The 57,671-nt window shown below is 71.4% G+C and carries 48 protein-coding genes (1 of these 48 running past the window's edge); 33 read left to right on the top strand and 15 right to left on the bottom strand.

Going from position 1 to position 57,671, the window contains the following annotated elements; genetic code table 11:
• The 9 genes from aroA to ACWCQM_RS00200 form a co-directional block, all read left to right on the top strand.
• Positions 1–602, top strand: the end of a protein-coding gene (gene aroA / locus ACWCQM_RS00240; RefSeq protein ID WP_450913165.1) for a 3-phosphoshikimate 1-carboxyvinyltransferase. It extends 682 nt beyond the left edge of the window; the window shows 602 of its 1,284 coding nt (coding positions 683–1,284); the start codon falls outside the window, past its left edge; its stop codon occupies positions 600–602.
• Positions 603–641: 39 nt separating this feature from the next.
• Positions 642–1,136: a nucleotidyltransferase domain-containing protein gene (locus ACWCQM_RS00235; RefSeq protein ID WP_450913164.1), complete on the top strand. Its 495-nt coding sequence runs from the start codon at positions 642–644 to the stop codon at positions 1,134–1,136.
• 138 nt (positions 1,137–1,274) lie between these two features.
• Positions 1,275–1,985, top strand: a complete 711-nt coding sequence (locus ACWCQM_RS00230; RefSeq protein WP_450913163.1) for a hypothetical protein — start codon at positions 1,275–1,277, stop codon at positions 1,983–1,985.
• 52 nt (positions 1,986–2,037) lie between these two features.
• Entirely contained in the window at positions 2,038–3,300 is a 1,263-nt protein-coding gene (gene dxr, locus ACWCQM_RS00225) for a 1-deoxy-D-xylulose-5-phosphate reductoisomerase (protein WP_450913162.1), read from the top strand.
• On the top strand, positions 3,297–4,607 hold the full coding sequence (locus ACWCQM_RS00220; RefSeq protein ID WP_450913161.1) for a M50 family metallopeptidase: 1,311 nt from the start codon (positions 3,297–3,299) through the stop codon (positions 4,605–4,607). Before dxr ends, ACWCQM_RS00220 begins: the two co-directional genes overlap by 4 nt.
• A gap of 181 nt (positions 4,608–4,788) precedes the next feature.
• Positions 4,789–5,946 (top strand): flavodoxin-dependent (E)-4-hydroxy-3-methylbut-2-enyl-diphosphate synthase, encoded by a 1,158-nt coding sequence (gene ispG, locus ACWCQM_RS00215; RefSeq protein ID WP_073745822.1) that lies wholly within the window; start codon positions 4,789–4,791, stop codon positions 5,944–5,946.
• Between the two features lie 161 nt (positions 5,947–6,107).
• Positions 6,108–6,953, top strand: coding sequence for a GNAT family N-acetyltransferase (locus ACWCQM_RS00210; protein WP_450913160.1), 846 nt, complete (start codon positions 6,108–6,110; stop codon positions 6,951–6,953).
• A gap of 29 nt (positions 6,954–6,982) precedes the next feature.
• Entirely contained in the window at positions 6,983–7,558 is a 576-nt protein-coding gene (locus ACWCQM_RS00205) for a GNAT family N-acetyltransferase (RefSeq protein ID WP_267080055.1), read from the top strand.
• Positions 7,559–7,631: 73 nt separating this feature from the next.
• Positions 7,632–9,335: a proline--tRNA ligase gene (locus ACWCQM_RS00200; protein ID WP_450913159.1), complete on the top strand. Its 1,704-nt coding sequence runs from the start codon at positions 7,632–7,634 to the stop codon at positions 9,333–9,335.
• A gap of 114 nt (positions 9,336–9,449) precedes the next feature.
• On the opposite strand, the gene ACWCQM_RS00195 is transcribed toward ACWCQM_RS00200, so the two are convergent.
• From ACWCQM_RS00195 to ACWCQM_RS00185, 3 genes are read right to left on the bottom strand one after another with little or no spacing between them, the layout of a single operon-like run.
• A complete protein-coding gene (locus ACWCQM_RS00195; RefSeq protein WP_450913158.1) occupies positions 9,450–10,370 on the bottom strand; it encodes an aminoglycoside phosphotransferase family protein in 921 nt (306 codons plus the stop codon).
• A gap of 28 nt (positions 10,371–10,398) precedes the next feature.
• Positions 10,399–10,902: a ferritin-like domain-containing protein gene (locus ACWCQM_RS00190; RefSeq protein WP_450913157.1), complete on the bottom strand. Its 504-nt coding sequence runs from the start codon at positions 10,900–10,902 to the stop codon at positions 10,399–10,401.
• The gene (locus ACWCQM_RS00185; RefSeq protein WP_450913156.1) at positions 10,899–11,441 is read right to left on the bottom strand and encodes a hypothetical protein; all 543 of its coding nucleotides are present in this window, start codon (positions 11,439–11,441) and stop codon (positions 10,899–10,901) included. The genes ACWCQM_RS00190 and ACWCQM_RS00185 overlap by 4 nt, the downstream gene beginning before the upstream one ends.
• 171 nt (positions 11,442–11,612) lie before the next feature.
• Between ACWCQM_RS00185 and rimP the strand changes: the two genes are divergently transcribed.
• From rimP to ACWCQM_RS00130, 11 genes are all read left to right on the top strand, one after another.
• Positions 11,613–12,110, top strand: coding sequence for a ribosome maturation factor RimP (gene rimP, locus ACWCQM_RS00180; protein ID WP_450913155.1), 498 nt, complete (start codon positions 11,613–11,615; stop codon positions 12,108–12,110).
• A gap of 2 nt (positions 12,111–12,112) precedes the next feature.
• Positions 12,113–13,153, top strand: coding sequence for a transcription termination factor NusA (gene nusA, locus ACWCQM_RS00175; RefSeq protein ID WP_073745830.1), 1,041 nt, complete (start codon positions 12,113–12,115; stop codon positions 13,151–13,153).
• A 141-nt stretch (positions 13,154–13,294) separates the two neighbouring features.
• Positions 13,295–13,573: a YlxR family protein gene (locus ACWCQM_RS00170; protein ID WP_014153747.1), complete on the top strand. Its 279-nt coding sequence runs from the start codon at positions 13,295–13,297 to the stop codon at positions 13,571–13,573.
• 148 nt (positions 13,574–13,721) lie between these two features.
• On the top strand, positions 13,722–16,823 hold the full coding sequence (gene infB / locus ACWCQM_RS00165) for a translation initiation factor IF-2 (RefSeq protein ID WP_450913154.1): 3,102 nt from the start codon (positions 13,722–13,724) through the stop codon (positions 16,821–16,823).
• Positions 16,824–16,991: 168 nt separating this feature from the next.
• Positions 16,992–17,288, top strand: a complete 297-nt coding sequence (locus ACWCQM_RS00160) for a DUF503 domain-containing protein (protein WP_073745832.1) — start codon at positions 16,992–16,994, stop codon at positions 17,286–17,288.
• Positions 17,289–17,314: 26 nt separating this feature from the next.
• Complete coding sequence (gene rbfA / locus ACWCQM_RS00155) at positions 17,315–17,776, top strand: 30S ribosome-binding factor RbfA (protein WP_450913153.1); 462 nt, start codon at positions 17,315–17,317, stop codon at positions 17,774–17,776.
• Positions 17,773–18,678: a tRNA pseudouridine(55) synthase TruB gene (gene truB, locus ACWCQM_RS00150; protein WP_073745834.1), complete on the top strand. Its 906-nt coding sequence runs from the start codon at positions 17,773–17,775 to the stop codon at positions 18,676–18,678. Before rbfA ends, truB begins: the two co-directional genes overlap by 4 nt.
• A gap of 326 nt (positions 18,679–19,004) precedes the next feature.
• Complete coding sequence (locus tag ACWCQM_RS00145; RefSeq protein ID WP_450913152.1) at positions 19,005–22,565, top strand: trypsin-like peptidase domain-containing protein; 3,561 nt, start codon at positions 19,005–19,007, stop codon at positions 22,563–22,565.
• Between the two features lie 43 nt (positions 22,566–22,608).
• Complete coding sequence (locus tag ACWCQM_RS00140; RefSeq protein WP_450913151.1) at positions 22,609–23,562, top strand: bifunctional riboflavin kinase/FAD synthetase; 954 nt, start codon at positions 22,609–22,611, stop codon at positions 23,560–23,562.
• A 69-nt stretch (positions 23,563–23,631) separates the two neighbouring features.
• A complete protein-coding gene (locus ACWCQM_RS00135) occupies positions 23,632–24,735 on the top strand; it encodes an XdhC family protein (RefSeq protein ID WP_450913150.1) in 1,104 nt (367 codons plus the stop codon).
• Positions 24,736–24,808: 73 nt separating this feature from the next.
• Complete coding sequence (locus ACWCQM_RS00130; protein ID WP_450913149.1) at positions 24,809–25,369, top strand: dihydrofolate reductase family protein; 561 nt, start codon at positions 24,809–24,811, stop codon at positions 25,367–25,369.
• 12 nt (positions 25,370–25,381) lie between these two features.
• Here ACWCQM_RS00130 and ACWCQM_RS00125 read toward each other — a convergent pair whose 3' ends face one another.
• The 8 genes from ACWCQM_RS00125 to eccE all read right to left on the bottom strand — a co-directional run bounded on the left by ACWCQM_RS00125 (position 25,382) and on the right by eccE (position 36,944).
• Positions 25,382–26,395 carry an oligopeptide/dipeptide ABC transporter ATP-binding protein gene (locus ACWCQM_RS00125; RefSeq protein ID WP_450913148.1) on the bottom strand — a complete coding sequence of 338 codons (1,014 nt, stop codon included), beginning with the start codon at positions 26,393–26,395 and terminating at the stop codon, positions 25,382–25,384.
• Positions 26,392–27,537, bottom strand: coding sequence for an ABC transporter ATP-binding protein (locus ACWCQM_RS00120; RefSeq protein ID WP_450913147.1), 1,146 nt, complete (start codon positions 27,535–27,537; stop codon positions 26,392–26,394). Before ACWCQM_RS00120 ends, ACWCQM_RS00125 begins: the two co-directional genes overlap by 4 nt.
• A complete protein-coding gene (locus ACWCQM_RS00115; RefSeq protein ID WP_450913146.1) occupies positions 27,534–28,454 on the bottom strand; it encodes an ABC transporter permease in 921 nt (306 codons plus the stop codon). Before ACWCQM_RS00115 ends, ACWCQM_RS00120 begins: the two co-directional genes overlap by 4 nt.
• Positions 28,451–29,542 carry an ABC transporter permease gene (locus tag ACWCQM_RS00110; protein ID WP_450913145.1) on the bottom strand — a complete coding sequence of 364 codons (1,092 nt, stop codon included), beginning with the start codon at positions 29,540–29,542 and terminating at the stop codon, positions 28,451–28,453. The genes ACWCQM_RS00115 and ACWCQM_RS00110 overlap by 4 nt, the downstream gene beginning before the upstream one ends.
• Before the next feature lie 3 nt (positions 29,543–29,545).
• On the bottom strand, positions 29,546–31,420 hold the full coding sequence (locus tag ACWCQM_RS00105) for an ABC transporter substrate-binding protein (RefSeq protein ID WP_450913144.1): 1,875 nt from the start codon (positions 31,418–31,420) through the stop codon (positions 29,546–29,548).
• Between the two features lie 197 nt (positions 31,421–31,617).
• Positions 31,618–34,524, bottom strand: a complete 2,907-nt coding sequence (locus ACWCQM_RS00100; RefSeq protein WP_450913143.1) for an SCO5717 family growth-regulating ATPase — start codon at positions 34,522–34,524, stop codon at positions 31,618–31,620.
• A 348-nt stretch (positions 34,525–34,872) separates the two neighbouring features.
• Positions 34,873–35,595, bottom strand: a complete 723-nt coding sequence (locus tag ACWCQM_RS00095; RefSeq protein WP_450913142.1) for a hypothetical protein — start codon at positions 35,593–35,595, stop codon at positions 34,873–34,875.
• Positions 35,595–36,944: a type VII secretion protein EccE gene (eccE, locus tag ACWCQM_RS00090; protein WP_450913621.1), complete on the bottom strand. Its 1,350-nt coding sequence runs from the start codon at positions 36,942–36,944 to the stop codon at positions 35,595–35,597. The genes ACWCQM_RS00095 and eccE overlap by 1 nt, the downstream gene beginning before the upstream one ends.
• A gap of 224 nt (positions 36,945–37,168) precedes the next feature.
• Between eccE and eccB the strand changes: the two genes are divergently transcribed.
• The 4 genes from eccB to ACWCQM_RS00070 all read left to right on the top strand — a co-directional run bounded on the left by eccB (position 37,169) and on the right by ACWCQM_RS00070 (position 40,922).
• Entirely contained in the window at positions 37,169–38,713 is a 1,545-nt protein-coding gene (gene eccB / locus ACWCQM_RS00085) for a type VII secretion protein EccB (RefSeq protein ID WP_450913141.1), read from the top strand.
• A gap of 46 nt (positions 38,714–38,759) precedes the next feature.
• Entirely contained in the window at positions 38,760–39,989 is a 1,230-nt protein-coding gene (gene mycP, locus ACWCQM_RS00080) for a type VII secretion-associated serine protease mycosin (RefSeq protein ID WP_450913140.1), read from the top strand.
• Between the two features lie 226 nt (positions 39,990–40,215).
• Positions 40,216–40,566 carry a hypothetical protein gene (locus ACWCQM_RS00075; RefSeq protein WP_073745860.1) on the top strand — a complete coding sequence of 117 codons (351 nt, stop codon included), beginning with the start codon at positions 40,216–40,218 and terminating at the stop codon, positions 40,564–40,566.
• A 50-nt stretch (positions 40,567–40,616) separates the two neighbouring features.
• Positions 40,617–40,922 carry a WXG100 family type VII secretion target gene (locus tag ACWCQM_RS00070; RefSeq protein ID WP_361586172.1) on the top strand — a complete coding sequence of 102 codons (306 nt, stop codon included), beginning with the start codon at positions 40,617–40,619 and terminating at the stop codon, positions 40,920–40,922.
• Between the two features lie 129 nt (positions 40,923–41,051).
• Here the strand turns inward: ACWCQM_RS00070 and ACWCQM_RS00065 are convergent, their stop codons facing one another.
• Complete coding sequence (locus ACWCQM_RS00065) at positions 41,052–41,285, bottom strand: DUF397 domain-containing protein (protein ID WP_267080084.1); 234 nt, start codon at positions 41,283–41,285, stop codon at positions 41,052–41,054.
• 109 nt (positions 41,286–41,394) lie between these two features.
• On the bottom strand, positions 41,395–45,351 hold the full coding sequence (eccCa, locus tag ACWCQM_RS00060) for a type VII secretion protein EccCa (RefSeq protein ID WP_450913139.1): 3,957 nt from the start codon (positions 45,349–45,351) through the stop codon (positions 41,395–41,397).
• A 183-nt stretch (positions 45,352–45,534) separates the two neighbouring features.
• Here eccCa and eccD point away from each other — a divergent pair, with 183 nt between their 5' ends.
• The 6 genes from eccD to ACWCQM_RS00030 all read left to right on the top strand — a co-directional run bounded on the left by eccD (position 45,535) and on the right by ACWCQM_RS00030 (position 52,587).
• The gene (gene eccD / locus ACWCQM_RS00055) at positions 45,535–47,016 is read left to right on the top strand and encodes a type VII secretion integral membrane protein EccD (protein WP_450913138.1); all 1,482 of its coding nucleotides are present in this window, start codon (positions 45,535–45,537) and stop codon (positions 47,014–47,016) included.
• Positions 47,017–47,191: 175 nt separating this feature from the next.
• Positions 47,192–47,482 (top strand): 30S ribosomal protein S15, encoded by a 291-nt coding sequence (gene rpsO / locus ACWCQM_RS00050; protein WP_003965855.1) that lies wholly within the window; start codon positions 47,192–47,194, stop codon positions 47,480–47,482.
• Positions 47,483–47,754: 272 nt separating this feature from the next.
• Positions 47,755–49,968, top strand: coding sequence for a polyribonucleotide nucleotidyltransferase (locus ACWCQM_RS00045; protein ID WP_450913620.1), 2,214 nt, complete (start codon positions 47,755–47,757; stop codon positions 49,966–49,968).
• Positions 49,965–51,344 (top strand): M16 family metallopeptidase, encoded by a 1,380-nt coding sequence (locus ACWCQM_RS00040; protein ID WP_450913137.1) that lies wholly within the window; start codon positions 49,965–49,967, stop codon positions 51,342–51,344. Before ACWCQM_RS00045 ends, ACWCQM_RS00040 begins: the two co-directional genes overlap by 4 nt.
• A gap of 23 nt (positions 51,345–51,367) precedes the next feature.
• Positions 51,368–52,120: a 4-hydroxy-tetrahydrodipicolinate reductase gene (gene dapB / locus ACWCQM_RS00035; protein ID WP_450913136.1), complete on the top strand. Its 753-nt coding sequence runs from the start codon at positions 51,368–51,370 to the stop codon at positions 52,118–52,120.
• 14 nt (positions 52,121–52,134) lie between these two features.
• Positions 52,135–52,587 (top strand): tetratricopeptide repeat protein, encoded by a 453-nt coding sequence (locus ACWCQM_RS00030; protein WP_267080094.1) that lies wholly within the window; start codon positions 52,135–52,137, stop codon positions 52,585–52,587.
• A 45-nt stretch (positions 52,588–52,632) separates the two neighbouring features.
• Here the strand turns inward: ACWCQM_RS00030 and ACWCQM_RS00025 are convergent, their stop codons facing one another.
• Positions 52,633–53,184 (bottom strand): hypothetical protein, encoded by a 552-nt coding sequence (locus ACWCQM_RS00025; protein WP_450913135.1) that lies wholly within the window; start codon positions 53,182–53,184, stop codon positions 52,633–52,635.
• 93 nt (positions 53,185–53,277) lie between these two features.
• Positions 53,278–53,517 (bottom strand): hypothetical protein, encoded by a 240-nt coding sequence (locus ACWCQM_RS00020; protein WP_450913134.1) that lies wholly within the window; start codon positions 53,515–53,517, stop codon positions 53,278–53,280.
• A 188-nt stretch (positions 53,518–53,705) separates the two neighbouring features.
• Here ACWCQM_RS00020 and thyX point away from each other — a divergent pair, with 188 nt between their 5' ends.
• From thyX to ACWCQM_RS00005, 3 genes are all read left to right on the top strand, one after another.
• On the top strand, positions 53,706–54,443 hold the full coding sequence (gene thyX / locus ACWCQM_RS00015; RefSeq protein WP_450913133.1) for an FAD-dependent thymidylate synthase: 738 nt from the start codon (positions 53,706–53,708) through the stop codon (positions 54,441–54,443).
• Positions 54,444–54,595: 152 nt separating this feature from the next.
• Entirely contained in the window at positions 54,596–55,495 is a 900-nt protein-coding gene (gene dapA / locus ACWCQM_RS00010; protein ID WP_450913132.1) for a 4-hydroxy-tetrahydrodipicolinate synthase, read from the top strand.
• Positions 55,496–55,625: 130 nt separating this feature from the next.
• Complete coding sequence (locus ACWCQM_RS00005; protein ID WP_450913131.1) at positions 55,626–57,311, top strand: ribonuclease J; 1,686 nt, start codon at positions 55,626–55,628, stop codon at positions 57,309–57,311.
• Positions 57,312–57,671: the final 360 nt, after the last annotated feature.

Raw genomic sequence — 57,671 nt, 5'->3', positions numbered from 1 at the left:
ACCGCGCCACCACGTACGCCATCGAGCCCGACGCCTCCACCGCGAGCTACTTCTTCGCCGCCGCCGCCCTCACCGGCCGCGAGGTCACCGTCCCCGGCCTCGGCGCCGACGCGCTCCAGGGCGACCTGCGCTTCACCGACGTGCTGCGCCGCATGGGCGCCGACGTCCGTACGACCGCAGACTCCACGACCGTACGGTCCTCCGGGCGGCTCTCCGGCCTCACGGTGAACATGCGCGACATCTCCGACACGATGCCCACCCTCGCCGCCATCGCGCCGTTCGCCACCTCGCCCGTGCGCATCGAGGACGTCGCCAACACCCGGGTGAAGGAGTGCGACCGGCTGGAGGCCTGCGCGGAGAACCTGCGGGCCATGGGGATCACCGTGCGCACCGGACCCGACTGGATCGAGATCCACCCCGGCACCCCGCGCCCCACCCGGATCGCCACCCACGGCGACCACCGCATCGTGATGTCCTTCGCGGTCACGGGCCTGCGCACGCCCGGCATGAGCTACGACGACCCGGGCTGCGTGCGGAAGACCTTCCCCCGTTTCCACGAGGAGTTCGCCGCGTTCGTGGAGCGGAGCTCCGCGGGGGAATGACCGCGCGCTCCGGTACCGGCCCGCACTAGTTTCATCCGCATGATGTCCCGTGACGACGTCCTGTCCGTCCTCGCCCTGCTGCGCGCGGCGGGCACCGATGTGGTGATCGCCGGGGGCTGGGGCATCGACGCCCTCCTCGGCGCGGAGACACGCGAGCACCGCGATCTCGACCTCCTGCACGTCCGCGAGCAGGAGGCCGCCGTCGTGGCGGCCCTGGAGTCGGCCGGATACACCGAGACGCTGGACCAGCGTCCCGTCCGCTTCGTGCTCAGCCACCTCTCCGGGCCGGAGATCGACCTGCACCCGCTGGAGTTCGCCGCCGACGGTTCGGCCGTCCAGTCCTCGTTCGACCCCGGGGAACCCTTCCGCTACCCGGCGGCCTGCTTCGTCACGGGCACCATCGGGACGACCACCGTGCGCTGCCTCTCCGCCGAACGGCAGGCGCTGTTCCACCAGGGCTACGAACCGGCCGCGCGCGATGTGGCGGACATGCGGCGGCTGAGGGAGAAGTTCGGCATCGAGACGAGTTTCTGAGCGGCGGATGCCGCACAATCGAGCCTCGGCCACGTACGGACACCGGGCGCGGCTCGTCAACGGGAGACAGGGGCAGGGATGTTCGGGGTGTACGGGGCGGCCGGCCGGCGGGGTGCCGTGGCTGTGGGGTGTGCGGCGATGGCTCTCGCGGTCCTCACCGGATGCGGCGAGGGGGCCGACGAGAAGCCGGCGGACGGCAAGGGGACGGCGGGGAAGAGCCCCGCTGCCTCCCGGCCGGCCTCCCCGGCCGGCGGGCTCGACGAGGCGCAGCTCACCGCGGTGGCCTTCACCGACGGGGAGCGCGTCGGTGAGTTCACCGCGTCCGAGTACACGCTGGACGGACCGATCGGCGACGCCTACACCGCCACCCCGGCCGTCTGCCAGCCGCTCGTCAGCCTCGCCGGTGACGTCAGCGGCCACGAGCCCACCGCCCAGGTGCAGCGCAAGGTCGACAAGCCCACGGACCTACGGGGTGTCACCGTCGACGTGACCCTGCGCTCCTACGCCGGCGACGGGGCGGCGAAGGCCATGGCCTCGCTCGGCAGGGCGGGCGAGGAGTGCGCCGGGGGTCTCACCGAGGAGCGGGCGTTCGCCCGCGGGACGTACGAGAAGGTCGAACCCGTCACACCGCCCGCCTTCGCGGACGAGGCCGACGAGGTGAAGGCCTACCGCTTCACCATCCTCGACGTGAAGGGGAAGCTGAAGCTCCACGAGTACCTCACCGTCGTACGGTCCGGCTCGACCACCCTCGCCTTCCGGGGCGAGGTCCTCGGCACCACCGACTTCGGAGGCATCCCGGACGCCGTCACGGCCGCCCAGTGGAAGAAATTCCGTGCCGGGCAGGCCTGAGGCGCGCCCCGACGGGGGCGCACTGTCAGCGCACACAGCGGATGCGGCAACAATGGGGGTCATGAGCGACAGCCCCGCACCCCTCGCCGATCCGCATCGTGTCTTCGACGCGGCGGTAGGCCGCCGGGATCTGGTGATCCTCGGCTCCACCGGCTCCATCGGCACCCAGGCCATCGACCTGGTCCTGCGCAACCCCGGCCGCTTCCGCGTCACCGCGCTCTCCGCCGCGGGCGGCAGGGTCCAGCTCCTCGCCGAGCAGGCGCGGCAGCTGCGGGTGCGCACGGTCGCCGTCGCCGACGCGGACAAGGTGCCGGCGCTGCGGGAGGCTCTGCGCGAGGTCTACGGGGCGGGGGAGCCGCTCCCGGAGATCCTGGCCGGCCCCGATGCCGCCACGGAGCTCGCCGCGAGCGACTGCCACACCGTGCTGAACGGGATCACCGGCTCCATCGGCCTCGCCCCCACGCTCGCCGCGCTCAAGGCCGGCCGCACACTCGCCCTGGCCAACAAGGAGTCGCTGATCGTCGGCGGCCCGCTGGTGAAGGCCGTCGCCGCCCCCGGCCAGATCATCCCGGTCGACTCCGAGCACGCCGCGCTCTTCCAGGCGCTCGCCGCCGGGACACGCGCCGACGTCCGCAAGCTCGTCGTGACCGCGTCCGGAGGCCCGTTCCGCGGACGTACGCGCGGCGAGCTCGCCGACGTCACCCGGGAGCAGGCACTCGCGCACCCGACCTGGGCCATGGGACCGGTCATCACGGTCAACTCCGCGACCCTGGTCAACAAGGGGCTGGAGGTCATCGAGGCACACCTTCTCTACGACATCCCGTTCGACCGGATCGAGGTCGTGGTCCACCCCCAGTCGTACGTTCACTCCATGGTGGAGTTCACCGACGGCTCCACCCTCGCCCAGGCGACCCCGCCCGACATGCGGGGCCCCATCGCCATCGGTCTCGGCTGGCCCGAGAGGATCCCGGACGCGGCCCCCGCCTTCGACTGGACCACCGCCTCCAGCTGGGAGTTCTTCCCGCTCGACACCGAGGCCTTCCCCTCCGTCGGGCTCGCCCGCCATGTGGGCACGCTGGGCGGCACGGCACCCGCCGTGTTCAACGCGGCCAACGAGGAGTGCGTGGACGCGTTCCTGGCGGGCCGCCTGCCCTTCAACGGCATCATGGATACGGTCACAGCGGTGGTGGCCGAACACGGCACCCCCGCCACGGGAACTTCGCTGACGGTCGCGGACGTCCTCGAAGCGGAGGCCTGGGCGCGGTCCAGGGCCCGGGAGCTCTCGGCGGAAGCGACAGCGGAGGCGCACGTATGAGTACGACGACGATTCTGATGACGATCCTGGGGATCGCCATCTTCGCCGTGGGTCTGCTGTTCTCGATCGCCTGGCACGAACTGGGCCACCTGTCCACGGCCAAGCTCTTCGGCATCCGGGTGCCCCAGTACATGGTCGGCTTCGGCCCGACGATCTGGTCGCGCAAGAAGGGCGACACCGAGTACGGCATCAAGGCCATCCCCGCGGGCGGCTACATCCGCATGATCGGCATGTTCCCGCCGGGGCCCGACGGCCGGATCGAAGCGCGTTCCACCTCTCCCTGGCGCGGCATGATCGAGGACGCCAGGTCCGCGGCCTTCGAGGAGCTCGAACCGGGCGACGAGACGCGGCTCTTCTACACGCGCAAGCCGTGGAAGCGCGTGATCGTGATGTTCGCCGGGCCCTTCATGAACCTCGTGCTCGCCGTCGCGATCTTCATGGGCGTGGCCATGACCTTCGGCTTCCAGACGCAGACCACCGAGGTCGCGGGCGTCCAGCAGTGCGTGATCGCGCAGAGCGAGAACCGCGACACCTGCAAGACCTCCGACCCGGTCTCGCCCGCCAAGGCGGCGGGGCTCAAGGAGGGCGACACGATCGTCGCCTTCAACGGGCAGAAGATCGACGACTGGGCCACGCTCTCGGACCAGATCCGCAGGACGATCGGTCCCGCCACCATCACGGTGCAGCGCGACGGCCAGGAACAGACCCTGAACGCCGTGCTGAAGAAGAACGCCGTCGCCAAGAAGGACGCCGACGGCGAGGTCGTCCCCGATCAGTACGTCAACGCGGGATATCTCGGTTTCGCGGCCAGGACGGAGATCCTGCCGCTCTCCTTCGGCGACTCGGTCGTCCGCATGGGAGACATGATCGAGAACGGCGTCGACTCGATCATCGCCCTGCCCTCCAAGATCCCCGACCTGTTCGACGCGGCGTTCGGCGACGGCGAGCGGGCCGACGACTCACCGGTCGGCGTGGTCGGCGCGGCACGGATCGGCGGCGAGGTGATGAACCTCGACGTCCCGGCGCAGAACCAGATCGCGATGATGCTGTTCCTGCTGGCCGGCTTCAACCTCTCCCTGTTCCTCTTCAACATGCTGCCCCTGCTGCCGCTGGACGGCGGGCACATCGCGGGCGCGCTCTGGGAATCCCTGCGCCGCAATGTGGCCAAGGTCTTCAGACGGCCCGACCCCGGACCCTTCGACGTGGCGAAGCTCATGCCCGTCGCCTATGTGGTCGCCGGGATCTTCATCTGCTTCACGCTGCTGGTGCTGGTCGCCGACATCGTGAACCCGGTGAAGATCACCTGACGTCCCACCCGTCCCATGGGTGGCGGCCGGCCACACAGGCGGTGTCCGGCCGCCCACCAACGGGCGTTTTGGCGGCACGGGTGCGGCCCGTCCGGCTCCGGTGCCGTAACCTCGAAGCCTGGAGTCCGCCGTTCTCGGTACCTCGATCCACACTGATCCACACCTTGGGGATGCTCAGCGCATGACTGCGATTTCTCTCGGAATGCCTGCCGTTCCGACCAAGCTCGCCGAACGACGCGTCAGCCGTCAGATCCAGGTCGGCACCGTGGCGGTCGGCGGGGACGCGCCCGTGTCGGTGCAGTCGATGACGACGACGCGTACGTCGGACATCGGTGCGACGTTGCAGCAGATCGCGGAGCTGACGGCGTCGGGCTGTCAGATCGTGCGGGTGGCGTGTCCGACGCAGGACGACGCGGACGCGCTGGCGACGATCGCGCGGAAGTCGCAGATCCCGGTGATCGCGGACATTCATTTCCAGCCGAAGTACGTGTTCGCGGCGATCGACGCGGGCTGTGCGGCGGTGCGGGTGAATCCGGGCAACATCAAGCAGTTCGACGACAAGGTCAAGGAGATCGCGAAGGCCGCGGGTGACGCGGGTACTCCGATCCGGATCGGTGTGAACGCGGGTTCGCTGGACGCGCGGCTGCTGAAGAAGTACGGCAAGGCGACGCCGGAGGCGCTCGTGGAGTCGGCGCTGTGGGAGGCGTCGCTGTTCGAGGAGCACGGTTTCCGGGACATCAAGATCTCGGTGAAGCACAACGACCCGGTCGTGATGGTGAACGCCTACCGTCAGCTGGCCGCGCAGTCGGATTATCCGCTGCACCTGGGTGTGACGGAGGCGGGTCCGGCGTTCCAGGGCACGATCAAGTCCGCGGTGGCGTTCGGCGCGCTGCTCTCGGAGGGCATCGGGGACACGATCCGTGTCTCGCTGTCGGCGCCTCCGGCGGAGGAGGTCAAGGTCGGCCTGCAGATCCTGGAGGCGCTGAACCTGAAGCAGCGCCGCCTGGAGATCGTGTCCTGCCCGTCGTGCGGGCGTGCGCAGGTGGACGTCTACAAGCTCGCGGACCAGGTCAGTGCCGGTCTCGAAGGCATGGAGGTCCCGCTGCGCGTCGCGGTCATGGGCTGCGTCGTGAACGGTCCGGGTGAGGCCCGTGAGGCCGACCTCGGTGTCGCGTCGGGCAACGGCAAGGGACAGATCTTCGTGAAGGGCGAGGTCATCAAGACCGTCCCCGAGTCGAAGATCGTGGAGACCCTCATCGAGGAAGCGATGAAGATCGCCGAGCAGATGGAGAAGGACGGCATCCCCTCGGGCGAGCCCCAGGTCTCCATCGCGGGCTGAGCCCCCGGCCGGACCCCGGGCCCACGGCCCACAGTGCCCCGCAGGCCTGCCCTGCGGGGCACAGCCGTGTCCCCTGCGGCCCTCCCTTCCCCGTGCGAGGGGCACCCCACAGCCTTCTTGGGTACAGTGCGGAAACCAGTAGACCGTTTGGTGAGGCCCCAGTGTTGATGCAGACCACTACCCGGGTCCTCGAACCCGGCGAGCTCCCCGCCGCGCTCGCCATCCTCGAGAGCGAGCCCGTGGACAACGCGTTCGTGACCTCCCGTGTGCAGGTCGCAGGGCTCGATCCCTGGCGCCTCGGCGGCGAGATGTGGGGCTGGTACGCCGACGGCCGACTGCGCTCGCTCTGCTACTCCGGCGCCAATCTCGTGCCCATCTGCGCCACCCCCGAGGCCGTCAGGGCCTTCGCCGACCGCGCCCGGAGGGCCGGCCGCCGCTGCTCCTCGATCGTCGGCCCCGCGGGCCCCACCGCCCAGCTGTGGCGCCTGCTCGAACCGAGCTGGGGCCCCGCCCGCGAGGTCCGGCCCAACCAGCCGCTCATGGTCACCGAGGCCCCCTCCGCAGAGGTGGCGGCCGACCCGCTCGTGCGCAGGGTCCGCAAGGACGAGATGGACGTCCTCATGCCCGCCTGCGTCTCCATGTTCACCGAGGAGGTCGGCATCTCCCCGCTGGCCGGCGACGGCGGTCTGCTCTACCAGGCGCGCGTCGCCGAACTCATCGGCACCGGCCGCTCCTTCGCCCGCATAGAGAACGGCAAGGTCCTCTTCAAGGCGGAGATCGGCGCCGCCACCCCCCGCGCCTGCCAGATCCAGGGCGTCTGGGTCGCCCCCGAGGCCCGGGGCCGCGGCCTCTCCGAGACCGGCATGGCGGCCGTCCTGCGGTACGCCCTCCAGGACGTCGCACCGGTCGTCAGCCTCTACGTGAACGACTACAACACCGCCGCGCGCAGGGCGTACAGCCGTGTCGGCTTCCGCGAGACGGGCGCGTTCATGAGCGTGCTGTTCTGACCGGACGGCACGGCCAGTAGGGTTCCGGCATGGCAGCAGCAACGCCCGCGTCCCCCTGGGGCTCCGGGACCCCCGACATCGTGGTCGGACCGCTCGACCTCGCCGCCCACGTCGACGAGGCGCTCGCCGTGCAGGCCCTCGCCTTCGGCCTCAGCCAGGACGAGATCGACGTACGCCGCCATATCGTGCTCCGGCACCTGGACCACCCGCAGGCCCGCGCCCTCGGCGCCGTCGCCGCCGACGGACGGCTCGCGGGATTCGTCTACGGGCTGCCGAACAGCCGTACGCACTGGTGGTCCACCGTCGTCGAGCCCTATCTGCGTGCCACCGGGTCCGACGCGTGGCTCGACGACTCGTTCGTGATCACCGAGCTCCACGTCCACCCGGAGTTCCAGCAGCGCGGCATCGGCCGCTGCCTCATCACGAGCATCACGGACGCCGTCGACCAGCCGCGTTCCATCCTCTCCGCGATCGACACCGAGAGCCCCGCCCGGGGCCTCTACCGGGCCCTCGGCTACCGGGACCTCGCCCGGCAGGTGCTGTTCCCCAGCGCCCCCAAGCCGTACGCGGTCATGGGCGCGCCCCTCCCGCTGCTGCGCGGCTGACGAAACGGATTTCCGCCCGCGCGGGCCGCCCGGCTAACCTCGGGCTCACCACCCTTCCGAGCAGGAGTTCATCATGGCCCAGGTCCAGCGCATGTCCCGATTGATGATCAAGACACTGCGCGACGACCCGGCGGACGCCGAGACGCTCAACCACAAGCTCCTCGTCCGCGCCGGTTACGTACGCCGCACCGCGGCCGGCATCTGGTCCTGGCTGCCGCTCGGCAAGAAGGTCCTGGAGAACATCACCCGCGTCGTCCGCGAGGAGATGGACGCCATCGGCGGCCAGGAGGTCCTGCTCCCCGCGCTCCTGCCCAAGGAGGCGTACGAGGCGAGCGGCCGTTACGACGAGTACGGCGACCTGCTGTTCCGCCTCAAGGACCGCAAGGGTGCCGACTACCTCCTCGGCCCCACCCACGAGGAGATCTTCACCCAGGTCGTCAAGGACATGTGCTCGTCCTACAAGGACCTGCCCGTGATCCTCTACCAGATCCAGACCAAGTACCGCGACGAGGCCCGCCCCCGCGCCGGTGTGCTGCGCGGCCGCGAGTTCCAGATGAAGGACTCGTACTCCTTCGACACCACCGACGAGGGCCTGGCCGAGGCGTACCAGCTGCACCGCGCCGCCTACATCCGGATCTTCGAGCGCCTCGGCCTCGACCACCGCATCGTCTCCGCCGTCTCCGGCGCCATGGGCGGCTCCGCGTCCGAGGAGTTCCTCGCCCCCGCGCCCGCCGGTGAGGACACCTTCGTCGACTGCCCGAACTGCGACTACGCCGCCAACACGGAGGCCGTGACGTACAAGGTCACGACCGTCGCCGACGCCTCCGGGACCGCCGCCGTCGAGGAGCTGGACACCCCCGACACCCCGACGATCGAGTCCCTCGCCGCGCACCTCGGCGTCGAGGCCTCCGCCACCCTGAAGAACCTGCTGGTCAAGGTCGACGGCGAGATCGTGGCCGTGGGAGTGCCCGGCGACCGCGAGGTCGACCTCGGCAAGCTCGGCGAGCACCTCGCCCCCGCGGTCGTCGAACTCGTCACCGCCGAGGACTTCGTGGGCCGCCCCGACCTCGTACGCGGCTACGTCGGCCCGCAGGGCCTGGAGAAGGTCCGCTACATCGCCGACCCCCGGGTCTCCGCGGGCACCGCGTGGATCACCGGCGCCAACAAGGAGGGCAAGCACGCGAAGAACGTCGTCGCGGGCCGCGACTTCGAGGTCGACGACTACCTCGACGTCGTCGTCGTCGAGGCGGGCGACCCCTGCCCCAACTGCGGCACCGGCCTCCAGGTGGACCGGGCCATCGAGATCGGCCACATCTTCCAGCTCGGCCGCAAGTACGCCGACATCTTCTCCCTGGACGTCCTCGGCCAGCAGGGCAAGCCCGTCCGAGTCACGATGGGCTCGTACGGCATCGGCGTCTCCCGCGCGGTGGCCGCCCTCGCCGAGCAGACCGCCGACGACAAGGGCCTGTGCTGGCCCCGCGAGATCGCCCCGGCCGATGTGCACGTCGTCGCGGCGGGCAAGGCGCTCCAGACCGAGCTGGCGCTGGAGGTCTCCGAGAAGCTGAACGCGGCGGGCCTGCGGGTCCTGGTCGACGACCGCGCGGGCGTCTCGCCCGGCGTCAAGTTCACCGACTCCGAGCTCATCGGCGTCCCGAAGATCCTGGTCGCCGGCCGCCGTTCGGCCGAGGGCGTCCTGGAGCTGAAGGACCGCCGCACGGGCGAGCGCGAGGAGCTCACCGTCGACGAGGCCATCGCCCGCCTCACCGAGCAGGGCTGACACCGCCGGACAGCACGCCGAGGGTCCCGCGCAGCCGCGCGGGGCCCTCGGCGTGCTGTGGGGCCGGTCCGGACCGGGCGCGGACCGGCGCGCGGTGCCGTGGCGGGACAGCCCTCAGAGCCAGCCCGCGAACTCCAGCGACAGTTCGCCGTCCTGCGTGCGTCCCACCGACAGCGCGCGCGTGCCGGACTCGACGGCCCGGAACAGCGTCCAGCCGCGCAGCCGCGCCTGGTCCACCTCCAGCGAGTCGGCCAGCTTCTTGATCCGGCGACGGGCCGTCGCGGCCCCTCCGGGCGAGGCGATCAGGTCCTCGACCCGGTCACGCACCAGCCGCGCCAGGTCGTACGCCCGCTCGCCGGTCAGCGGCTCGGGACCGACCGCCAGCCACGGGGCACGCTCGCCCGACAGCACCTTGCTCTGCCGGAAGTTGCCGTGCAGCAGGAAGAGTTCGGGGGAGTCCGCGACCAGCTCCTCGCGGGCGGCGAGGGCCGCCGAGACCAGCGGTTCGAGCGCGGGGTCCCGCACCGCGGCGGCCCGCATCGGCTCCAGCTGCCGTCCGGTGCGCTCCTCGACGGTCTCGAAGGAGTGCCCGGCCAGCGGCTCGACCCAGAGCCGCCGTACCGTGCCCGCCGCCTCCAGCAGGGCCTTCGCCTCGGGGAGGGAGCGCAGCGACACCTCCTGGTGCAGCCGCTCCAGCAGCAGCGCGTCGGCGGGCACCGGGGCGTCCGGGCCGGCTAGGAGCTCGACGGCACCCCAGCCGTTCCAGTGCGCGAGGGCCGCCCGCTCCAGCGCGGGCGCGGCCCCGGGAGGAGCGATCTTCAGCACCGCGGGTGTGCCGTCCGCCCGGTGCACCAGCAGCACGAGGCTGCTGCGCCCGCCGGGGGCGGCCACCCGGTCGAGGGAGACCCGCTGGCCGGCTGCGGACAGCGCTTCCTCGGTGAGTGCGGGGAGCCTGCCCAGCCATTCGGCGGCGGCGGCTTCCCCGTACGTCTCGCCGAGCGCTCGCACCAGACGCTGCGGCGGTTCGAAACCCATACGTGCCTTGTTCCCTTTCAGAGCTTCCTCAGTGCGTGACACCCGTGGCGCCTGCCTCCGCCGTGTTCTCCGGCGGAGCGGCCCTCTCGGTGAGCCCAGGAAAGGCTACGCCGGTGCCGCGCCAGCGGACCGCGCGCACCGCTGCCTCCCGGAGCGCGCCCGCGGCATCCTGCCGCAGCGGCCCCCGGGCGGCCCGCACGAGGTCGGAGTACACGGCCGCGACCCGGTCCTCCAGCACAGCGGCGAGCCGCAGAGCGGTCGCCGGGTCGTGCACGGCGAAGGGCAGAGCGTACGCCGGGTGCGCTGCCACGGGCGTACCGCCCAGGTCGCGCACCGTCCGCGCCAGCGCGTCGCGCCGGGCACGGTGGGCGTCGGACGCGGCCGTCGCGTCGCGGCGGCGGTCGCCCTCCAGCCGGCCGCCGAGCGTGCCGTAGCCGTACACGGCCGCGTGCTCGGCGGCGAGCGCCGCCTGCGCGGCGCGCAGCGTCCCCGCGGTGCCTTCGGCGTCGGACTCCTGTGCCCTGCCCGTCATGCCGGGGTCTCCTTGGCCAGTTCGGTCAGCAGATACGCGTGGGCCGCGCCGGCCGCGGCGAGGGAGGCCAGCAGCCTGGCCAGCTCGGGTTCGGCCGTCACCAGGGCGGCGGCGCGGGCGCCGGCCACCCGGCGCTCCTCGGCCGCCAGTTCCTTGAGCGCCGCCTTCGCGTCGGAGGCGGGAGCCGGTGCGGCGGGGGAGGACGCGGCGGGGGAGGGCGAGCCGCCCTGCGCCTTCGGCCGTCCGCCGAGCGCCGCCAGGTGCTGCTGGACGGTGGCCCGCAGGGGCGCGAGCCCGGGCTCCGTCACCGGGTGGGCAGCCGCGGCCTGTTCGTAGCGGGAGAGCAGCGAGACGCTGGCGCGGGCGGCTGCCGCCCTCAGCGCCGCGCTCCCGCCGAGCGAGGCCGTCCGGGCGTCCGCGCCCCCGGAGTCACGCCCCGGGGCCGGTCCGTCGCCCCCGCAGCCTGTGAGTACCGCGGCCAGGCCGAACGCTCCCGTGGCGGTGAGCGCACTCCTGCGCGTCGTCCCCGTGCGGCGCACTTGTCTCCTTCAGCCTGGTTTTTGACAGTTTCTGACCTGAAGTGATCGCCGGAGCTGAGCGTACCCGCGGCCGGGCGGGAGGCGGACGGCAACACCCCTGCGGACCGGATACCCTTTGACCAGACACGCGACGATCCCCACAACAGCACACGCGGCCGAGGAGTCACCCGGATGAGCACCACCCAGAGCGACAGGCTGCGCGGACTGCTGGAGCCACTCGTCAGCGCCAAGGAGCTGGACCTCGAGGAGATCGAGGTGTCCCGGGCGGGCCGCCGCCGGGTGCTGCGGGTCATCGTGGATTCCGAGGACGGCGTGGAGCTCGACACCTGTGCGGAGCTCAGCCGCACGATCTCGGAGACGCTGGACGAGACCGACGCCATGGGTGAGGGCGAGTACGTCCTCGAAGTGAGCTCTCCGGGCGCCGACCGCCCGTTGACCGAGCACCGCCACTACGTACGCGCGACCGGCCGTCTGGCCAGACTCACCCTGAGCGAGGGCGGCGAGCTGGTGGCCCGCATCCTCGGGGTGGACGACGAGGGGCTCGATCTCGAAGTGCCGGGCGTCAAGGGCCGCAAGCCCACGGCGCGCCGTGTCGCGTTCGACGAGATCGCCAAGGCGCGCGTGGAGATCGAATTCAACCGCAAGGACAAGAAGGAAGAGGAGGCGTAGCCGTGGACATCGATGTGAAGCTTCTGAAGGGCTTGGCGCAGGACAAGGAGATCCCCTTCGACGTGCTCGTCGGGGCGATCGAGTCGGCCCTCCTCATCGCGTACCACCGCACCGAGGGCAGCCACCGCCGTGCGCGCGTCGAGCTGGACGCCAACGGCCACGTCACGGTGTGGGCGAAGGAGGAGGCGGCCGACCTCGAGGAGGGCCAGGAGCCCAAGGAGTTCGACGACACCCCGTCCGGCTTCGGCCGTATCGCCGCGACCACCGCCAAGCAGGTCATCCTGCAGCGCCTGCGCGACGCCGAGGACGACCGGACGTTCGGCGAGTACGCCGGACACGAGGGTGACGTCGTCACCGGCCTCGTCCAGCAGGGCAAGGACCCGAAGAACGTCCTGGTCGACATCGGCAAGCTGGAAGCGATCCTGCCCGTGCAGGAGCAGGTGCCGGGCGAGGAGTACACCCACGGCCTGCGGCTGCGCACCTACGTCGTCCGGGTGGCCAAGGGCGTCCGCGGCCCCTCCGTGACGCTCTCGCGCACCCACCCCAACCTCGTGAAGAAGCTCTTCGCGCTGGAGGTCCCGGAGATCGCCGACGGCTCGGTCGTCATCGAGGCCATCGCCCGCGAGGCGGGACACCGGACCAAGATCGCCGTGCGCTCCACCCGCGCCGGGCTCAACCCCAAGGGCGCCTGCATCGGCCCAATGGGCAGCCGTGTGCGCAACGTCATGGCCGAGCTGCACGGAGAGAAGATCGACATCGTGGACTGGTCGGACGACCCGGCCGAGATGGTCGCCAACGCGCTGTCACCCGCACGGGTGAGCAAGGTCGAGGTCGTGGACCTCGGTACGCGTTCCGCGCGGGTGACCGTGCCGGACTACCAGCTGTCGCTGGCGATCGGCAAGGAGGGGCAGAACGCCCGCCTGGCCGCCCGGCTCACCGGCTGGCGCATCGACATCCGTCCGGACACCGAGACCGACGCCGAGCGCGACATCGCCGACCGTGAGCGCGCCGAGCGCGCCCGGGAGCGGTCCGAGCGCGGCTGACCGGACCCGTCCGGGCCGCTCAGGCGGCCAGGACGGGGTACGAAGGAATAGATCGAGGCGCGATGCCGCTGAGATCACGACAACATCCGTTCGATTTTTGCCCCAAAGGGGTGAGGTCGGTGCGGGGAGGTAGACTTAAACGTGTCTGGCCGGACGCACGCCCGCGCTTGCCCCGAGCGAACCTGTGTGGGATGCCGGGAGCGGGCGGCCAAGAGCGAGCTGCTGCGCATCGTGGTGGACGAGGGTGAAGTTGTCCCTGATCCACGCGGTACGCTGCCCGGCCGGGGTGCGTATGTTCACCCCGCCTCTGTATGTCTCGACCTGGCGGTCCGCCGCCGGGCGTTCCCCCGGGCCTTCAAGGCCAAGGGGCCGTTCGACTCCGCCGCACTGCAGCGGTTCGTCGAACGGGTGACACCGTAAGAAAGTGAACGGCACGGGTCCCCGTGCGGTCAGGTACCTCGCGAGTTGGAAGTAGGTCGAGATTGCGATGAGCACTCGATGAGTACGCGATGAGTACGCCCATGAAGTAGCGACGGTCCGGCGGTAACCCGGACCTAAAAGGAGCGAAGTGGCTAAGGTCCGGGTATACGAACTCGCCAAGGAGTTCGGCGTGGAGAGCAAGGTCGTCATGGCCAAGCTCCAAGAACTCGGTGAATTCGTCCGTTCGGCGTCCTCGACGATCGAGGCGCCGGTTGTACGCAAATTGACTGACGCACTGCAGGGGCCCGGCGGCAACGCCGGCAAGTCCGCTGCGAAGCCTGGCGCGCCTCGTAAGGCCGCCCCCGCAAAGCCCGCGGCGCCGTCTCCGGCCGCCGCGGCACGTCCCGCTGCCCCGAAGCCCGGCGCCCCGGCCCCCAAGCCGGCCGCTGCCGAGGCCCCGGCGAGCAGCGCCCCCGCGGCGCCCTCCGCGCCGTCGGCCGGCCCCCGTCCGGGCCCCAAGCCCGCGCCGAAGCCCGCCCCGGTCACCCCGGTGCCCGCCGCGGAGTTCTCGGCTCCGGCCCCGGCCCAGCAGCCGGCCGCGCCCCAGCAGGCCCCGCGTCCCGCGGGTGCCACCCCGGGTCCCCGCCCCGCCCGTCCGGCTCCGGCCGGCGGTCAGCGTGACGGTGGCCGCGGTGGCGAGCGTGGCGGCGAGCGCGGCGGAGACCGTCCCGCACGTCCCGCGGGCCAGGGCGCACCCCGCCCCGGCGGCGCACGTCCGGCCGGTCCCCGTCCGGGCAACAACCCCTTCACCTCCGGCGGCTCCACCGGCATGGCGCGCCCCCAGGCGCCCCGTCCCGGCGGTGCCCCGCGCCCCGGCGGCGGTCAGGAGCGCCCCGGCGCCCCGCGCCCGCAGGGTGGTCCCGGTGGCGCCCCGCGTCCCCAGGGCCAGGGTGGCGCACGCCCCTCCCCGGGCGGCATGCCCCGTCCGCAGGCTCCCCGTCCGGGCGGTGCCCCTTCGGGTAACCGTCCGAACCCGGGCATGATGCCGCAGCGTCCCGCTGCCGGCCCGCGTCCCGGTGGTGGCCCCGGCGGCGGTGGCCGCGGTCCCGGTGGCGGCGGCGGTCGTCCCGGTGGCGGCGGTCGTCCCGGTGGTGGCGGCTTCGCAGGCCGTCCGGCCGGTCCCGGCGGTGGCGGTGGCGGCTTCGCCGGCCGTCCCGGTGGTCCCGGTGGCGGTGGCGGCGCGGGCCGTCCCGGTGGTGGCGGCGGCTTCGGCGGCCGTCCCGGCTTCGGTGGACGTCCCGGCGGCCCGGGTGCCCGTGGTGGCACACAGGGTGCGTTCGGCCGTCCCGGTGGTCCCGCGCGTCGTGGCCGCAAGTCGAAGCGTCAGAGGCGCCAGGAGTACGAGGCCATGCAGGCCCCGTCGGTGGGCGGCGTCATGCTGCCTCGCGGCAACGGGCAGGCTGTCCGGCTGTCGCGCGGTGCGTCCCTGACCGACTTCGCGGAGAAGATCAACGCCAACCCGGCGTCGCTCGTCGCCGTGATGATGAACCTCGGCGAGATGGTCACCGCCACGCAGTCGGTCTCCGACGAGACGCTGAAGCTCCTCGCCGAGGAGATGAACTACGTCCTGGAGATCGTCAGCCCGGAGGAGGAGGACCGCGAGCTGCTCGAGTCCTTCGACATCGAGTTCGGCGAGGACGAGGGCGGCGAAGAGGCCCTGGTCTCCCGTCCGCCGGTCGTGACCGTCATGGGTCACGTCGACCACGGTAAGACCCGACTGCTGGACGCGATCCGCAAGACGAACGTCGTCGCGGGCGAGGCCGGCGGCATCACGCAGCACATCGGTGCGTACCAGGTCTCCTCCGAGGTCAACGGCGAGGACCGCCGCATCACCTTCATCGACACCCCGGGTCACGAGGCGTTCACCGCCATGCGTGCCCGTGGTGCGAAGTCCACCGACATCGCGATCCTCGTGGTGGCGGCGAACGACGGTGTGATGCCCCAGACGATCGAGGCGCTGAACCACGCCAAGGCGGCCGAGGTGCCGATCGTGGTCGCGGTCAACAAGATCGACGTCGAGGGTGCCGACCCGACCAAGGTGCGCGGTCAGCTCACCGAGTTCGGTCTGGTGGCCGAGGAGTACGGCGGCGACACGATGTTCGTCGACATCTCCGCCAAGCAGGGCCTCAACATCGAGGCACTGCTGGAGGCCGTCGTCCTCACCGCCGACGCCTCGCTCGACCTGCGGGCCAACCCGGAGCAGGACGCGCAGGGTATCGCGATCGAGTCCCACCTCGACCGCGGCCGCGGTGCCGTCTCGACCGTCCTTGTCCAGCGCGGAACGCTGCGCATCGGCGACACGATGGTCGTCGGCGACGCGTACGGCCGTGTCCGGGCGATGCTCGACGACAACGGCAACAACGTCCAGGAAGCGGGTCCCTCGACCCCCGTCCTGGTGCTGGGTCTCACCAACGTCCCGGGTGCCGGCGACAACTTCCTGGTGGTCGACGAGGACCGTACGGCCCGTCAGATCGCCGAGAAGCGTGCCGCCCGTGAGCGCAACGCCAACTTCGCCCGCAAGGGTGTCCGGTTCTCCCTGGAGAACCTGGACGAGGCGCTCAAGGCCGGTCTGGTCCAGGAGCTCAACCTCATCATCAAGGGCGACGCGTCCGGTTCGGTGGAGGCTCTCGAGTCCTCGCTGCTCCAGCTCGACGTCGGTGAAGAGGTCGACATCCGGGTCCTGCACCGCGGTGTGGGTGCGGTCACCGAGTCGGACATCAACCTGGCGACCGGCTCCGACGCCATCGTGATCGGCTTCAACGTGCGCGCCGCAGGGCGTGCCGAGCAGATGGCCGAGCGCGAGGGCGTGGACGTCCGGTACTACTCGGTCATCTACCAGGCGATCGAAGAGATCGAAGCGGCCCTCAAGGGCATGCTCAAGCCGGAGTACGAAGAGGTCGAGCTCGGCACGGCGGAGATCCGCGAGATCTTCCGCTCGTCCAAGCTGGGCAACATCGCCGGTGTGCTGGTCCGCTCCGGCGAGGTCAAGCGCAACACCAAGGCGCGCCTGCTGCGCGATGGCAAGGTCATCGCGGAGAACCTCAACATCTCCGGTCTGCGTCGCTTCAAGGACGACGTCACCGAGATCCGCGAAGGCTTCGAGGGCGGTATCAACCTCGGAAACTTCAACGACATCAAGATCGACGACGTCATCGCGACGTACGAGATGCGCGAGAAGCCGCGAGGCTGATCAACGGGGAGGCCCGGGGGGCGACCCCCGGGCTGACCTCCACGGTCGGGGCCGGTCGACGGGTCGTATTTCCGTCGATCGGCCCCGGCCGTTCCGTGTACGGTTCTGGGTGTCCCCGCCAAGCGATGGCGGGGCGCGACCCCGAACCGGCGGGACATCCGGACACACATGTATGTGGGGACTCTGTCCTTCGATCTGCTCCTCGGCGACGTACGGTCGCTGAAGGAGAAACGCTCCGTCGTCCGCCCGATCGTCGCCGAGCTCCACCGCAAGTTCGCGGTGAGTGTCGCGGAGACCGGCGGGCAGGACCTCTACCGCAGGGCCCAGATCGGTCTTGCCGTGGTCTCCGGGGACACCGGGCACCTCACAGACGTACTCGACCGGTGCGAACGCATGATCGCGGGCCGGCCGGAAGTGGAGCTGCTGTCCGTACGACGGCGGCTGCACAGCGACGAAGACGATTGAGCAAGGCTTAAGAAGGAGACGGACCAGTGGCCGACAACGCGCGGGCGAAGAAGCTGGCGGACCTCATCCAGGTGGTGGTCGCCGAGAAACTGCAGCGCGGTATCAAGGACCCGCGTCTGGGCACGCACGTGACCATCACGGACACCCGGGTCACCGGCGACCTGCGGGAGGCCACGGTCTTCTACACGGTCTACGGCGACGACGAGGAGCGGGCCAGCGCGGCCGCGGGCCTGGAGAGCGCCAAGGGCATCCTGCGGTCGGCGGTCGGCGCCGCGGCGGGGACGAAGTTCACCCCGACCCTGGCCTTCGTGGCCGACGCCCTCCCGGACAACGCCAAGGCGATCGAGGACCTGCTCGACCGGGCACGTGCCTCGGACGCCAAGGTCCGGGAGGCATCCTCCGGCGCGAAGTACGCCGGGGAAGCGGACCCGTACCGCAAGCCGGAGGACGAGAACGCCGAGAACGACGAGGACTCGCCTTCCGCATGACGCAGAACAAGCAGGACAGGACGCCGGACGGACTTGTCATCGTCGACAAGCCGTCCGGCTTCACTTCGCACGACGTCGTGGCGAAGATGCGCGGCATCGCCCGGACCCGGCGGGTGGGCCACGCCGGCACGCTGGACCCCATGGCGACCGGCGTGCTGGTGCTCGGTGTCGAGCGGGCGACCAAGCTGCTCGGCCATCTCGCACTGACCGAGAAGGAGTACCTGGGGACGATCCGGCTCGGCCAGGACACCGTCACCGACGACGCGGAGGGCGAGATCACCTCGTCCACCGACGCCTCGGGGGTGACCCGCGAGGGCATCGACGCCGGGGTGGCCGCCCTGACCGGTGCGATCATGCAGGTGCCGTCCAAGGTCAGCGCCATCAAGATCGACGGCAAGCGGTCCTACGCCCGGGTGCGCGGCGGCGAGGAGTTCGAGATCCCGGCCCGTCCGGTGACCATCTCGTCCTTCCGGGTCTACGACGTCCGTGAGGCGGTCGCCGAGGACGGCACCCCGGTCGTCGACCTGGTCGTCTCGGTCGTGTGCTCCTCGGGTACGTACATCCGCGCCCTGGCCCGCGATCTCGGCGCCGGGCTCGGCGTCGGCGGTCATCTGACGGCGCTGCGGCGCACCCGCGTCGGCCCGTACGGTCTCGACGCGGCGCGCACCCTCGACCAGCACCAGGAGGAGCTCACCGTGATGCCGGTCGCCGAGGCGGCCGCGTCGGCGTTCCCCCGCTGGGACGTGGACGAGAAGCGCGCCAAGCTGCTGCTGAACGGCGTGCGGCTGGACATGCCGTCGTATCCGCCGGGGCCGGTCGGGGTCTTCGGGCCCGACGGGGCGTTCCTGGTGCTCGTCGAGGAGCAGAAGGGCAAGGCCAGGAGCCTCGCCGTCTTCGCCTGACGAGGGCTCCGCGCCCTCGTCGGGTCCGAGGACGGGAGGCGTCGGCCCCTTGGAGAGCCCTCGGCCTCTCTCCGCCGACGCGTCCGCTCCGGAGAGAGTCCCTCGGCCTCTCTCCGCCGGCCGGCCTTCGTCCGCCGAGCCCCATCGTGGAGCGGGCATTCCCCCCGGCGCCCGCTCCACGATCCCCCTCCCGCGACCATCCCTGTCCAGGCGAACCCTCCGATTCACCCCAATGGACGGGCGCTCGGAGTGACCGGGGGGTGTGAGGGGGGCGCTTTCGCCCCCTCGACTTCGCGTCGCGATCACCCGGGATCTACCGTCGGAGCATGGGCAGCGGGGACCGGTCGAAACTGGTGAGAATCTGTGATCAGGCTGGCCGGCCGCGGGGGACCGGATTCGTCGCGGACGACCGGGGCACGGTCGTCACCAGCCATCAGGCCGTCGCACGCTCCGTCCCTCTGACCCTGCACGCCCCCGACGGCCGCAGCTGCACCGTCGGCCACGGCGACATCACCGCCCTGCCCGCCCTCGGCCTCGCCCTGCTGCGCACCGGCGGCCCCGAGGCCCTCGGTGTGGAGCCGCTCCCCATCGCCGTGCGCGAAGAGGTCGGGACCGGCACCTATGTGCGGATCGCCGCCCACGGCTGGCGCGAGGCACGGGTGCTCGGGGCGACCCCCGCGGTCTACAGCGAGGGCGGACGCGACCACGAGGTCCCCGAGGCGCTGGAGCTCGCCATGGGCACGGACGGGCGCGACGCGCTGCGGTCCGGCGGGGCAGCCGTCGGAGGGCCCGTCACCGACCCGCGCACCGGAGCCGTCCTGGGCGTGCTCTCCACCGCCCTGCGCGCCGGACACGAGGCCGCGGGGCTCGCGGTCCCGCTGTCCGGCGAGGACGTCCCGGGGCCGCTGGCGGAGGTGCTCCGGCGCAACGCGAGCGGCGTCCCCGGATACGGCTGTGACCTCAACCTCGCGGGCGCGCTCCAGCTGACCGCCACCTCGCTCGGCCACGCCGACGGCCGCCCCTGCCCCACGGAGGCCGTCGAACGCCCCCGCGTCAGCGCGGAGTTCACCGCCTTCGAGACCGGCACCGGGCCCGTGCTCGGCCTGGTCGGCACTCCGGGGACCGGCCGGACCACCGAGCTGGCCGCCCTGGCCGCCCGCAGGGCCCGCGGGCCCGTCCCCGCGCTCACGCTCTGGCTGCGCGGAGCCGATCTGCTGGCCGACGACACCTCGGTCACCGACGCGATGGACCGGGCCCTGCAACGCTCCGGGCGCATTCTCACCGCCGCCGGGGCCCGGGGCGACATGGCGTCCGCGACCCCCGAGCGGGTGGCCGCCCTCGCCTCGGAGTCCGGGAGCCCACTGCTCGTCGTCGTGGACGGCCCCGAGGAAATGCCGCCCCTGCTGGCCCACCGGCTCGCCGGCTGGACCAGGGCGAGCGCCGGATGGCTCCGGGCCCACGGCGTGCGGATGGTCGTCGCCTGCCGCCCCGAGCACTGGGAGACCGCGGGCGCGCTCTACCCCCCGGACGCCCTCCACACCCCGGAGCGGCCCGCCGGAGGGCTGCCGCCCGCCGTCCGGCTCGGCGACCTCACCGCCGACCAGGCCGAACGGGCCAGGGAGCGCTACGGCATCCCGCCCGGCACCCTCGCGCCCGGCCACGACCGGCACCCCCTCACCCTGCGCCTGCTCGCCGAGGTGCGCGAGGCACTGCCCCCCGACGTGCCCGGCAGGCCCGGCACCGAGGAGGTCTTCGCCGCACACCTGGACCTCAGCTGCGTCCGCATCGCCGTCCGGATCGGAGCGCAGGCCGAGCCCCGGCTCCGGGGCACGGCGGTCCGCAGACTGGCGGCGAAGGTGGCGGGCCAGGTCCACGAGGCGGCCAGGCGCTGCCTCGGCCCCGGCCAGGGCGAGCTGGACCGGGCGGCCTTCGAGGAGATCTTCCCCTGGCGCACGGGATGGGCCTCGGCAGTCCTCACCGAAGGGCTCCTGGTGCCGGCAGGCGCGGGATACCGCTTCGCCCACGAGGAGCTGGGCGACTGGGTCCAGGGAGCCCATCTGGACCTGGACGCCGCGCTGCACTCCCTGGTCCACCGCTGGCACGGCGAGGGGGCGCGGCAGGAGGCCGGGGAAGCCGCACCGGAGGAGTTCACCGGGGAACCCCGCAACCTCCCCGTACCCCGCCATCGCATCGGCCCGGTGATCCAGGCCATGCTGCTGCTGGAGCGGCGGCAGGGGTCCGCCGCGCTGGCCCACCGGATGGCCGACCTCATCGAGGCGATGGACCGGCTCTCCGCGGGCACGGGCACCGGAACCCGGCACTCCGACGCCGCGTGGTGGGCGGCCCACCTGCTGCGGGAGAGCCTGCTCAGGGTGCCCGACGCCCGGCCGTGCCTCGGCGTCCTGCGGGTGCTCACCGGGCGGATCACCCGGCGGTCCCTGTCCGCCCGCGGCCCTGAGGCACTCGGTCCCTACGGTGAGTTCGGCCCCTGGTTCTGGCGCCGCGTCCGGCTGCCCGAGGACGACCGGATCGACCTCCTGCGCAGGCTCCTGCCCGCCGACGCGGCCCCGCGCCCTGCCGGCGGCGAACGCTATCTGGACGCCGTGTCCCGGCGTCTCGCCGCCCGGCCCAGGACCGTGCAGCCGCTGCTCTGCCGCTGGTTCGCCGACGAGAGCCCCCTGCCCGCCCAGGAGGGCGCGCCGGGGCGGCTCACCGTGGCCGCCGCCGCCCAGGCCCTGCTGTACGCCCGCCGCGACCTGGCCCTCGACGACCTCACCGAGGCGCTCGTCGACACCTCCCACCCCCGCGCCGTCGAGCTGCTCGCCGCCCTCGCCGAGGACGAGCCGGCCGCGTTCTGCCGGGCCGTCGACCGGTGGGCCCGCGACGAGGAGCGCCCCGCGCGCCGGGCCGCGGCAGCCGCCCACGCCACGCTCACCGACGGCCGCGCCCTCGCCGACGCCGACCGGGCCCTGCTGCGGGGCGCGGCGCTCACGCTGCTGGCCCGCCCGGACGACAGCGCCCTCCACGCGCAGGCGCTCACCGTCCTCGTACGCGATCCCGGGACCGGGGGCCGCTATCTGCCGCAGGCCCTGCGCGCCTTCGCCGCCGGGGACCCCCGGCTGCCGCTGTCCCTGCTGACCGACGTGTTCCCCGAGCATCCCGAGCCCGTGCTGGCCGCGCTGCGCGCCCGTCTGTCGCTGCCGGGGGAGGCCGCCGACGACGTACTGCGCGAGCTGGCGGGGCTCGGCACCCCCGCGCTGGCGCTGCACGCCCCCGGCCTCGTACGCCAGTACATCGACAGCCGTCCCGGCGACGGGGGCGGTGCCCGGACCGCCGCCTACGTGGAACGCAGGCTGGAGCACAGCCCCGCCGCCCGTGCCCTGCTGCTGCCCCTGATGACCGGGCTGCTGCGGGACCGCCCGGCCCCGCCGCCGGTGCGCGCGGCGCTGGCCCGGGTGCTGGCCGCGCCGGGCAGTCCCGCGTCGAGGCCGCTGCGGGCCGAGCTGCTGGAGGTCCTGCTGGAGTTCGAGCAGGACACCGGGCGGGACCCCGAGGTCCTCGAAGCCCTGCTGCGGGCCGCCGCGGCCGGGTCCGGGCGCCGCCCCGAGGCCCGCACCAGGGCTCTGGTGCACCGCACCGGGATGCTGCTCGTCCGCACACCCGAGGGCGCCGGACGTTTCGACCGCGCCCTGGTGGAAATCGCCCGGGAGATCCCCGGATTCGCCGCCCTCGTCACCCGGTGGCTGGCCGAGGCCCCGCAGGAATGGGCCGCCGTCGTCGGGCCCGGTGCCCGGCGGACGGTCGAGGCCCTGGGCGTGCCGCGACCTGCGATGCCGGTGCCGATGCAGGCCGCGGGACGTGAGCATGGCAGTCTTAGACCTGCGTAATGGACATACACACGTACACAGGTTCGGGCGAGGAGCGGTCACAGTGCAGTGCTGGCGTGGCTTGGAGGACATCCCCGAGGGCTGGGGACGCAGCGTCGTCACCATCGGCTCCTACGACGGCGTGCACCGCGGACACCAGCTGATCATCGGCCGGGCCGTCGAACGGGCACGTGAGCTCGGCGTTCCCTCCGTCGTCGTCACCTTCGACCCGCACCCCAGCGAGGTCGTGCGCCCCGGCACGCACCCCCCGCTGCTCGCCCCGCACCAGCGGCGCGCCGAGCTGATGGCGGAGCTGGGCGTGGACGCGGTGCTGATCCTGCCGTTCACCGCCGCGTTCTCGCAGCTCTCGCCCGCCGACTTCATCGTGAAGGTCCTCGTCGACAAGCTGCACGCGCGGCTGGTCATCGAGGGCCCCAACTTCCGCTTCGGACACCGGGCGGCGGGCAACGTCACGTTCCTCGCCGAGCTCGGTCCGACGTACGACTACGAGGTCGAGGTCATCGACCTCTACGTCAGCGGTGAGGCGGGCGGCGGCGAGCCGTTCTCCTCCACCCTCACCCGCCGGCTGATCGCCGAGGGTGACGTCCGGGGGGCCGCGGAGATCCTCGGCCGCCCGCACCGCGTCGAGGGCATCGTGGTGCGCGGTGCGCAGCGCGGGCGGGACCTCGGCTTCCCCACGGCGAATGTGGAGACCCTGCCGCACACCGCGATCCCCGCGGACGGCGTCTACGCCGGCTGGCTGACCGTGGACGGCGAGGCGATGCCCGCCGCGATCTCCGTCGGCACGAACCCCCAGTTCGACGGCACGGAGCGGACCGTCGAGGCGTACGCGATCGACCGCGTCGGCCTCGATCTGTACGGGCTGCACGTCGCCGTGGACTTCCTCGCCTATGTGCGCGGCATGCTGAAGTTCGACTCGATCGACGACCTGCTCGTGGCGATGGCCGCCGATGTGAAGCGGTCCAGCGAGCTCGTCGCGGCGTACGAACGGCGCTGACCCTCCTGTGGTGCGCACGCCGGCACCGGGGCATCGTCGGGGGTAGGACCCGTCGAGCCGGGAGGACGCGTGCGTGAACTGCTGTCGGAACTGCGCGACTGGGACGCGGCCGGTACCCCCTTCGCCCTCGCCACCGTCGTCGCGGTGCGGGGCAGCGCGCCGCGCGCACCGGGGGCCGTGATGGCGGTGACCGCCACCGGGCAGGTGGCGGGCAGCGTCTCCGGCGGATGCGTGGAGAGCGATGTGTACGAGGTCGCCACCGAGGCGATCGGCACGGGCCTCGCGCGGCTGCGCACCTACGGCATCAGTGACGACGAGGCCTTCGGAGCGGGACTGACCTGCGGCGGCACGATCGACGTCCTGGTGCGGCCGTACACCGCCCCGGCCGACCGGGCACTCCTGCGGGACCTCGTCGCCGCCATCGGCGCCGGGAAGCCCGTCGCGCTCGCCACCACGGTGTCCGGAGCCGCTCCGACGGGCGCCGGGCGGGTGGTCCTGGCCGACCGGGTCAGCGGTTCGCTCGGCGACGAGGGGCTCGACGCCGCCGTCACCGACGACGCGCGCGGGCTGCTCGCCCAGGGGGTCACGGGCAGCATCGGCTACGGCCCGCACGGCGAGCGCCGCATGCAGGACGTCACCGTCTTCGTCCAGACGTACGCCCCCGCGCCCCGCATGCTGGTCTTCGGCGCCATCGACCACGCGGCGGCCACCGCGCGGATCGGGTCCTTCCTCGGCTACCGGGTGACGGTCTGCGACGCCCGGCCCGCCTTCGCGACCCGGGAGCGCTTCCCGACGGCCGACGAGGTGGTCTGCGCCTGGCCGCACACCTATCTGGAGTCGACCGAGGTGGACGCGCGCACGGTCGTGTGCGTCCTGACGCACGACCCGAAGTTCGACGTACCCCTGCTGGCCGCAGCGCTGCGCACCCCGGCGGCGTACATCGGCGTGATGGGCAGCCGGCGCACCCACGCCGACCGGACGGCCCGGCTGCGGGAGGCCGGGGTGGACGACGCGGCGCTGGCCCGGCTGGCCTCCCCGGTGGGCCTCGACCTCGGAGCCCGCACACCGGAGGAGACGGCGGTGTCCATCGCCGCCGAGATCATCCAGCACCGCTGGGGCGGCACGGGCCGCCCGCTCGGCGATCTGACCGGCGCGATCCACCGGGACCGATGAGTTCCGGCCGGTCCGGAGGTCGTTTCACCAAGAACATCCGCAGACCGACCCGCCCGCCGCTGAAGGAGACGCCGTGGCCAAGCTCATCTACTCCATGATCACCTCGCTCGACGGCTATGCCGAGGCGGCGGAGGGAGGCCTCGGCACCGGGGCCGAGGACCCGGAGGTGCACACCTTCGTCAACGACCTCTTCCGCCCCGTCGGCACCTACCTCTACGGCCGGCGGATGTACGAGACGATGGTCTACTGGGAGACCGCGCACACCGAGCCCGGCCGGCCGCCGCACATCCTGCAGTACGCCCGCGACTGGCAGGCCGCCGAGAAGGTCGTGTACTCCACGACGCTCGACTCGGTGTCCAGCGCGCGGACCAGGATCGAGCGGACCTTCGATCCGGACGCGGTCCGCCGGCTCAAGGCCGAGGCGGACGCCGACCTCACCGTCGACGGCCCGAACCTCGCCGCCCAGGCCATCGCGGCAGGCCTGGTCGACGAGTACCACCTGTTCATCACCACGAGCGTGGTCGGCGGCGGGAAACGGTTCTTCCCCGACGGCGTGCGCCTCGACCTCGAACTCGTCGAGGAGCGCGCCTTCGCCGCGAGTGGGCTGATCTACGCCCGCTACCGGACCCGCTGAGGAGCACCGGCCTCAGCTCGCCGGCAACTCGACGCTCTCACCGCACGCCGCCGCCCAGTGGCACGCCACCTGGGCGTCCCCGCCGCCGTTCAGCAGCGGCAGATCCACCGTGCGGCAGGACTCCGCCACCCCCGCGCGCTCCGCCTCGCCCGAGGCGAGGACCTGGCAGCGGGCGTGGAAGCGGCAGCCGGACGGGACCTTCGAGGGGTCCGGCGCTTCGCCCGTCAGGATCACCGGCTCGCCGTCCGCCTCGGGCAGCACGGACAGCAGCGCCCGGGTGTACGGATGCCGGGGAGCCGTGAGGATCTGCTCCACGTCGCCCGTCTCCACGATCCGGCCGAGATACATCACCGCCACCCGGTCCGCGATGTTCCAGGCCAGCCCCAGGTCGTGCGTGACCACCAGCGCCGACAGGCCCAGCTCGTCGCGCAGCCGCAGCAGCAGCGCCAGGATCTCGCCCCGCACGGACGCGTCCAGCGAGGCCACGGGCTCGTCCGCGACGATGAGCTCCGGCTCCAGGACCAGCGCGCCCGCGATCACCACACGCTGGCGCTGGCCGCCGGACAGCTCGTGCGGATAGCGCAGGAAGAACCGCTCCGGAGGCCGTAGCCCCGCCCGCGCCAGCGCCCCGGACACGGCGGCCCGCTCGTCGCCCGCGTACCCGTGGATGCGCAGGCCCTCCGCCACCGCGTCGTAGACCGTGTGACGGGGGTTCAGGGAGCCGCTGGGGTCCTGGAGGACCAGCTGCACCCGCTTGCGGTACGCCTTGAGCGCCCGGCCCGCGTAGTCGAGGGGCTCGCCTCCGAAGGTGACCCGCCCCTCGGTGGGGGGCACCAGGCCCAGCAGGGACCTGGCCAGCGTGGTCTTGCCGCAGCCGGACTCCCCGACCAGGGCGACGATCTCGCCGGGGCGGATGTCGAGGTCCACCCCGTCGACCGCCCGCGCGGTCGCCGCCCCGCGCCGGCCGGGGAAGGCGACCTTCAGCGCCTGGGCACTGAGCAGGGGGGCCGGGGGAGTGGTCGTCATGAGGTGCTCCTTGCTTCCGCCGTGCCGTCGAGCTCTTCCCCGCCGCCATCCGCTTCCCCGGCGAAGCCGAGAGCCTGTTCCGTGCCGCCGCGAGCGTCCGCCGTACCGCCGTGCGCCGCTCCCGTGCCGCCCGTGGAGCCGGGCCCCACCAGCACACAGGCCGCCCGCCGGCCGGGGCCCGCGGCCCGCAGCTCCTGGTCCTCGGTCGCGCAGCTGTTCAGCGCCACGGAGCAGCGCGGGTGGAACGTACAGCCGGAGGGCAGCGCCGACGGGTCGGGCGGGTCGCCCGGCAGACCGCGCGGCGCGTGCCGGGAGGAGAGGTCGCCGATCCGCGGGAAGGCGGCCGACAGGGCCCTGCCGTAGGGGTGCCTGGCGTTCTCGTACACCTGCTTGGCCGGGCCCTCCTCGACGACCCGGCCCGCGTACATCACCGACAGCCGGTCGCAGGTGTCGGAGAGCACCGCGAGGTCGTGGCTGATCATGATCAGGCCGAGGTCCTGGTCGGCGACGAGCTTCTCGATCAGCCGCAGGATCTGCGCCTGGATCATCACGTCCAGCGCCGTGGTGGGTTCGTCGGCGATGATCAGCCGGGGGTCGCAGGCCAGCGCCATGGCGATCATCACGCGCTGGCGCTGACCGCCCGACAGCTCGTGCGGATAGGCGTCCGCGCGGGCGGCCGGAAGCCCCACCTGCTCCAGCAGCTCACCGGCGCGCTTCCTCGCCGCCGCCGGGGCAGCCCTGCCGTGCAGCACGATCGGTTCGGCGATCTGGTCCCCGATGCGGTGCACGGCGTTCAGCGAGTGCATGGCGCCCTGGAAGACGATCGACGCCCCCGCCCAGCGCACCGCGCGCAGCCGCCCCCACTTCATGGTCAGGACGTCCTCGCCGTCCAGCAGGATCTCGCCGCTCAGCGTCGCGGACGCGGGCAGCAGCCGCAGCAGCGCCAGCGCCAGCGTCGACTTCCCGCAGCCGGACTCCCCGGCGATACCGAGCTTCTGGCCCGCCTCGACCCGTAGGTCCACACCCCGCACGGCGGGGACGGCCGAGTCCCCCGAGCCGTAGGTGATGTGCAGGTCCCGGACGTCGAGCAGGGGCTGCCCGGTCTCCGGCTTCGGTACGGTCTCGGTCTTCACCGCGGTCAACGGGACACCCCCAGCTTGGGGTTGAGCACGGACTCGATCGTGCGGCCGCACAGCGTGAACGCGAGCGCGACCACCGCGATGGCGAGTCCGGGCGGAGCGAGGTACCACCAGTTGCCGGAGCTGACCGCCCCGGCCTCACGGGCGTCCTGGAGCAGTCCGCCCCAGGAGACGATCGTGGGATCGCCGAGCCCGAGGAAGGCGAGGGTCGCCTCGGTGAGGATGGCGGTGGAGATCACCAGCGTGGTCTGCGCGAGCACCAGCGGCATCACATTGGGCAGGACGTGACGGGACATGATGTGGCCGTGCCCGCCCCCGAGCGCCTGGGAGCGCTCGATGTACGGACGGGACTCCACGGACAGCGTCTGGGCGCGCACCAGACGCGCGGTCGTCGGCCAGGTCGTCACCCCGATGGCGAGGACCGTCGTCCAGAGGGACCGCGAGAGCACGGTCGCCAGCGCGATGGCGAGCACCAGCGTCGGCATCACCAGGAACCAGTCGGTGATCCGCATGACGACATTGCCGTACCAGCCCTTGAAGTGGCCGGCCGTGATGCCCACCAGGGTCCCGATGGCCACCGACAGGAACGCGGCGAGCAGGCCCACCGTCAGCGAGACCCGCGCCCCCCACACCAGCAGCGCGAGCAGGCTGCGGCCGAACTGGTCCGTGCCGAGCGGGAACTCGGCGCTCGGCGCCTCCAGCGCACTGCCCGGCGCCTCGGTGACGCTCTGGGAGTCCGCGCCCACCAGCACCGGGGCGGCCAGCGCGATCAGGGCGATCAGCGCGAGCACGGCGAGGCCCGCCAGGCCGGACCTGTGGGCGCGGTACTGCCGCCAGAAGCGGGCCGCCGCCTGGCGGCGACGGGCCCAGGTGATCGCGCGCGGGCTCAGGGCCGGCGCGGCGTCGGTCGTTGCTGTCATCGGCCCACCCGGGGATCGAGGAGCGGATAGATCACGTCGGCGAGCGTGTTCATCAGGATCACCGCGGCGGCGAAGATGAAGAAGAGCGCCTGCACCAGCGGCAGATCGGGCACGCTCAGCGCCTGGTAGAAGAGCCCGCCGAGGCCCGGCCAGGAGAACACCGTCTCCACCAGGATGGCGCCCGCCACCGTGTTGCCCAGGTTGACGAAGAGCAGCGTCACGGTCGGCAGCATCGCGTTGGGGACGGCGTGCCGGCGGCGTACGAGGTCGTCGCGCAGCCCCTTCGCACGGGCCGTCGTCAGATAGTCGCTGCCCATCTCGTCGAGCAGCGAGGAGCGCATCACCAGAAGGGTGCGCGCGTACTCGACGGCGACGAGGGTGACGACCGGCAGGACCAGGTGGTGGGCCACGTCGAGGACGTAGCCGAAGCCGCTGGAGTCACCGGACTCCATCCCGCCGGTCGGGAACAGCCCCGGGACGGGCCCGATGCCCACCGACAGGGTGATGATCAGCAGCAGGCCGAGCCAGAACGACGGCACCGAGTACAGCGTCAGGGCGAAGGCCGTGTGGAAGCGGTCGCCCGCCGAGCCGTTGCGCCAGGCGGACCTGGCGCCCAGCCAGATGCCGATGACGGTGTAGATGACGAAGGCGGTGCCGGTGAGCAGCAGCGTCGCGGGCAGCGCCTCGGAGATCTTGTCCATGACGGGCGCGCGGAACTGGTACGACGTACCGAAGTCGCCGGTCAGGGCCTTGCCGCAGTAGTCGGTGAACTGCTGCCAGAGCGGCAGGTCCAGGCCGAATTCCTTGCGCATCGCGGCGATCTGTTCGGTCGACACCTGCCGGCCGCCGGTCATGTGCTTGACCGGGTCGCCGGGGATCAGCCGGAACAGGAAGAAGCTGGTGACGAGCACGGCGAACAGCGAGACGGCCGCACCGGCCAGCTTGCCCGCCGCATAGCGGAGGTACGCGGTCGTGCTGCGGGCGCGTGGACTGCGGGCCGACGGCCCGGCCGGAGCCGGGCCGTCGGTCTGGACAGCGTCCACGCCCGCCGCGCCCTTCAGGAGCGCGGGAGTGCTTTCTGTGCTCATGGACTATTCACGGTCTTCCGCGGTGGAACGACGACGCATGGCGAACAGCAGCCCGCCACCGGCGAGGACGACTACGGCGATACCGACACCGACGAGGACACCGGTGGAGCTGCCGCTGTCGCCGGACGAACCGTCCGACGCACCGGCGGCCGGGACGGCCGACCACCAGCTCCAGTAACCGTCCTGACCGAAGATGTTGCCCCCGTCCGACGGCATGGTCGTGATCGACTTGATCTGGTCCGTGCGGTAGGCCTCGACGGCATTCGGGTACGCCATGACGTTCATGTACCCCGTGTCGTACAGCCGCGACTCCATCTGCTTCACGAGATCGGCCCGTTTGGCGGGGTCGTACTCCGCCAGCTGCTTCGCGTAGAGCTCGTCGTACTGCTTGTCGCAGATGAAGTTGTCGGTCTGCGCGGTCTCCTTCGCCTTGGACGGCAGAGCGGCGCAGGTGTGGATCGACATGACGAAGTCGGGGTCGGGGTTGACGGACCAGCCGTCGAAGGCGAGGTCGTACTCACCCGAGTACCAGGGGTCGGAGACGTTGTCGCGGCAGTCGACCTTCAGGCCGATGCCCAGATCGCCCCACCACTCCTGGAGGTACTTGCCGATCGCCTTGTCGTTCGGGTCCGTGGCATGGCACAGGATGCGGAAGTCGAGCGGCTTGCCGTCCTTGCCGGCCCGCTTGCCGTCGCTGTTCTTCTTGTACCCGGCCTCGTCGAGGAGGGCGCCGGCAGCGGCCGGGTCGTACGCCAGCTTCTGCTCGGCCGACGGCTTCCAGAAGTACGAGCCGTAGCGCGGCGGGATGTAACCCTCACCCTCTATGGCGTAACCCTGGAAGACCTTGTCGATGATGGTCGTGCGGTCCACGGCCATGAAGAGGGCCTGACGGACCTTCTGGTCCAGCAGCGCCGCGTGGCCGTCGCCGAACTTCTGGCCGTCCTTGGTCCGCGCGCCCGGGTTGGTGGCCAGCGCGTAGAAGCGCCGGCCGGGCGCGTCGTTCACCTTGATGTTCTCGGCGCTCTTCAGCGACGCGGCCTGAGCGGGCGTCAGGCTCGGGCTGCCGGCGACGAAGGAAACTTCACCCTTTCGGAGGGCGGCGACGGCCGCGTCCTGGTCCTTGTAGTACCGGAAGACGAGCTCGTCGAACTTGGGCGCGCCCCGCCAGAAGTCCTTGTTGGCCTTGAGCTTCACATAGCTGTCGACCTTGAAGTCCGTCAGGATGAAGGGCCCGTTGCCGACGATCGGGAACTTCGTGTCGTTGTTGAACTTCGAGAAGTCGCCGACCTTCTCCCAGACGTGCTTGGGAACGATGGGCACGTCCAGCGCCGTCATCGTGGCCTGAGGCTGCTTCAGCTCTACGACCAGCTTGTCCGGGCTGGGAGCGGTCACCTTCTTGAAGTTGGCGACGAAGCTGCCGTTCGAGGTGGCGGCACCCTCGTCGGTCATCATCTTGTTGAAGGTCCACGCCGCGTCCTCGGCGGTGGCCTTCTCACCGTCCGTCCACTTCGAGTCGTCCCGGATGGTGTACGTCCACGTCAACTTGTCCGGGGAGGCCTCCCACTCGGTGGCGAGGCCCGGGATCGTGCGGCTGTCCTTGGCGTCGTAGTTGGTGAGGTAGTCGTACATCAGCCGGTGGATGCTCGTGGAGAGCAGCCGCTGCGCGAGGAACGGGCTCAGGGAGTCGACGCTCTGCGATACCGCGACCGTCAGGGTCGACTTCCCGTCGGCGGCCTGCGCTTCCTGTGGGGCGGGGGCGAGCGGATTTCCGGGGACGACCGATCCGGCGGCCAGCGCCAGGGCGGCGGCTCCGGAGGCGAGAAGGATACGCAGGCGGCCGTGGGGGCGGGAGGAGCGTGGAGGGAATCTTGTGACCATGGACGTGGACCTCGCGTCATGACTCGCACGGTGAAGGCGGGCAGATCTCTGGTTCGCCAGCTGGTGAAGCGAAGGTTTATCAGCGGCGGTCGAGTCGCGTCAACGGTCGGCGAAACCGCGTGTGGTCTGCGGGAATGCGATGAGGGCCCGCACCGTGTGGACGGTGCGGGCCCTCATTGGTTTAGACCTCTACTGCCTTACTGCTGAGGCGCCGAAGGCGGCTGCGGAGGGTGCTGCTGCCAGCCCGCCGGCGGAACGGGGCCTTGCAGTTCGAGCTGTCCGGGCTGATGTGCCTGGCCATCGTGGTGCGCGGGCGCGTGGGGCGGTCCGGCCGGGTGCGCGCCGGGCTGCGCCTGCGGGGGCGGAGACTGCTGCCAGCTGTTGTCCTGCGCGCCCTGACCGGGGTACGGCGGATAGGGCTGCTGGGGTGACGCGGGCTGCTGGGGCGGCTGCTGCCCGGGGTAGGGCTGCTGTCCCCCGTACGGCGGCTGGCCCGGGTAGGGCTGCTGCGGGGGATAGGGCTGTCCGGGCTGCGGCTGCTGCGGCGCGTACTGCCCCTGGCCGGGCACCTGCTGACCGGGCGTCTGCGCGCCCGGCATCGGCGGCGCGTACTGCGGCGGCTGGCTGCTGCCGTCCGACGTCCACAGGCCCTGCTGCTGCTGGGCCCGCGCGAAGTCCTCGGCGACGAGCGCCGAGAGGTTGAAGTAGGCCTCGCGGGTCTTCGGGCGCATCATGTCGAGGTCGACCTCGGCGCCCGCCGACAGATGCTCGTCGAACGGTACGACGACGACGCCCCGGCAGCGCGTCTCGAAGTGCTGCACGATGTCGTCGACCTTGATCATCTTGCCGGTCTCGCGGACACCGGAGATGACGGTCAGGGACCGCTGCACCAGGTCGGCGTAGCCGTGCGCCGACAGCCAGTCCAGCGTGGTGGACGCGCTGGAGGCGCCGTCGACGGACGGCGTGGAGATGATGATCAGCTGGTCGGCGAGGTCCAGCACACCACGCATCGCGCTGTAGAGCAGGCCGGTGCCCGAGTCGGTGAGGATGATCGGGTACTGCTTGCCCAGGACGTCGATCGCCCGGCGGTAGTCCTCGTCGTTGAAGGTCGTGGAGACGGCCGGGTCGACGTCGTTGGCGATGATCTCCAGACCGGAGGGCGCCTGCGAGGTGAAGCGGCGGATGTCCATGTACGAGTTGAGGTACGGGATCGCCTGGACCAGGTCGCGGATGGTGGCCCCGGTCTCGCGGCGCACGCGGCGGCCGAGCGTACCGGCGTCCGGGTTGGCGTCGATGGCGAGGATCTTGTCCTGCCGCTCGGTGGCCAGGGTGGCGCCCAGCGCGGTGGTCGTCGTGGTCTTGCCGACACCGCCCTTGAGGCTGATGACCGCGATCCGGTAGCAGGACAGCACCGGGGTGCGGATCAGGTCCAGCTTGCGCTGGCGCTCCAGCTCCTCCTTCTTGCCGCCCAGCTTGAAGCGGGAGGCGCCGGAGGGGGTGCGGCTGCTCTTGGCCTTCTGCTTGCCCCGGACCAGCCGGTCCGACGAGAGCTCCACGGCGGCCGTGTAACCGAGCGGAGCGCCCGGCACGGAGCGCTCGCGCTGGTCGTGCGTGACCGGGGTCGGCCAGGCGGCGCCGGTACGCGGGTCGACGGGCGGCTGCGGCTGGTACGCCTCGGGCTGGTGCGGCTGCTGCTGCGGGGCGGGCAGGTTCGGCGTGCCCTGGACGGGCTGCTGGGGGACCTGCGGCGGGAGCGGGGCGCCCTGCGCCGGGAGCGGGGCGCCCTGCGCCGGGAACTGCGGCGGCTGGGGAGCCTGCGGGGCGGGGAAGCCGTAACCGCTCTGAGGCTGCGCGGCGGGCGGCAGCTGGGGCGCGCCCTGGGCGGGGAACGGCTGCTGCTGCGGCGCCTGCGGGAAGCCGTAACCGCCCTGCGGCGGCGGGGTGTTGGGCGGTGCGGGCTGCTGGGGAGCCTGCTGCGCGGGGAGTGCGGGGTGCGCGGGCGCGGGGGGCTGCGGGAAGCCGTAGCCGCCCTGCGGCGCGGGCGCCTCGGGCCCCGCGGGCGGAGGCGGTGTCTGCGCGGGTGGGGGCGTCTGCGCGGGCCACTGGGCCGCGGGTTGCGGCACACCCGGTTGCGGCACACCCGGCTGCGGTGCGGCCGGCTGGAACGCGGGCGGAAGCGGCGGAAGCGCGCCGGGTGCGGGGGGCGCAGGGGACCACGGGGCCGGAACGTTCGACGGCGCGGCGTCCTGGGGTGCCGCGTCCTGCGGTGCGGCGTCCTGCGGTGCGGCGGTGGCCGGGAGCGCGTCGGCGGCGGGTGCGCCGGCCGGCGGGGTGTCCTGGGGAGCCTGGTCCGCCGGGGCGTCGGCGGACTCGTCCCCGGGTTCGCCGTCCGCGTCCGGGGCCTCGTCGTCCTCGGCCCGCACGGAGTCCCGTGCCGCGTCCGCGTCCGGGGCGGTCTCGCTCTCCTCCGGGCTCTCCTCGGAGTCCTGGTCCGCCTTCTCGCCCACGGGCGCCGACGGGCCGGCCGGGGCCGCGTCGTCGGACGGAGCCGCCTCGGGCGAGGGCACGGCCGCGCCGGCCGACGAGGACACCGCGGCCTCGGCGTCGGCCGCCGCCTCACGCTCGGCGATCTCCCGCTTCAGCGCGGCGGGGGAGAAGCGCATCGTCGCGCCGCTCTCCACATCGCCGCCGCCGAACGGGCCCGACGCGCCGGCCGGCTCGTCGGAAGAGGACGAGGGTGATGACGAGGACGCCGACACGGGCTCGGAGGACGAGGACGCCGACGGCGCGGACTGCTCGGGCGACGAGGCCGGCACGGCACTCGACGGCGCCGTACCGGACGGCGTGGCCGGCGGCCAGCCGCCGTCGAATCCGCCGGGAGCCGGCAGCCCCGGCACGGACAGCGGCGCCCCGTGCGGCGGCGGAGGAGGTGCCAGGTGCGTCCCGGCCCCGCCCGACGAGTCCCCCGACGCGTTCTGGGTGTACCAGGCGGGAGGGGTGTAGTCGATGGTGAACTCACCCGTCATCTCGGCGGGATCCGCGTCGGACGACTCGTCGACGGGTGTGTTCCATCCCCCGCGGATCTCGTCCCGATCGCCGTTCACTTTGCCTCCTGGTGTGGTCGAGCACCCTTGTGCCGTGGTGGGTGGGGGCGACCGTTCCCGTTGTCCGATCCGCCCGGCTCTCCCCCTTGCGACGCGCAGTGCCTGCCCGCAGGTTCCTCTGCCGCGCCCCTGCCCACCCTAATCGCCATGGGGCGCACAACGGCAGGCCGTATCGCAGGGGAAGAACTGTCCAGTAGGTCACGTCCCGCCACAAGTGAACCAAGTGTGAAGGCAGGGGCGGGTCGAAGTGGCCGAAAACGTACATCTATCCACAGGGAGCGGGCCGTTCCCCACACCGATCCCCGTGCCCGGCCCGTGCGCGGACCCGCCCCGCGCCGTGCGGCCCGCTCAATCCATCCGGCGCGCGCTGCCCAGCAGGCCGGACTCGGCGTCCGTCGCCTGGGTCATCACGAACTGCCGGTCCCGGTCCGTGCACCAGAGGGTGACCCCGTCGGCCAGGGTGGACAGCGCATGGGTCTCACCGGCCGGCAGATTCATGATCCGGCCGATCTGCGCGGCCTCGTCGGGAGACACCCGCTGCACACCGACGAGCGCGGACTTCTCCATCAGCCGGGGTGCCACCGGGCTCAGATAGGGCAGCAGGGTGACCACGGACTGCCAGGGGCCGGCCACCACCCGCCCGCGCGGCGGGCGCATCCCGCAGTCCCGGATCACGACCACCGGGGAGCCGGCCGACGCGCCCTGCGGCGGCACCCGCCCCACATCGTGCAGCGAGATGCACGGCTGGCCGCCGCCCGCCGCCTGCGCGAGAGCCGTCCAGGCCTGCGCGCGTCCGGTCTCCACCGCGATCCGCGCGCCCGTCGCCGCCGCCCGCAGCGCCAGCACCTGCGCGGTCCACAGCCCGCCGATCAGCGTGATCTCGTACGGGGTCGGCCGGTTGATGCCCAGCACCGCCGGACGGCCCTCCGCGTCCACCCCGATCACCGTGCCGTCGTCCCCGACGGGCACGGCCAGCGAGGCCAGTTCGTCGAAGGACACCGTGTGCCGGCCGCGGCGCGGGCCGATCAGACCGAAGCCCAGCCGGGACCGGGCGCTCGTGGTGGCGGACATCAGCGGGTACCCCCGAGCGGCAGCGTGGCGAGCACACCGGGCAGCTGCTCGCGGTCCAGCCGGACCAGCGAGGCCTTCACACCCCGTGCGGTGCGCTCCAGTTCATGACGGGCCGCGAGGAGCTCCTCGTCGCTGCGCCCGGTGATACGGACATGGCCCGTGACCGAGACCGCCGAGCGGTCGCCGTGGCCCAGGGTCAGGCTGAAGGTCGTGGCCAGCGCCGGGATCGACGTGAGCAGCGCGATCAGCTGCGGCATGGAGGCTCCGCCCCCGCCGAGGTGCGGCCAGCGGCTCACCCAGTAGCTGGTGTGCCACCGGTCGTCGCACCGCCAGGTGCGCGAGGTCTCCTCCGTGCGGCGGCCCGGCGTCTCCGACCGGCTGGCCTGCGCCATGGCCAGCGGGCTGACGCACGCCGACGTCGCGATGGCCGAGGTCAGTTCCTGCTCCGTCAGCACTGTCGCCCGGAACCCGGCACCCGTCAGCCGGCTCGCCAGCTGGTCGGCCGCGCGCACCGCGCACTTCTGCGCACCGGTGATCCCGCCGCCACGCGCCTCCACGGCCTCCGGGCAGAGCTCCGGGTCCAGCTTCAGAGCGATCCAGGTGATCCGCAGCGCCGGCGAACCCGTCTGCGCCTGCAGCGGTCCGTAGTTGCGCGCGGCCACCGACTGCGGCGGAAGGTGCGGGGCGGGAGCCGGCTGCGTGTGCTGCACGATCTGCGCCGACTCCAGCCGGATGCCGTCGACCTCCAGCACCTCCCGCACGAGGGCCAGAGGCAGCGGCCGTGCCGAACGGTCCGGCCGCAGAGCCGTGGCGTCCGACTCGACCTGGACGACGGCGGAGAGATACGTACCGTCGCCGATCAGCCCGACCGGGCGCCGGTCGCGGTCGCTGAAGGAGTAGGTGCGCAGGGCGGGTTCGCACTCCACGGCGGGCGCCAGCCCGGGCTCCGTGCCGACCGGGACCGTCAGCGTGGCCGCCCGGCGCGTACGGGTGCGCAGCGCGAGGACGGTGCCCAGCCACTCCGGCAGTGAGCGGCGGTGGCGGCGGACCACGGCGAGCAGCACCAGCGCCGCCGCGACGACACCGGCGGGCATGAGCAGCAGCGGCTCGATCACCCAGGCCGTCAGGAGCAGTGCCGCCGCGATTTCGATCAGTACGAGTTGTTGCAATCGGAACGAACCGATCTGTCCGGCACGTCCGTTCAGTCGCGGAGCCGTGGCGCCACCGGGGCCCTGGGGGCCGCTCGGAGACGTACGGGAACCGCGGCGGGAAGCCCCGGGGCGGCCCGTTCCGGGGCTCCCGGAGGGCTGTGTGTTCCCGGCCGGACGTGTCCGCGTCGCGGAAGCCATCATTCCGGCATTCCCCCGTTCATAAGGCCCCAACTCAACCCGACCGCCCCGCTCCCGCCGGGGCTTCGGCGGCTGGATCACCCTACCCGCCCCACCGGCACACGGGATCAGCAGGCATAGTAGGGGCCGGTCCGGCACCAGCGTCCGGTACCGGGTCCGGCACGGGGGACGGGGATGCGTACGCTCCTGGGCCGCGCGGGGAGACACGGGAGACAGACACACTCATGGCATCACGGCGGGACGAGCTCAACGCGTACACCTTTGCGAAGAAGCGCACGGTGGCCGCATTCCTCCAACCCTCGCCCACGGGTACCGAGGAGGGGGCCCCGCGCCCGCTGCGCGCCGTCGTCCCGAGCCTGATCGTCGGCGCGCTCATCGTGGCCGGATTCGGCGCCTGGGGGATGTTCAAGCCCACCGCGCCCAAGGACTGGGACAAGCCCGGCACCAAGGTGATCGTCGGCAAGAAGTCCACCACCCGCTACGTCGTCCTGGAGACCGGCGAGGGCAAGCAGAAGAAGACCCTGCTCCACCCCGTGCTCAACCTCGCGTCCGCCCGGCTGCTTCTCACCCCGCAGCAGTTCGACGTCATCCAGGTCGGGGACGACATCCTGGACGCGGGCAAGCCCCCGCGCGGACCGATCCTCGGCATCCCGTACGCCCCCGACCGGCTGCCCGAGGCCAAGGACGCGGGCACCGCCAAGCGGTGGGCGGTCTGCGAACAGCCCGGCGGCAAGGGCAACACCGTGCAGAAGGCGGCCTTCGTCTTCGCGGAGCGGGACGTCGCGCTGACCGAGGGCGCCGGCCGGCTCGACGGCGGGCAGGTGCTCTACGTCCAGGGCCAGGACCAGGTCCGCTACCTCGTCGACGCGAGCGGTACCAAATACCGCATCGACGAGAAGGCGACCGACAACGGCCACCTGACCAACGCCCTCGTCGGCAGCAGGCAGCCGCAGGCCGTCACCGACGACTGGCTCGCCACCCTGCACGAGGGCAGCCCGCTCGTCTTCCCGCAGATCCCGGGCACCGTCGGCGCGCCCGCGCACATCCAGGGCCAGCTCTCCGCCGAGGAGAACAAGGTCGGCATGGTCCTGCGGACCCGGACCGGCGAGGGCACGACGCATTACGTCGTCCTCGACGGCAAGGTCCAGCCGGTCTCCGAATTCACCGCCTGGCTGCTGATCAACTCCCCGCAGACCGCGCCCCTGAACCTCGACAGCGAGGCCCGCGCCGTCGGGCTCCAGGACTTCGTGCCGGACGCGCAGACCTTCGAGGGCCAGGCCGCCCACTGGCCGGCCCACAAGGCCGAGCAGATCAACTCGGCGGGCGGGGACGGCAGTCGGGACACCATCTGCAGCGTGCTGCGCAAGGTCGACGACAAGGGCCGTACGACGCTGAGCACCTGGGCGGGCACCGCCTACCCCGCCGCCATCAACGCCGGGGGCACCAGCACCTATGTCACCCCCGGCAGCGGGCTGCTCTACACCCAGGTCCGGGGCGAGCAGACCAGGCCGGACGGCTCACTCTTCCTGGTGACCGACACGGGACTGCGGTACGCGGTCCAGGCGAACGGCGACAGCGACGCCGAGCGCTCCGACATCGGCACCGGCGACCAGCAGACCCAGGACGGCAGGCCCGAGGCCAGCCAGGCGCAGATCCGGCTGGGCTACGAGAAGGTCACCCCCTCGCTGGTGCCGATCGCCTGGTCCGAATTCCTGTCCAAGGGCCCCAGGCTCGACACCAACAGCGCACGTCAGCCCCAGGGCTCGTAGCCGCACCGGCATCGTCACGCACGCGGGACCCGGGGGAGAGGAAGAGATGTTGCACCGGAAGACGGCCGTACTGACGGCGGCCACCGCCGCACTGGCCGCACTGGTGGCGCCGAACACGGCGTACGCCACGGACGGGCCGCAGGACGGGACGGGACCGGTCCTGGACGGCAGCGGTGAATGCACCTTCCCGATGAAGGAGCAGTTCGAGGGCAGGCCCTGGTCGCTCCAGCGCGTCCTGCTCGACGAACTGTGGCAGGACACCAAGGGCAAGGGCGTGCGGGTCGCGGTCATCGACACCGGCGTGGACAACGCCAACCCGCAGCTCAGGGAGGCGGTCGACACCTCCGCGGGGCGCAACCTCCTGAAGGGCGGCAGCGCCGACGGCACCACGGACGAGGTCGGCCACGGCACCAAGGTCGCCGGCATCATCGCCGCCCGCCCCCGCAAGGGCACCGGATTCGTCGGGCTCGCCCCCGAGGCCACGATCATCCCGATCCGGCAGAACGACGAGAAGAACAGCGGCAAGGACACCACGATGGCCACCGCGATCGACCACGCGATCGCCAAGGGCGCCCAGGTCATCAACATCTCCCAGGACACCACCAAGCCGCTGTCCGAGGACTCCGCGCTGGGCAGGGCCGTCGCCAGGGCACTCGCGAAGGACATCGTCGTCGTAGCCTCCGCGGGCAACGACGGCATGGACGGCAAGCCGAAGCAGACCTATCCGGCGGCCTTCCCCGGTGTGCTCGCCGTCGCCTCGTCCGACCGCAACAACGAACGCGCGCCCTTCTCCCAGGCCGGTGACTTCGTCGGCGTCGCCGCGCCGGGCGTCGACATCGTGTCCACGGTCCCGGGCGACGGCCAGTGCACCGACAACGGCACCAGCTTCTCGGCGCCCTACGTCGCGGGGGTCGCCGCCCTCCTGGTCGCGAAGTACCCGGACTGGAGCCCCGCCGAGATCGTCGCCCGGATCGAGCAGACCGCCGAACGCTCCATCAGGGGCCACGACTCCTTCGTCGGCTGGGGCGTCGTCGATCCCGTACGGGCGCTGGCCGGCGACAAGGACGACACCCCGCTCGCGTCCCCGCGCCCGGACCCCGCACCCGCCAAGGCCCCCGCGCCCCGGCCGGCGCACCTGGCGATGTCCGAGACCTCGCAGGAGCGCAGCGAGCGCTACGCGACCTACGCGCTGGCGCTGGCGGCCGTCCTGGTCTGCGTCGTCGCCGGAACGGCCACGGTCGTCCGTGATGTCCGGCGACGGCGCGGTTTGCGCTGAGAGGACGTCCAGTGAAGTAGATCTCTCACCGTAAAGCGCAGTTGGGGAGAGATGCCGATGTGGCTAGGGTGGTAGCAGACTTCACGTGTGTGACGGGGGAACGAGAAGTGGCAGAGTCCGATTCCGGTGTGTGCGGTCACCGCCGGAGGCTTCCGGGACCCCGTGCAGCAACAAGCCTGTCCGCGGTCCGCGGACAGGCCCGGGAACTGAGAGATAGGACCTCCGGATGAGCAACACCGGTTCCGGTTTCGGGCTTGGCGACGATCCGATCGTCCAGGCCAAGAACAAGATCATCGAGACGTCCCAGGCGGTGTCCAAGCAGTCCCGCGAGCTGGCCGACATCCTGGCGACGGTCAGTGCGGGATGGACCGGTGTCGGTGCCGGGGGATTCACATCCGCACAGATCGTGATCAACGAGGACCACGACGACATCCGCCGGCTGCTGGGCGTCCTCCTCAACGGTGTGAGCCAGACGAAGAACCTCAGCAACGCCAACGACGACGAGGTCCGCGCGGCCTTCAACGCCGTGAAGGAGTCCGCCTCCTCGGGCAACACCTCCGGGCTCAACAACCTCTGAGCCGGCTCGCAGCACCCGTTCGTACACGCTGAAAACCGAGGAGCAGACAGATGGCCGGAGATCCGAACACCAAGGTCAGGTACGAGAGCGTCCAGGAGATGGCGAACCGCATCCGCACGGTGTCGCGCAACATCATCAAGGACCTCGAGGAGATGGACGCGGCCCTGAAGGTCGTCACGGACACCTGGGACGGTGACGCCCACGCCGGGTACGTCAGCCTCCAGAAGCAGTACAAGGGCAAGGCCGACCACATGAAGGACCGGCTGGAGCACGTCGCGAAGATCATCGAGAACGGCAAGGACAGCTACCGTTCCACCGACGTCAAGGCCTCGCGCCTGTTCACCGAGGCGTACTGACCTCGCGGCGCCGGGCCCCCCGGTGCCGGCCACGCACGGAAGAGGGGCACGCCCACCGGGCCGTGCCCCTCTTCCGCGTCCTGCGCGGGTCGGTCCGTCACCGGCCGGTTCGGCGTCCGGCCGGTGACGCTACTTCAGGTCGAACTCGCCGTCCCGTGCGCCCAGTACGAAGGCGCGCCACTCGGCCTCCGTGTAGCGCAGCACGGTCTCCGGGTCCAAGGAGGACCGCATCGCCACGGCACCGCCCGGCAGATGCGCGATCTCGACCCGTTCCTCCGCCTCCTCCGTGCCGGGGGCGCTCAGCCACTCCGCCCCCGAGATGTCGAGTGCGTACAGCTCGTCCTTCTCCTGCTGCGTGCCCATCAGACGCCTTTCCGTGTGACGTGACGATCCCTGTGATCCGCGCCGATTATCCCCGGACCGCCGTACCCGGGGGGCGGGAACGGCGATCGTCGTGCACGGGGGAGTGGCTTCAGTGCTGCTCCGGGAGCCGTCCCGTCTGCACCAGCGGGGTCCCGCGCCTGCGCGACGCGAAGTACCCGCGGCCCTGCGGCATCGTGTGACCGCGCACCGAGCCGATCAGGTCGCCCTCGGAAGGATCGCCGGACAGCACCACACCCTGGGCGCCCAGCTCCTTGATGCGCTGCATGAAGCCCTCGTACATCGCACGCGAGGCACCGGCGGAGTTCCGCGCGATGATGAACCGGACCCCGGTGTCCCGGGCGAACGGCAGGTACTCCGCGAGCGGTGCCAGCGGGTTGCCCGCGTTGGTCGCCACCAGGTCGTAGTCGTCGACGATGATGAAGATCTGCGGCCCGGACCACCAGCTGCGGTCCCGCAGCTGCTGCGGAGTCACATCGGTCGGCGGCTGCCGGCGCGCGAACACCCCGGCCAGCGCCTCCATGTGCATCTGCATGGCGCTCGCCATCGGCGCGTACTCCAGCAGATGCTCCTCGGGAAGCGCGCCCAGCAGCGCGCGGCGGTAGTCGCCGACGACGATCTTCGCCTCGTCGGGGGAGTAGCGCTCCCCGATCTGCTTGGCGATCAGCCGCAGCAGATTCGTCTTCCCGGACTCGCTCTCACCGAAGATCAGGAAGAACGGATCGGTCTCGAAGTCGACGAACACCGGCTCCAGCGACGTCTCGTCGATACCGATCGCGATGCCCCGCTCGGGGAACTCGAAGCCCTTGGGCAGCTGGTCCGCCGGAAGCTTGCGCGGCAGCAGCCGCACGGCCGGGGCCACCGGGCCCGCCCAGTTCGACCTCACCGCCGCGACGAACGCCGCCGTGCCGTCGGAGAGGTCCGTACCGCTGCTGACGGAGTCGATGCGCGGCAGGGCGCCCATGAAGTGCAGCTTCTGCGGGACCTGGCCGCGGCCGGGCACCCCCGCCGGGACGTTCGCCGCGACCTTGCGGTCGAACTCGGAGTCCATGACGTCACCGAGGCGCAGTTCGAGCCGCCCGAGGATCTGGTCCTTCAGCGCCGCCCGCACCTCCATGTAGCGGGCCGCGGTGATCACGACGTGCACGCCGTAGCCGAGACCGCGCGCGGCGATCTCCGTGACGACCTGCTCCAGCCCCTCGTACTCGCCGCGGAAGCCGCCCCAGCCGTCGATGACCAGGAACACGTCGCCCCACGCCTCGCCGGGCAGTTCGCCCTGCGCGCGCTTGCGGCGGTAGGTGGCGATGGAGTCGATGGAGTGCGCGCGGAAGAACTCCTCGCGCCGGTTGAGCACGCCCCCGACCTCCGCGACCGTCCGCCGCACCCGCTCGGGGTCCAGACGCGAGGCCATCCCGCCGACGTGCGGCAGGTCCGCCAGCGAGACGAGACCGCCACCGCCGAAGTCCAGTCCGTAGAACTGCACCTCGTGCGGGGTGTGGGTGAGCGCGAACGAGGAGATCAGCGTCCGGATCAGCGTCGACTTGCCGGACTGCGGACCACCCACGACCAGCATGTGCCCGGCCGCACCCGAGAAGTCCCGGTACAGCACCTCGCGCCGCTGCTCGAAGGGCTTGTCGATCAGCCCGAGCGGCACCGTGAGACCACCGGGCCTGGTGTACTCCGTCGCCGTGAACCCCCGGTCCGCGGTCGGCGCGAGCCCCGGCAGCAGCTGGTCCAGCGTCGGCGCCTGGTCCAGCGGCGGCAGCCACACCTGGTGGGCGGGCACGCCCTGCCCCTCCAGACGCCGCACGATCACATCGAGCACCGTGTCGGCGAGCGCGTCGTCCTCCGCCGAGGCCCGGGCCGCGAGATGCGCGGGATCGGGCGCCGCGTACACCACCGGCACCGGAGCGGCGCTGAACACCGCGGGCCGCCGCTCGATCGGCAGCCGGCCCACCGACAGATCGGGGCCGCCCGTGCGGTAGGTCCCCGAGACGTACGCCGCCTTGAAGCGGGTCATCTCGTCCGTGCCGAACTTCAGATAGCCGGAACCCGGCACCGACGGCAGGTGGTACGCGTCCGGCACGCCCAGCGCCGTACGCGACTCGGCCGCCGAGAAGGTCCGCAGACCGATCCGGTACGAGAGATAGGTGTCCAGGCCGCGCAGCTTGCCCTCCTCCAGGCGCTGCGAGGCCAGCAGCAGATGCACACCCAGCGAACGGCCGATGCGTCCGATCTGGATGAACATCTCGATGAAGTCCGGCTTGGCGGTGAGGAGTTCGGAGAACTCGTCGATCACCAGCACCAGCGAGGCCAGCGGCTCCAGAGCCGCGCCCGCCGCCCGGGCCTTCTCGTAGTCGTGGATGTTGGCGTAGTTGCCCGCCGAGCGCAGCAGCTCCTGCCTGCGCTGGAGCTCACCGCGGATCGCGTCGCCCATGCGGTCGACCAGCGTGAGGTCGTCCGCGAGGTTCGTGATGACCGCCGCCACGTGCGGCATCTGGGACATCCCCGCGAACGTCGCGCCGCCCTTGAAGTCGGCGAGCACGAAGTTCAGCGTCTCCGAGGAGTGCGTGACCGCGAGCCCGAGAACCAGCGTCCGCAGCAGCTCCGACTTCCCGGAACCCGTCGCACCGACACACAGCCCGTGCGGGCCCATGCCGTCCTGCGCGGCCTCCTTCAGGTCCAGCATCACCGGCTGGCCGTCCTCGCCGACACCGATCGGCACCCGAAGCCGCTCCGACACCGACCGGGGCCGCCAGGTGCGCGCCACATCGACCGAGCCCGCGTCCCCGAGATTCAGCAGATCGGTGAAGTCCAGATTGGCCAGCAGCGGTTCGTCGTCGTCGCCCCCGCCCATGCGCAGCGGCGCGAGCTGCCTGGCCAGCGCCTCCGCGGCCTCCGGCGACATCGTGTCCGGCACGCCCTCGTACGCCAGCCCGCCACCGGACTCCAGCCGCAGCAGCCCCGGCCGCACCACCACGGACAGACCGCCGCGCAGCTCGTCCAGCTCGCCGGACACCACCTCGACGATGGTCACGCCCTGGAGCCCCTCGGCCGCCGCGAACAGCGAGTCCGGCGGCACCATCCCGCCGTCCAGGACCACCACGACGTGCGGCTGGTCGAGCACCGGCTGGCTCTCCCGGCCGAACCGCGGCCTGCCCTCCAGCCGGCCCGCCAGCAGCGTCTCCAGCTCGCCCAGGTCGTCGCCGAACAGTCGCTTCGTACCGGCCCCGTCGACCTGCCCCGGCACCTGCGCGTGCGGCAGCCACTTCGCCCAGTCCCAGCGTGCCACCGCGTGCGGAGCCGCCACCACGGCGACCACCAGGTCCTCGGGGGAGTGCAGCGTCACCAGCTGCGCCACCAGGGAACGCGCGGTGGACTGCGCGGACTCCGGCCGGCCCGAGACCGTCACGTGGTAGAAGGCCCGCATCGAGACCGCCATCGGCAGCCCGTCCAACGACCCGTGCACCGCCAGGAACTGCTGCATCGCCCCCGCGCACATCGGCTCCAGCTCGTCCACCGGAGCCGTGTCCGGGGCGATCAGCGGGGTCGACAGCTGCTGCGCGCCGAGCCCCAGCCGCACCTGGGCGAAGTCCTTGTCGCCGACGCGCCGCTCCCACACCCGGCTGCCCTCGGCCACCACCGACCACAACTGCTCGGGAGCGGGGTGCAGATAGAGCTGCACATCGCGCTGGGCGCGGGCCGTCCGGCGCACCGTCCGACGCGTCTGGGAGAGGTACTTCAGGTAGTCACGTCGGACATCGCCCATTTGCCCTTGCGTACCGCGACGGTGCCGGACGAGCTGGGCGACCACCATGCCGACGGTCGAGACCAGCATCAGGACACCCATGATCCGCATGAACGGAGGCGCCTGCGGAGAGAAGAAGAAGACCACCGACGAGCCCATGCCGAGCACCGGCAGGATCTGCATCAGCATGCCCTCCTGCTGCCCGCGGGGCAGTTCGGGAGGAGCCTCCAAAGTCAACTCGTCAGAGGGCACTTCCGGCGGCAGTGACCGCGGAGGTCGTTTCACGACGATCTGGCTCACCGGAACATCAATCCCTCGATGCGGACGGGCGGAAGGCCGGTCGCTCCGCACCGACGCCCCCGTGGCTGCGTTTGCTGCGGACTCGGATCCGCGCGACGGTGATCCTACTTGCAGATCACCTTCCCCCCTCCCGGTAGGGTGGCGCCGCACTGTGCGCAACCGCGAATCAGGGGGACCAGACACGTGAGTACGACCGCAGCGACGGGCTTCTGCCGCGTCACCGTCGTGGCGCCCGACAGCCGGATCGACGTCGCCCTCCCGGAAGACATCGCCGTCGCCGACGTCTACCCCGAGATCCTGCGTCTCACGGGCCAGACCCAGGCCGCCGGAGCACCCACCGGCTATCACCTCGTACGCCGTGACGGCACCGTCCTGGACGGCGCCCGCACCCTCTCCGCGCAGCAGGTGCTCGACGGCGAACTCCTCAGCCTGCGTCCGTTCGCACAGTCGCTGCCCCCCGCCGTCTTCGACGACGTGTCGGACGCCGTCGCCTCCGCCGTCACCCGCGACCGTCACCTGTGGAGCGACGAACTCCTGCGCGGCGCCGGCCTGGTGGGCGGCGTACTGCTGCTCGTCCTGATGGGCTTCGTGCTCTGGTTCGCCGACCCCGTACGCCACGACATGCACAGCCTTCCCGGCATCATCGCCGGATCGGCGGGACTCCTGCTGACAGCCTTCGCGGGAGTGCGCGCCCGGGTCTACGCCGACCGCGCGACGGCCGTCGCCCTGGGACTCGGCGCGCTGCCCCTCGTCCTCATCGCGGGCTCCGGCATCATCGGCCCGGACGCCGGCCAGGGCCCCGGCCGGCTGCAGTTCCTGCTCGGCTGCGTCGCGGTCCTCCTCGCCTCCGTCGTCCTGGTCGCCCTCACCCCCAGCGGTGACGCGCCCTTCGTGGCGGCGACCTTCCTCGCCACCGTCGGCACTCTCGCCACCTTCGTGGCGATCCTCACCGAGGCCACCGCCACCGAGACCGCCGCGGTCTGCGCTGTCGTCGCCCTCGGCCTGGTCGCCTTCCTGCCCGGCCTCTCGGCCCGCTTCGCCCGGCTGCCCATCGGCTACGCCTCCCCACGCACCGCCCCCGCCGGATACGACGACTCCTTCCCCGAGCCGGGCTCCACGCCCGAGGCCGACGGCGAGCCCGTCGACGCCGACCGCATCGCGGCGCAGGCCCGCCGCGGCCACGAGATGCTGCTCGGCCTCGTCGGCGGCTGCTCCGCGGTCGTCGTCGGCTCCGCCGCGGTCCTCGGCTTCTCGGACAGCATCTGGGGCCAGGTGCTCGCCCTCGCCGCCGGACTCTCGATGCTCCTGCGCGCCCGCCTCTTCCGCTACACCTCCCAGGTCGCCTGTGTGCTGGTCGCCGGGATCGGCGCCGTCGCCCTCCTGGTCCTCGGCCTCTCGCTCAACCCGCCGACCGACCTGCTCTACGACCTGGTGCGCTACGGCGACCGCGGCTCCCTCGACATCCGTACGATCTGGCTCTCCGCAGCCGTCGCCGCGGGCGCCGCCCTGCTCACCGCGATCGGCCTCGTCATCCCCCGCAAGGGACTGTCCCCCTTCTGGGGCAGGCTCCTCGACCTCACGGAGAGCGCCCTGCTGCTCTCCCTGGTCCCGCTCTGCCTCGCCGTGCTCGACGTCTTCGCCCGCGCCAGGGCCATGACCAGCTGACGCTGTCGGAGCCGCTCCGGGCGGCTGGTACTCTGACTGGTGGCCGTTTGTGTACGCGCCTCCGGGTCTTCCTGGGGGCTGCGCTCATCGGACCTTCGCCTCCGAGTCATGGAAGCTCCCCTGAGATCAAGACCAGGGGCACTCGTGGGCGCATCGAACATCAAGAGGAGTACGCGTGCCGCTCGACGCCGCTACGAAGAAGCAGATCATGTCCGAGTTCGCCCAGAAGGAGGGTGACACCGGATCCCCCGAGGTCCAGGTCGCCATGCTCTCCCGCCGGATCTCGGACCTGACGGAGCACCTCAAGACGCACAAGCACGACCACCACTCCCGCCGGGGTCTGCTGATCCTCGTCGGCCAGCGTCGCCGTCTTCTGCAGTACCTGGCCAAGAAGGACATCCAGCGCTTCCGTGCGCTCGTCGACCGCCTCGGCATCCGCCGCGGTGCGGCCGGCGGCGCCAAGTAAGGACGCTGTGGGAGGGAGCGGCACCCCGGGTTCCAGGGGGCCGCTCCCTTTGCTGTACGTGCGCGACCCGGGTTCCGCTCAGTAACCTGGAGGCACGACAAGTGAACGAGGAGAAGCGCCCCACGGCCGCCGCCGGTCCTCGGTAGTGGCGCCCGGGGCAACGCCCGGGGGCTTCGATCGAAGACCGGCCCGCACACACGGTGCGCTTCTCCGCACCGTCCTCCGCCACACGGGCGGCAGGACGAAAGACGACGAGTATGGAGAAATCACTAGTGGAGAACGAGACCCACTACGCCGAAGCCGTGATCGACAACGGCACCTTCGGCACCCGCACCATCCGCTTCGAGACGGGCCGCCTGGCCAAGCAGGCCGCAGGCTCCGCCGTCGCGTACCTGGACGACGACACCATGGTGCTGTCGGCCACCACCGCTTCCAAGCGGCCCAAGGACAACCTCGACTTCTTCCCCCTCACGGTGGACGTCGAGGAGCGGCAGTACGCCGCCGGCAAGATCCCCGGCTCCTTCTTCCGCCGGGAGGGCCGCCCCTCCGAGGACGCGATCCTCACCTGCCGCCTGATCGACCGGCCGCTGCGCCCCTCCTTCAAGAAGGGCCTGCGCAACGAGATCCAGATCGTCGAGACGATCATGGCGCTCAACCCCGACCACCTGTACGACGTGGTCGCGATCAACGCCGCCTCCGCCTCCACGATCCTGGCGGGCCTGCCCTTCTCCGGCCCGATCGGCGCCACCCGCGTCGCCCTGATCAAGGGCCAGTGGGTCGCCTTCCCGACACACACCGAGCTCGAGGACGCCGTCTTCGACATGGTCGTCGCCGGTCGCGTCCTCGAGGACGGCGACGTCGCGATCATGATGGTCGAGGCCGAGGCCACCGAGAAGACCATCCAGCTCGTCAAGGACGGCGCCGAGGCCCCGACCGAAGAGGTCGTCGCCGCCGGTCTGGAAGCCGCGAAGCCCTTCATCAAGACGCTCTGCAAGGCCCAGTCCGACCTCGCCGCCAAGGCCGCCAAGCCCACCGGTGAGTTCCCGGTCTTCCTCGACTACCAGGACGACGTCCTGGAGGCGCTCAGCAAGGCCGTCAGCACCGAGCTCGCCAAGGCGCTCACCATCGCCGGCAAGCAGGAGCGCGAGGCGGAGCTGGACCGCATCAAGGAGATCGCGGGCGAGAAGCTCCTCCCGGCCTTCGAGGGCCGCGAGAAGGAGATCTCGGGTGCCTACCGCGCGCTGACCAAGAAGCTGGTCCGCGAGCGCGTCATCAAGGACAAGGTCCGCATCGACGGCCGCGGCGTCACGGACATCCGTACGCTCGCCGCCGAGGTCGAGGCCATCCCGCGCGTGCACGGCTCGGCGCTGTTCGAGCGTGGCGAGACCCAGATCCTGGGCGTCACCACCCTCAACATGCTCCGCATGGAGCAGCAGCTGGACACCCTCTCCCCGGTGACCCGCAAGCGCTACATGCACAACTACAACTTCCCGCCGTACTCCGTCGGTGAGACCGGCCGCGTGGGCTCGCCCAAGCGCCGCGAGATCGGCCACGGCGCGCTCGCCGAGCGCGCCATCGTGCCGGTGCTGCCGTCGCGCGAGGAGTTCCCCTACGCGATCCGCCAGGTCTCCGAGGCGCTGGGCTCCAACGGCTCGACGTCCATGGGCTCGGTCTGCGCCTCCACCATGTCCCTGCTGAACGCCGGTGTGCCCCTCAAGGCCGCCGTCGCCGGTATCGCCATGGGCCTGATCTCGCAGGAGATCGACGGCAAGACGCACTACGTCGCCCTCACCGACATCCTCGGTGCGGAGGACGCCTTCGGCGACATGGACTTCAAGGTCGCCGGCACGAAGCAGTTCGTGACCGCGCTCCAGCTCGACACCAAGCTCGACGGCATCCCCGCCTCGGTCCTGGCCGCCGCGCTGAAGCAGGCCCGTGACGCGCGTCTGCACATCCTGGACGTCATGAACGAGGCCATCGACGTCCCGGACGAGATGTCCCCGAACGCCCCGCGGATCATCACCGTCAAGATCCCGGTGGACAAGATCGGTGAGGTCATCGGCCCCAAGGGCAAGATGATCAACCAGATCCAGGAGGACACCGGCGCCGACATCACGATCGAGGACGACGGCACCATCTACATCGGTGCCCAGCAGGGCTCGCAGGCCGAGGCCGCCCGCGCCACGATCAACGCCATCGCCAACCCGACCATGCCGGAGGTCGGCGAGCGCTACCTGGGTACGGTCGTCAAGACCACCACCTTCGGTGCCTTCGTCTCCCTGATGCCCGGCAAGGACGGCCTGCTGCACATCTCGCAGATCCGCAAGCTCGCCGGTGGCAAGCGCGTGGAGAACGTCGAGGACGTGCTCGGCGTCGGCGCCAAGGTCCAGGTCGAGATCGCGGAGATCGACTCCCGCGGCAAGCTCTCCCTCATCCCCGTCATCGAGGGTGAAGAAGACGAGAAGAAGGACGACACCGACAAGTGACGTCCCGTAGTTCCGTGACGACGGCCCGCCCCTCCTCGGAGGGGCGGGCCGTCGCCCGTACCCAAACCCTTCTCAAGGGCAGCAACGGCATCGGCACCGTCCGCCGGACCACTCTCCCCGGCGGCCTCCGCGTCGTCACCGAGACGCTGCCCTCCGTCCGCTCCGCCACCTTCGGCATCTGGGCCAACGTCGGCTCCCGCGACGAGACGCCCTCCCTGAACGGTGCGACGCACTACCTCGAACACCTCCTCTTCAAGGGCACGGCCAAGCGCAGCGCCCTCGACATCTCGTCCGCGATCGACGCGGTCGGCGGCGAGATGAACGCCTTCACGGCGAAGGAGTACACCTGCTACTACGCGCGGGTCCTGGACACCGACCTTCCGCTGGCCATCGATGTCGTCTGCGACATGCTGACCGGCTCCCTGATCGCCCCCGAGGACGTCGACGCCGAGCGCGGTGTCATCCTCGAGGAGATCGCGATGACGGAGGACGACCCGGGCGACTGCGTGCACGACCTGTTCGCGCACACCATGCTCGGCGACACCCCGCTGGGCCGCCCGGTCCTCGGCACCGTCGACACGGTCAACGCCCTGGACCGCGGGCAGATCGCGCGCTTCTACAAGAAGCACTACGACCCCACGCGCCTCGTCGTCGCCGCGGCGGGCAACGTCGACCACGCCACGGTCGTGCGCCAGGTCCGCAGGGCCTTCGAGCGCGCGGGCGCCCTGAGCCGCACCGACGCCGTGCCCACGGCGCCCCGTGCCGGCTCCCGCACGCTGCGCGCGGCCGGCAAGGTCGAGCTGCTGAACCGCAGGACCGAGCAGGCCCACATCGTCCTCGGCATGCCCGGCCTGGCCAGGACCGACGAGCGCCGCTGGGCCCTCGGCGTCCTGAACACCGCGCTCGGCGGCGGCATGAGCTCGCGCCTCTTCCAGGAGGTACGGGAGAAGCGCGGCCTGGCCTACAGCGTGTACTCGTACACCTCGGGCTTCGCCGACTGCGGGCTCTTCGGCGTGTACGCGGGCTGCCGGCCGAGCCAGGTGCACGACGTCCTCAAGATCTGCCGGGACGAGCTCGACCGCGTGGCGAGCGACGGTCTCGCCGACGAGGAGATCGGCCGCGCCGTCGGCCAGCTCGCCGGTTCGACCGTCCTCGGCCTGGAGGACACGGGCGCGCTCATGAACCGCATCGGCAAGAGCGAGCTCTGCTGGGGCGAACAGATGTCCGTCGATGACATGCTGGCCAAGATCGCGGCGGTCACCCCCGACGAGGTCCGTGAGGTGGCGGCGGATGTCCTCGGACAGCGGCCCTCGCTCTCGGTCATCGGCCCGCTGAAGGACAAGCAGGCGGACCGCCTCCAGGAAGCGGTCTCCTAACCACCCGTAAGGAAAGAACACACATGAGCAAGCTGCGCGTGGCCGTTCTCGGCGCCAAGGGACGCATCGGTTCCGAGGCGGTACGAGCCGTGGAGGCCGCCGACGACATGGAGCTGGTGGCCGCGCTCGGCCGCGGCGACTCGCTGGAGACCCTCACGGAGACCGGCGCCCAGGCGGTCGTCGAGCTGACCACGCCCTCGTCGGTGATGGAGAACCTCGACTTCTGCCTGCGGCACGGCATCCACGCGGTCGTCGGCACCACGGGCTGGACCGACGAACGGCTCGCGCAGCTGGACACCTGGCTCTCCGGCTCCCCGGGGACCGGTGTGCTCATCGCGCCGAACTTCTCCATTGGCGCGGTCCTCACGATGAAGTTCGCGGAGCGGGCCGCCCGCTACTTCGAGTCCGTCGAGGTCATCGAACTGCACCACCCGAACAAGGCGGACGCCCCCTCCGGCACGGCCACCCGCACCGCGCAGCTCATCGCCGCGGCGCGTGACAAGGCCGGAGTGGGGCCGCAGCCCGACGCCACCGACACGGCGCTCGACGGGGCCCGCGGCGCGGACGTCGACGGCGTCCCGGTCCACTCCGTCCGCCTCCGCGGCCTCCTGGCACACCAGGAGGTCCTGCTGGGCGGCGAGGGCGAGACCCTCACCATCCGCCACGACTCGCTGCACCACAGCAGCTTCATGCCGGGCATCCTGCTCGGTACCCGCCGTGTGGTGACCACTCCCGGCCTCACCTTCGGCCTGGAACACTTCCTCGACCTGAACTGACTGGGCCCAACCCCATGCGCGCAAAGCTCACCTACGCCGTCACCGCTGCCGTCCTGGTCTTCTACTTCGTCCTGGCCGGCAGTCGCGGCGTCCTGCTCATCCGGCACGGCACCCTGCTCACGGTCACCTTCGGGGTGGCGGTGCTGATCCTGCCGGTGATCGGCATCTGGTTCCTCTGGAAGAACACCCAGTTCGTCCGCAGGGCCAACGCCCTGGCCGCGGAACTGGACGCCGAGGGGGGCCTCCCCGTCGACGAGCTGGTGCGCACCCCGTCCGGCCGGATCGACCGCGACTCCGCCGACGCCGTCTTCGCGCGGCGCCGTGAGGAGACCGAGGACAGCCCGGACGACTGGCGCTGCTGGTTCCGGCTGGCGGTGGCCTACCAGGACGCGAGGGACACCCCTCGGGCCCGAAAGGCGATGCAGCGCGCCATCGCCCTGCACACGAACAAGCCGGTACGCGCCTGAGCGGCGCCGTACCGGCTTGTCGTGCGGCAGAAGAGCTCCGGCGGGTCAGCCCGTGCGGTACTCGTCGCCCCAGGCCTCGATCGTGTCGGTCGCCCGCTCGAAGGCCTCGGCGCGGGCCAGGAAGTCCGCGTTGTGGTCGGTGACCAGCGGCGCAAGCGGCTCGCCGGTCCGGCGCACCACGAGCAGGGCCTGGCCCTGGACCGTACGCGGGAAACCGAGCCATTTCACCGGCTGCTGGACCGTGCGGACCGCCGCCGCGTCCGCCCACCGCACGGTGGTCGTGAGGAAGAAGCCCACCCGGCGGACGCCATGGCGGCTGACCCAGGCGCCCACCCGGAGCAGCCGCAGCGCGCAGGCGATGACCAGCCCGGAGAGCACGAAACAGACCGTCGCGCCCGACAGCGATCCGGCCACCGAGATGATCACCGCCGCGAGCAGTACGAACGACGAGAGCAGCAGCAGGGTGGCTGCCGCCGCGACCCGCCACGGACCGGGACGGTACGGCCGCCGCCAGCTGTCGTGGTCGTCGAACGGCAGCGCGATGTCCTCCGCGCTCGCGTCGAATGCGCGGTCGGCCGTCAGAAAGGGCAGGGGCACGACTGATCCTCACTCACAAGCACGCTCGATTGCTGTGCCCGGTGAGGCTACCGAGGAGCCCCCCGGCCTACCACCCCAGGGGGCCCGTACGGGTCAGCGGTGCTGGGAGGCCTCGGACGTCTGGCTGTGCGCCGGGGTCCGGTCGGTGTCGAGAGCGGGCAGGCCGAGGAGCAGCGATCCGGCGAAGCCGGCGAGCAGCGTCAGCCCGACGAGGGAACGGGCGGCGAGCTGCGAGGTGCTGGCCCGCTCGCGGGGAGGGGGAGTGACATTACTGCGGAACCGGTCGGCCTCGGCGACGAACGAGAACGGGACGGATTCACGCCGGCGGAACATGAGGAAGCTCTCCTTGAACTCTGTAACGGGTGCTGCTAATGAGTCAGACGTACAGGATGGCCTTTCGGTGCCCCGAATCGCCGGACACATGCAAGATTTTTCCGCTGCAGGACGCCTGCCAGGAGCGCCGCCCGGAGGCCCGTAGAGTGGACGCCGCCCGAGCGACGCCATTGGAAGGACCCCCGCCGGTGACCGACACCCCCGAGCCCACAAAGGCCCTCTTCCGCAGCGATGTCACCGTTGACCTGGTGAAATCCGCAGCCAGCGACTCCGACGTACTGTTCGCGGCCCGTGTTTCCACGGCCGGTGAGCAGTCCCTGGAAGAGGTGACCAAGGACCCCGAGCGCTCCAAGGGGCTCATCAACTACCTGATGCGGGACCGGCACGGCAGCCCCTTCGAGCACAACTCGATGACCTTCTTCATCAGCGCCCCGATCTTCGTGTTCCGCGAGTTCATGCGGCACCGCGTGGGCTGGTCGTACAACGAGGAATCGGGCCGCTACAGGGAGCTCGAACCCGTCTTCTACGTCCCGGGGGAGTCCCGCAAGCTCATCCAGCAGGGCCGTCCGGGCAAGTACGAGTTCGTCGAGGGAACCCCCGAGCAGCACGAGCTCACCAGCCGCGCCATGGAGGACTCGTACCGCCAGGCCTACGACGCCTACCAGGAGATGCTTGCCGCCGGAGTCGCCCGTGAGGTCGCCCGCGCCGTGCTCCCCGTAGGCCTGTTCTCCACGATGTACGCCACGTGCAACGCGCGGTCGCTGATGCACTTCCTCGGACTGCGCACCCAGCACGAGCTCGCCAAGGTGCCGTCGTTCCCGCAGCGCGAGATCGAAATGGTCGGCGAGCAGATGGAAAAGCACTGGCAGACGCTGATGCCGCTCACTCATGCCGCCTTCAACAAAAATGGACGTGTAGCCCCGTAAGCGGTGTCCGTATTGCGACGTTTCGTGAAGTTCATCTAGGCTGATCAAACGGACCCGGCACTGCTTGAACCCCCGAGCAGGCAGTGCCGGGCTCCTCTTCCTCGTCCCCCCGAGGGGGTACGGCGCTCCGAGCAACGAGTAGCGTGTTACCCATGGCTCCGATCTCCACTCCGCAGACCCCCTTCGGGCGGGTCCTCACCGCTATGGTCACGCCCTTCACGGCGGACGGCGCTCTCGACCTCGACGGCGCCCAGCGGCTCGCCACCCATCTGGTGGACGCAGGCAATGACGGCCTGGTCGTCAACGGCACCACGGGCGAGTCCCCGACCACCAGCGACGCGGAGAAAGACCAGCTCGTACGGGCTGTGCTCGAAGCCGTAGGAGACCGGGCCCACGTCATCGCGGGCGTCGGCACCAACGACACCCGGCACAGCATCGAGCTGGCCCGCACGGCCGAGCGCAGCGGCGCACACGGCCTCCTCGCCGTCACGCCGTACTACAACAAGCCGCCGCAGGAGGGCCTGCTGCGCCACTTCGGCGCCATAGCGGACTCCACCGGACTGCCGGTGATGCTCTACGACATTCCCGGCCGCAGCGGTGTGCCGATCGACACCGAGACGCTCGTACGCCTCGCCGAGCACCCCAGGATCGTCGCCAACAAGGACGCCAAGGGAGACCTGGGCCGCTCCAGCTGGGCCATCGCCCAGTCCGGACTCGCCTGGTACTCCGGCGACGACATGCTCAACCTCCCGCTGCTCTCGGTCGGCGCCGTCGGCTTCGTCTCCGTCGTCGGCCATGTCGTCACCCCGGAGCTGCGCGCGCTCGTCGAGGCGCATCTCGGCGGTGATGTGCAGAAGGCCACCGAGATCCACCAGAAGCTGCTCCCCGTCTTCACCGGGATGTTCCGCACCCAGGGTGTGATCACCACCAAGGCCGCGCTGACCCTTCAGGGCCTGCCCGCCGGGCCGCTGCGCCTCCCCCTGGTGGAACTCACCGCCCAGGAGACGGCCCAGCTCAAGATCGATCTGGCCGCCGGCGGGGTACAGCTCTGACAACGGACTTCACAACTGAATAAGCGGGGCAACTCGCGACGGAAACACCACCTGACAACAGCAAGTGCACGAATGACATGCGCGCCACGTGCCCTCAGCGGTACGTGGCGCGCGTGGTAAGGAGAGTCTTTTGAGTCATCCGCATCCTGAACTCGGTACCCCGCCGAAGCTCCCGAAGGGCGGCCTGCGGGTCACCCCGCTGGGCGGCCTGGGCGAGATCGGCCGCAACATGACGGTCTTCGAGTACGGCGGCCGTCTGCTCATCGTCGACTGCGGCGTGCTCTTCCCCGAGGAGGAGCAGCCCGGCATCGACCTGATCCTGCCGGACTTCACCACGATCCGGGACCGCCTGGACGACGTCGAGGGCATCGTCCTCACGCACGGCCACGAGGACCACATCGGCGGCGTCCCCTACCTGCTCCGCCTGAAGCCGGACATCCCGCTGATCGGCTCCAAGCTGACCCTCGCGCTCATCGAGGCCAAGCTCCAGGAGCACCGCATCCGTCCCTACACCCTCGAGGTGGCCGAGGGGCAGCGCGAGCGCATCGGCGTGTTCGACTGCGAGTTCATCGCGGTCAACCACTCCATCCCGGACGCTCTCGCCGTGGCGATCCGCACCCCCGCGGGCCTGGCCGTCGCGACCGGTGACTTCAAGATGGACCAGCTCCCGCTGGACGGCCGTCTCACCGACCTGCACGCCTTCGCGAGGCTGAGCGAGGAAGGCATCGACCTTCTCCTCTCCGACTCGACGAACGCAGAGGTCCCCGGCTTCGTACCGCCGGAGCGGGACATCTCCAACGTCCTGCGCACGGTGTTCGCCAACGCCCAGAAGCGCATCATCGTGGCGAGCTTCGCCAGCCACGTCCACCGCATCCAGCAGATCCTGGACTCCGCCCACGAGTACGGCCGCAGGGTCGCCTTCGTCGGACGCTCCATGGTCCGCAACATGGGTATCGCGCGTGACCTGGGCTATTTGAAGGTCCCCGCCGGCCTGGTCGTCGACGTCAAGACGCTCGACGACCTGCCGGACGACGAGGTCGTGCTGGTCTGCACGGGCTCCCAGGGCGAGCCGATGGCGGCCCTCTCCCGCATGGCCAACCGCGACCACCAGATCCGGATCGTCCCGGGCGATACGGTGATCCTGGCCTCGTCGCTGATCCCGGGCAACGAGAACGCGGTCTACCGCGTGATCAACGGCCTGACCCGCTGGGGCGCGAACGTCGTCCACAAGGGCAACGCCAAGGTCCATGTCTCGGGCCACGCCTCGGCGGGCGAGCTGCTGTACTTCTACAACATCTGCAAGCCGAAGAACCTGATGCCGGTGCACGGCGAATGGCGCCACCTCCGGGCCAATGCCGAGCTCGGCGCGCTGACCGGCGTGCCGAAGGACCACATCGTCATCGCGGAGGACGGCGTCGTCGTCGACCTCATCGACGGCAAGGCAAAGATCGTCGGCAAGGTCCAGGCGGGTTACGTGTACGTGGACGGCCTCTCGGTCGGTGACGTCACGGAGACCTCGCTCAAGGACCGCCGCATCCTCGGTGACGAGGGGATCATCTCGGTCTTCATCGTGGTCGACAGCTCCTCCGGCAAGATCGTGGGCGGCCCCCACATCCAGGCCCGGGGCTCCGGAATCGACGACGGTGCGTTCACCGCTGTGGTGCCCAAGGTCGAGGAAGCCCTCAACAAGTCCGCCCAGGACGGCGTGATGGAGCCGCACCAGCTCCAGCAGCTGGTCCGTCGCACCGTGGGCAAGTGGGTGTCGGACACCTACCGCCGGCGCCCGATGATCCTTCCGGTCGTCGTCGAGGTCTGACGGGACAGGCGGCCGAAGGCCGCCAACCAGGAGCGGAGCGCACCGATTTGCATCGGGGCGCTCCGCTCCAGTACGTTTACGTCTCCGCCTGAACGGGAAGCACCCCGCGCACCTGTGCGCCGGGAGACCCTCGCGAGGGGCGGGAAATCTGACTCAGAACCTCTGATAAAGTCGGATCCGCCGAAAGGCAAAGGCCACTCCACAGGCCGCCGGAATCAAATTCGGACCGGAAACGGAACGAAAAAGAGTCTGGTAAAGTTGGAACCGCCGGAAAGGGAAACGCGAAAGCGAAGAACTGGAAAGCGAAACAAGCAGTAACCCGCTTCGACCGGGAATCGGACACGAAAGAGTCTGATAGAG

It is taken from the genome of Streptomyces sp. NPDC002125 (assembly GCF_053593715.1).
Note: the sequence above shows the minus strand (reverse complement) of the source record. Positions and strands in the feature narration are given on the sequence as shown.

Excerpts from the sequence above, each read along its gene's own strand:
- ACWCQM_RS00235 (WP_450913164.1), top strand. The coding sequence starts at position 642 with ATGATGTCCCGTGACGACGTCCTGTCCGTCCTCGCCCTGCTGCGCGCG.
- ACWCQM_RS00230 (WP_450913163.1), top strand. The coding sequence starts at position 1,275 with ATGGCTCTCGCGGTCCTCACCGGATGCGGCGAGGGGGCCGACGAGAAG.
- dxr (WP_450913162.1), top strand. The coding sequence starts at position 2,038 with ATGGGGGTCATGAGCGACAGCCCCGCACCCCTCGCCGATCCGCATCGT.
- ACWCQM_RS00220 (WP_450913161.1), top strand. The coding sequence starts at position 3,297 with ATGAGTACGACGACGATTCTGATGACGATCCTGGGGATCGCCATCTTC.
- ispG (WP_073745822.1), top strand. The coding sequence starts at position 4,789 with ATGACTGCGATTTCTCTCGGAATGCCTGCCGTTCCGACCAAGCTCGCC.
- ACWCQM_RS00205 (WP_267080055.1), top strand. The coding sequence starts at position 6,983 with ATGGCAGCAGCAACGCCCGCGTCCCCCTGGGGCTCCGGGACCCCCGAC.
- ACWCQM_RS00200 (WP_450913159.1), top strand. The coding sequence starts at position 7,632 with ATGGCCCAGGTCCAGCGCATGTCCCGATTGATGATCAAGACACTGCGC.
- ACWCQM_RS00195 (WP_450913158.1), bottom strand. The coding sequence starts at position 10,370 with ATGGGTTTCGAACCGCCGCAGCGTCTGGTGCGAGCGCTCGGCGAGACG.
- ACWCQM_RS00190 (WP_450913157.1), bottom strand. The coding sequence starts at position 10,902 with ATGACGGGCAGGGCACAGGAGTCCGACGCCGAAGGCACCGCGGGGACG.
- rimP (WP_450913155.1), top strand. The coding sequence starts at position 11,613 with ATGAGCACCACCCAGAGCGACAGGCTGCGCGGACTGCTGGAGCCACTC.
- ACWCQM_RS00160 (WP_073745832.1), top strand. The coding sequence starts at position 16,992 with ATGTATGTGGGGACTCTGTCCTTCGATCTGCTCCTCGGCGACGTACGG.
- truB (WP_073745834.1), top strand. The coding sequence starts at position 17,773 with ATGACGCAGAACAAGCAGGACAGGACGCCGGACGGACTTGTCATCGTC.
- ACWCQM_RS00145 (WP_450913152.1), top strand. The coding sequence starts at position 19,005 with ATGGGCAGCGGGGACCGGTCGAAACTGGTGAGAATCTGTGATCAGGCT.
- ACWCQM_RS00125 (WP_450913148.1), bottom strand. The coding sequence starts at position 26,395 with ATGACGACCACTCCCCCGGCCCCCCTGCTCAGTGCCCAGGCGCTGAAG.
- ACWCQM_RS00115 (WP_450913146.1), bottom strand. The coding sequence starts at position 28,454 with ATGACAGCAACGACCGACGCCGCGCCGGCCCTGAGCCCGCGCGCGATC.
- ACWCQM_RS00110 (WP_450913145.1), bottom strand. The coding sequence starts at position 29,542 with ATGAGCACAGAAAGCACTCCCGCGCTCCTGAAGGGCGCGGCGGGCGTG.
- ACWCQM_RS00105 (WP_450913144.1), bottom strand. The coding sequence starts at position 31,420 with ATGGTCACAAGATTCCCTCCACGCTCCTCCCGCCCCCACGGCCGCCTG.
- ACWCQM_RS00095 (WP_450913142.1), bottom strand. The coding sequence starts at position 35,595 with ATGTCCGCCACCACGAGCGCCCGGTCCCGGCTGGGCTTCGGTCTGATC.
- eccE (WP_450913621.1), bottom strand. The coding sequence starts at position 36,944 with ATGGCTTCCGCGACGCGGACACGTCCGGCCGGGAACACACAGCCCTCC.
- eccB (WP_450913141.1), top strand. The coding sequence starts at position 37,169 with ATGGCATCACGGCGGGACGAGCTCAACGCGTACACCTTTGCGAAGAAG.
- mycP (WP_450913140.1), top strand. The coding sequence starts at position 38,760 with ATGTTGCACCGGAAGACGGCCGTACTGACGGCGGCCACCGCCGCACTG.
- ACWCQM_RS00075 (WP_073745860.1), top strand. The coding sequence starts at position 40,216 with ATGAGCAACACCGGTTCCGGTTTCGGGCTTGGCGACGATCCGATCGTC.
- ACWCQM_RS00070 (WP_361586172.1), top strand. The coding sequence starts at position 40,617 with ATGGCCGGAGATCCGAACACCAAGGTCAGGTACGAGAGCGTCCAGGAG.
- ACWCQM_RS00065 (WP_267080084.1), bottom strand. The coding sequence starts at position 41,285 with ATGGGCACGCAGCAGGAGAAGGACGAGCTGTACGCACTCGACATCTCG.
- dapB (WP_450913136.1), top strand. The coding sequence starts at position 51,368 with ATGAGCAAGCTGCGCGTGGCCGTTCTCGGCGCCAAGGGACGCATCGGT.
- ACWCQM_RS00030 (WP_267080094.1), top strand. The coding sequence starts at position 52,135 with ATGCGCGCAAAGCTCACCTACGCCGTCACCGCTGCCGTCCTGGTCTTC.
- ACWCQM_RS00020 (WP_450913134.1), bottom strand. The coding sequence starts at position 53,517 with ATGTTCCGCCGGCGTGAATCCGTCCCGTTCTCGTTCGTCGCCGAGGCC.
- dapA (WP_450913132.1), top strand. The coding sequence starts at position 54,596 with ATGGCTCCGATCTCCACTCCGCAGACCCCCTTCGGGCGGGTCCTCACC.